General features: G+C 71.7%; 48 protein-coding genes (2 of these 48 running past the window's edge). 28 read left to right on the top strand and 20 right to left on the bottom strand.

The genetic code is table 11. From position 1 onward, the window contains the following. The 3 genes in view from J2X63_RS08310 to J2X63_RS08300 are tightly spaced (at most 40 nt apart) and all read right to left on the bottom strand, a layout consistent with a single transcriptional unit that may run on beyond the window. A protein-coding gene (locus tag J2X63_RS08310) for an EAL domain-containing protein (RefSeq protein WP_309976018.1) crosses the window boundary here: on the bottom strand, nucleotides 1–373 show its start. Its footprint begins 497 nt before the window's first position; 373 of the gene's 870 nt are visible here — the first part of the coding sequence; its start codon is at nucleotides 371–373; the stop codon falls past the left edge of the window. A gap of 40 nt (nucleotides 374–413) precedes the next feature. Next, the gene (locus J2X63_RS08305; RefSeq protein WP_309976015.1) at nucleotides 414–1352 is read right to left on the bottom strand and encodes a DUF817 domain-containing protein; all 939 of its coding nucleotides are present in this window, start codon (nucleotides 1350–1352) and stop codon (nucleotides 414–416) included. Between the two features lie 19 nt (nucleotides 1353–1371). Then, nucleotides 1372–2502 carry a class I SAM-dependent methyltransferase gene (locus J2X63_RS08300; protein WP_309976013.1) on the bottom strand — a complete coding sequence of 377 codons (1131 nt, stop codon included), beginning with the start codon at nucleotides 2500–2502 and terminating at the stop codon, nucleotides 1372–1374. An 87-nt stretch (nucleotides 2503–2589) separates the two neighbouring features. Between J2X63_RS08300 and J2X63_RS08295 the strand changes: the two genes are divergently transcribed. Next, the gene (locus tag J2X63_RS08295) at nucleotides 2590–3399 is read left to right on the top strand and encodes a hypothetical protein (RefSeq protein WP_309976011.1); all 810 of its coding nucleotides are present in this window, start codon (nucleotides 2590–2592) and stop codon (nucleotides 3397–3399) included. Nucleotides 3400–3429: 30 nt separating this feature from the next. Here the strand turns inward: J2X63_RS08295 and J2X63_RS08290 are convergent, their stop codons facing one another. From J2X63_RS08290 to J2X63_RS08270, 5 genes are all read right to left on the bottom strand, one after another. Then, on the bottom strand, nucleotides 3430–3846 hold the full coding sequence (locus J2X63_RS08290) for a heat shock protein transcriptional repressor HspR (protein ID WP_309977864.1): 417 nt from the start codon (nucleotides 3844–3846) through the stop codon (nucleotides 3430–3432). Nucleotides 3847–3861: 15 nt separating this feature from the next. Further along, nucleotides 3862–4860, bottom strand: a complete 999-nt coding sequence (locus tag J2X63_RS08285; protein WP_309976009.1) for a DnaJ C-terminal domain-containing protein — start codon at nucleotides 4858–4860, stop codon at nucleotides 3862–3864. 91 nt (nucleotides 4861–4951) lie between these two features. Continuing rightward, entirely contained in the window at nucleotides 4952–5599 is a 648-nt protein-coding gene (locus J2X63_RS08280) for a nucleotide exchange factor GrpE (protein ID WP_309976007.1), read from the bottom strand. A gap of 2 nt (nucleotides 5600–5601) precedes the next feature. Beyond that, entirely contained in the window at nucleotides 5602–7479 is a 1878-nt protein-coding gene (gene dnaK, locus J2X63_RS08275) for a molecular chaperone DnaK (protein WP_309976005.1), read from the bottom strand. Between the two features lie 249 nt (nucleotides 7480–7728). After that, the gene (locus J2X63_RS08270) at nucleotides 7729–8355 is read right to left on the bottom strand and encodes a TOPRIM nucleotidyl transferase/hydrolase domain-containing protein (RefSeq protein WP_309976003.1); all 627 of its coding nucleotides are present in this window, start codon (nucleotides 8353–8355) and stop codon (nucleotides 7729–7731) included. A 129-nt stretch (nucleotides 8356–8484) separates the two neighbouring features. Between J2X63_RS08270 and J2X63_RS08265 the strand changes: the two genes are divergently transcribed. After that, nucleotides 8485–9033, top strand: a complete 549-nt coding sequence (locus J2X63_RS08265) for a hypothetical protein (protein WP_309976000.1) — start codon at nucleotides 8485–8487, stop codon at nucleotides 9031–9033. On the opposite strand, the gene J2X63_RS08260 is transcribed toward J2X63_RS08265, so the two are convergent. Beyond that, nucleotides 9030–10613, bottom strand: a complete 1584-nt coding sequence (locus tag J2X63_RS08260) for an MFS transporter (RefSeq protein ID WP_309975998.1) — start codon at nucleotides 10611–10613, stop codon at nucleotides 9030–9032. The two genes, J2X63_RS08265 and J2X63_RS08260, sit on opposite strands and share 4 nt — an antisense overlap. A 188-nt stretch (nucleotides 10614–10801) precedes the next feature. Here J2X63_RS08260 and J2X63_RS08255 point away from each other — a divergent pair, with 188 nt between their 5' ends. The 5 genes from J2X63_RS08255 (at nucleotide 10802) to J2X63_RS08235 (ending at nucleotide 14840) form a co-directional block, all read left to right on the top strand. Next, a complete protein-coding gene (locus J2X63_RS08255; RefSeq protein WP_309975995.1) occupies nucleotides 10802–11437 on the top strand; it encodes a SipW-dependent-type signal peptide-containing protein in 636 nt (211 codons plus the stop codon). Between the two features lie 5 nt (nucleotides 11438–11442). After that, nucleotides 11443–12084 carry a SipW-dependent-type signal peptide-containing protein gene (locus tag J2X63_RS08250; RefSeq protein WP_309975992.1) on the top strand — a complete coding sequence of 214 codons (642 nt, stop codon included), beginning with the start codon at nucleotides 11443–11445 and terminating at the stop codon, nucleotides 12082–12084. Nucleotides 12085–12118: 34 nt separating this feature from the next. Beyond that, nucleotides 12119–13288, top strand: coding sequence for a S26 family signal peptidase (locus J2X63_RS08245; protein ID WP_309975990.1), 1170 nt, complete (start codon nucleotides 12119–12121; stop codon nucleotides 13286–13288). Next, a complete protein-coding gene (locus tag J2X63_RS08240) occupies nucleotides 13285–13734 on the top strand; it encodes a hypothetical protein (protein WP_309975988.1) in 450 nt (149 codons plus the stop codon). The genes J2X63_RS08245 and J2X63_RS08240 overlap by 4 nt, the downstream gene beginning before the upstream one ends. 215 nt (nucleotides 13735–13949) lie before the next feature. Then, entirely contained in the window at nucleotides 13950–14840 is an 891-nt protein-coding gene (locus tag J2X63_RS08235) for an RIO1 family regulatory kinase/ATPase (protein ID WP_309975986.1), read from the top strand. Here J2X63_RS08235 and J2X63_RS08230 read toward each other — a convergent pair. Beyond that, nucleotides 14837–17680, bottom strand: a complete 2844-nt coding sequence (locus tag J2X63_RS08230) for an AAA family ATPase (RefSeq protein WP_309975984.1) — start codon at nucleotides 17678–17680, stop codon at nucleotides 14837–14839. The genes J2X63_RS08235 and J2X63_RS08230 overlap by 4 nt on opposite strands. A 209-nt stretch (nucleotides 17681–17889) precedes the next feature. Here J2X63_RS08230 and J2X63_RS08225 point away from each other — a divergent pair, with 209 nt between their 5' ends. The 3 genes from J2X63_RS08225 (at nucleotide 17890) to J2X63_RS08215 (ending at nucleotide 24250) form a co-directional block, all read left to right on the top strand. Further along, complete coding sequence (locus J2X63_RS08225; RefSeq protein WP_309975982.1) at nucleotides 17890–21780, top strand: S8 family serine peptidase; 3891 nt, start codon at nucleotides 17890–17892, stop codon at nucleotides 21778–21780. A gap of 145 nt (nucleotides 21781–21925) precedes the next feature. Continuing rightward, nucleotides 21926–22708, top strand: a complete 783-nt coding sequence (locus J2X63_RS08220; RefSeq protein WP_309975980.1) for an endonuclease/exonuclease/phosphatase family protein — start codon at nucleotides 21926–21928, stop codon at nucleotides 22706–22708. A gap of 108 nt (nucleotides 22709–22816) precedes the next feature. After that, nucleotides 22817–24250: an MFS transporter gene (locus J2X63_RS08215; RefSeq protein ID WP_396133121.1), complete on the top strand. Its 1434-nt coding sequence runs from the start codon at nucleotides 22817–22819 to the stop codon at nucleotides 24248–24250. Here the strand turns inward: J2X63_RS08215 and J2X63_RS08210 are convergent. Together J2X63_RS08210 and J2X63_RS08205 are read right to left on the bottom strand one after the other, a co-directional pair. After that, nucleotides 24213–25352 carry a M20/M25/M40 family metallo-hydrolase gene (locus tag J2X63_RS08210; RefSeq protein WP_309975978.1) on the bottom strand — a complete coding sequence of 380 codons (1140 nt, stop codon included), beginning with the start codon at nucleotides 25350–25352 and terminating at the stop codon, nucleotides 24213–24215. The two genes, J2X63_RS08215 and J2X63_RS08210, sit on opposite strands and share 38 nt — an antisense overlap. 12 nt (nucleotides 25353–25364) lie before the next feature. Further along, entirely contained in the window at nucleotides 25365–26003 is a 639-nt protein-coding gene (locus tag J2X63_RS08205; protein ID WP_309975976.1) for a TetR/AcrR family transcriptional regulator, read from the bottom strand. 221 nt (nucleotides 26004–26224) lie between these two features. On the opposite strand from J2X63_RS08205, the gene J2X63_RS08200 reads away from it, so the two are divergent. The 6 genes from J2X63_RS08200 (at nucleotide 26225) to J2X63_RS08175 (ending at nucleotide 34790) form a co-directional block, all read left to right on the top strand. After that, entirely contained in the window at nucleotides 26225–28822 is a 2598-nt protein-coding gene (locus J2X63_RS08200; protein ID WP_309975973.1) for a glycoside hydrolase family 3 C-terminal domain-containing protein, read from the top strand. Between the two features lie 52 nt (nucleotides 28823–28874). Next, the gene (locus tag J2X63_RS08195) at nucleotides 28875–30533 is read left to right on the top strand and encodes an ABC transporter substrate-binding protein (RefSeq protein ID WP_309975971.1); all 1659 of its coding nucleotides are present in this window, start codon (nucleotides 28875–28877) and stop codon (nucleotides 30531–30533) included. A gap of 73 nt (nucleotides 30534–30606) precedes the next feature. Further along, the gene (locus J2X63_RS08190; RefSeq protein ID WP_309975969.1) at nucleotides 30607–31647 is read left to right on the top strand and encodes an ABC transporter ATP-binding protein; all 1041 of its coding nucleotides are present in this window, start codon (nucleotides 30607–30609) and stop codon (nucleotides 31645–31647) included. Then, nucleotides 31644–32624, top strand: coding sequence for an ABC transporter permease (locus tag J2X63_RS08185; protein WP_309975967.1), 981 nt, complete (start codon nucleotides 31644–31646; stop codon nucleotides 32622–32624). Before J2X63_RS08190 ends, J2X63_RS08185 begins: the two co-directional genes overlap by 4 nt. Nucleotide 32625: 1 nt before the next feature. Next, complete coding sequence (locus tag J2X63_RS08180; protein WP_309975964.1) at nucleotides 32626–33657, top strand: ABC transporter permease; 1032 nt, start codon at nucleotides 32626–32628, stop codon at nucleotides 33655–33657. Beyond that, nucleotides 33654–34790 (top strand): ABC transporter ATP-binding protein, encoded by a 1137-nt coding sequence (locus J2X63_RS08175; RefSeq protein ID WP_309975962.1) that lies wholly within the window; start codon nucleotides 33654–33656, stop codon nucleotides 34788–34790. Before J2X63_RS08180 ends, J2X63_RS08175 begins: the two co-directional genes overlap by 4 nt. Before the next feature lie 234 nt (nucleotides 34791–35024). Here the strand turns inward: J2X63_RS08175 and J2X63_RS08170 are convergent, their stop codons facing one another. After that, nucleotides 35025–35546 carry a MarR family winged helix-turn-helix transcriptional regulator gene (locus J2X63_RS08170; protein WP_309975961.1) on the bottom strand — a complete coding sequence of 174 codons (522 nt, stop codon included), beginning with the start codon at nucleotides 35544–35546 and terminating at the stop codon, nucleotides 35025–35027. 339 nt (nucleotides 35547–35885) lie between these two features. Between J2X63_RS08170 and J2X63_RS08165 the strand changes: the two genes are divergently transcribed. After that, complete coding sequence (locus tag J2X63_RS08165) at nucleotides 35886–36695, top strand: hypothetical protein (protein ID WP_309975959.1); 810 nt, start codon at nucleotides 35886–35888, stop codon at nucleotides 36693–36695. Nucleotides 36696–36804: 109 nt separating this feature from the next. On the opposite strand, the gene J2X63_RS08160 is transcribed toward J2X63_RS08165, so the two are convergent. Then, complete coding sequence (locus J2X63_RS08160; protein ID WP_309975957.1) at nucleotides 36805–37410, bottom strand: nucleoside deaminase; 606 nt, start codon at nucleotides 37408–37410, stop codon at nucleotides 36805–36807. A 106-nt stretch (nucleotides 37411–37516) separates the two neighbouring features. Here J2X63_RS08160 and J2X63_RS08155 point away from each other — a divergent pair, with 106 nt between their 5' ends. Both J2X63_RS08155 and J2X63_RS08150 read left to right on the top strand, forming a co-directional pair. Then, on the top strand, nucleotides 37517–38071 hold the full coding sequence (locus J2X63_RS08155; RefSeq protein WP_309975956.1) for a hypothetical protein: 555 nt from the start codon (nucleotides 37517–37519) through the stop codon (nucleotides 38069–38071). Nucleotides 38072–38247: 176 nt separating this feature from the next. After that, the gene (locus J2X63_RS08150) at nucleotides 38248–40158 is read left to right on the top strand and encodes a substrate-binding domain-containing protein (RefSeq protein ID WP_309975954.1); all 1911 of its coding nucleotides are present in this window, start codon (nucleotides 38248–38250) and stop codon (nucleotides 40156–40158) included. Between the two features lie 129 nt (nucleotides 40159–40287). Here J2X63_RS08150 and J2X63_RS08145 read toward each other — a convergent pair whose 3' ends face one another. The 5 genes from J2X63_RS08145 to J2X63_RS08125 form a co-directional block, all read right to left on the bottom strand. Continuing rightward, entirely contained in the window at nucleotides 40288–43497 is a 3210-nt protein-coding gene (locus tag J2X63_RS08145; RefSeq protein ID WP_309975952.1) for an ExeM/NucH family extracellular endonuclease, read from the bottom strand. A gap of 213 nt (nucleotides 43498–43710) precedes the next feature. Beyond that, entirely contained in the window at nucleotides 43711–44511 is an 801-nt protein-coding gene (locus J2X63_RS08140) for an ABC transporter permease (protein ID WP_309975950.1), read from the bottom strand. A 9-nt stretch (nucleotides 44512–44520) separates the two neighbouring features. Then, on the bottom strand, nucleotides 44521–45471 hold the full coding sequence (locus tag J2X63_RS08135) for an ABC transporter permease (RefSeq protein ID WP_309975948.1): 951 nt from the start codon (nucleotides 45469–45471) through the stop codon (nucleotides 44521–44523). 118 nt (nucleotides 45472–45589) lie between these two features. After that, nucleotides 45590–46771, bottom strand: a complete 1182-nt coding sequence (locus J2X63_RS08130) for an ABC transporter substrate-binding protein (protein ID WP_309975945.1) — start codon at nucleotides 46769–46771, stop codon at nucleotides 45590–45592. Nucleotides 46772–46886: 115 nt separating this feature from the next. Next, nucleotides 46887–47936: an ABC transporter ATP-binding protein gene (locus J2X63_RS08125; protein ID WP_309975943.1), complete on the bottom strand. Its 1050-nt coding sequence runs from the start codon at nucleotides 47934–47936 to the stop codon at nucleotides 46887–46889. Between the two features lie 131 nt (nucleotides 47937–48067). On the opposite strand from J2X63_RS08125, the gene J2X63_RS08120 reads away from it, so the two are divergent. Next, the gene (locus J2X63_RS08120; RefSeq protein WP_309975941.1) at nucleotides 48068–48886 is read left to right on the top strand and encodes a GntR family transcriptional regulator; all 819 of its coding nucleotides are present in this window, start codon (nucleotides 48068–48070) and stop codon (nucleotides 48884–48886) included. Further along, the gene (locus J2X63_RS08115; RefSeq protein ID WP_309975938.1) at nucleotides 48883–49692 is read left to right on the top strand and encodes a hypothetical protein; all 810 of its coding nucleotides are present in this window, start codon (nucleotides 48883–48885) and stop codon (nucleotides 49690–49692) included. The genes J2X63_RS08120 and J2X63_RS08115 overlap by 4 nt, the downstream gene beginning before the upstream one ends. Nucleotides 49693–49734: 42 nt before the next feature. Here the strand turns inward: J2X63_RS08115 and J2X63_RS08110 are convergent, their stop codons facing one another. Next, nucleotides 49735–50391 (bottom strand): TetR/AcrR family transcriptional regulator, encoded by a 657-nt coding sequence (locus J2X63_RS08110; protein ID WP_309975937.1) that lies wholly within the window; start codon nucleotides 50389–50391, stop codon nucleotides 49735–49737. 96 nt (nucleotides 50392–50487) lie between these two features. Here J2X63_RS08110 and J2X63_RS08105 point away from each other — a divergent pair, with 96 nt between their 5' ends. The 7 genes from J2X63_RS08105 to J2X63_RS08075 all read left to right on the top strand — a co-directional run. Continuing rightward, the gene (locus tag J2X63_RS08105; protein ID WP_309975935.1) at nucleotides 50488–51387 is read left to right on the top strand and encodes an alpha/beta hydrolase; all 900 of its coding nucleotides are present in this window, start codon (nucleotides 50488–50490) and stop codon (nucleotides 51385–51387) included. 303 nt (nucleotides 51388–51690) lie between these two features. Continuing rightward, on the top strand, nucleotides 51691–52443 hold the full coding sequence (locus J2X63_RS08100; RefSeq protein WP_309975933.1) for a CbiX/SirB N-terminal domain-containing protein: 753 nt from the start codon (nucleotides 51691–51693) through the stop codon (nucleotides 52441–52443). A 289-nt stretch (nucleotides 52444–52732) separates the two neighbouring features. Further along, entirely contained in the window at nucleotides 52733–54535 is a 1803-nt protein-coding gene (locus tag J2X63_RS08095) for a nitrite/sulfite reductase (RefSeq protein ID WP_309975931.1), read from the top strand. Continuing rightward, on the top strand, nucleotides 54532–55275 hold the full coding sequence (locus J2X63_RS08090; RefSeq protein WP_309975928.1) for a phosphoadenylyl-sulfate reductase: 744 nt from the start codon (nucleotides 54532–54534) through the stop codon (nucleotides 55273–55275). Before J2X63_RS08095 ends, J2X63_RS08090 begins: the two co-directional genes overlap by 4 nt. After that, complete coding sequence (gene cysD / locus J2X63_RS08085; protein WP_309975926.1) at nucleotides 55272–56195, top strand: sulfate adenylyltransferase subunit CysD; 924 nt, start codon at nucleotides 55272–55274, stop codon at nucleotides 56193–56195. Before J2X63_RS08090 ends, cysD begins: the two co-directional genes overlap by 4 nt. Continuing rightward, entirely contained in the window at nucleotides 56195–57616 is a 1422-nt protein-coding gene (locus tag J2X63_RS08080) for a GTP-binding protein (RefSeq protein WP_309975924.1), read from the top strand. Before cysD ends, J2X63_RS08080 begins: the two co-directional genes overlap by 1 nt. Further along, nucleotides 57613–57671, top strand: the 5' end (the start) of a protein-coding gene (locus J2X63_RS08075) for an ABC transporter substrate-binding protein (RefSeq protein WP_309975922.1). Its footprint extends 1066 nt past the window's final position; 59 of the gene's 1125 nt are visible here — the first part of the coding sequence; it begins with the start codon at nucleotides 57613–57615; its stop codon lies beyond the right edge, outside the window. Before J2X63_RS08080 ends, J2X63_RS08075 begins: the two co-directional genes overlap by 4 nt.

Here is a 57671-nt window from a genome sequence, read left to right as displayed (position 1 = left end):
GCGTCGGCGGCATGCCCGTCGCGGCCAGGTGGTGGGCGACCCGCTCGCCGAAGGTCGCCTCCGTGAGCTGTGCGGCCGCCACGTTCACCGCGACCTCGATGCGCCGACCGGCGCGCACGAGCGCTGCGCCGTACCGGCAGGCCGTCTCGAGCATGGCGTCGCCGATGGCGATCATCGCCCCGGTCGCCTCCGCGAGCGGGATGAACTCCGCGGGCGGGATGACCCCTCGACTGGGGTGACGCCAGCGACTCAGCGCCTCGATGGCGACGAGGACGCCGTCGTGGAGGTCGACCTGCGGCTGGTACTGCGCGATGATCTCGCCGCGCTGCGCGGCGAGGCGCAATTCGCGTGCGAGGCGCTCGTCGTCTGCCATGGTGTTCCCTCCTCGGGCGTCCAAGACGCCCGCGCCATTGTCACGCGCGATCGCGCATTCGACGAAACGGCAGACAACGAGCGCTCGGATGCGTATACTGCCGCTGCTCGGCCGGCGGCCGGGGCGGATACACGAGCGTCACGAGCACCACCGAGATGATCATGAGCAGGAACCAGGAGACCAGCTTCGACGGCGACACGAGCTGCCAGCCGTCGAGCTGATCGGGGTAGAACCGGGCCCCGGCCCAGGTCGCGATGTTCTCGGCCAGCCAGATGAACAGGGCGACGAGGCCGAACGCGATGAGCAGCGGCATCCGGGGCCGTCGACGCCACACCCGGAAGTGCATGACGGTCGGCCACCATACGACGACCACCGCGGCCAGCAGCGCCCACCGCAGGTCGATGACGTAGTGGTGCGTGAAGAAGTTCGCGTAGATCGCAGCGGCGACGACGACGGTGACCGACCGTCGCGGGTACCGCGTGAAGCCCAGGTCGAACAGGCGGTACACGCGCACCATGTAGGAGCCCACGGCGGCGTACATGAACCCCGAGAACAACGGGACGCCCGCGATGCGGAGCACCCCGTCGCCGTCGTACGTCCACGACCCGACGTCGGTCTTGAACAGCTCCATGCCGGTGCCGGTCAGGTGGAACAGCACGACCACCCAGAGCTCGCGCCCGCTCTCGAGCCGCGTCGCCACCATCACGACCTGGATGAGCACCGCGGCGATCGTCAGCGCATCGTTCCGCGCGAGGGCCGCGTCGTCGGGATACCAGAGCCGCGCGGCGACGATGACCCCGAGCAGGGACGCGCCGAAGATGCACGCCCACGCCTGCTTCGCGCCGAACACGAGCAGCTCGATGAGCCCGGCACGGACGCCGCGATCGGATGCGTCGGCGAGGAGGCGGTGCGCGGCTCGGTCGATCGCCCGTTCGACCGCCGTGCGGTCGGACTCGCGGGAGGCGCCGGCTGCGGTCATGTAGTGCGCCCCGACGGGGTCACGCCGTCCGCTCCGACGCCGTCACCGTGAACTTCGCGTTGCGGGCGACCTGGCGCGTGGGGCCGACGACGCGCTCGAGCAGCGGCCGGTAGCGCAGGTGGGAGTTCCAGACGCACCACAGCTCGCCGCCGGGCACGAGCACGCGGGCGGCGTCCGCGAACAGGTGCGCCGCGATCCCCGTGTGCAGCGCAGCATCGGAGTGGAACGGCGGGTTCAGCACCACGAGGCGCTCGCTCGCATCGCTGATGCCCTCGAGTCCGTCGGCCTGGCGGACGTCGACGCGGTCGGCGAGGCCGTTCACCTCCGCGGTCTGCCGAGCGGAGGCCGCGGCCGACGCCGAGCGGTCGGTCGCCGTCACCCGCAGTGCGGGGCGCGTACGCGCGAGCCAGGCGGCCACCACCCCCGACCCGCACGCGAGGTCGACGGCGGTCGCGGCATCCGGCGCCGCGTCGCCGAGGTGCTCGAGGAGGAACCGCGTTCCGATGTCGACGCCGGTGCCCGCGAAGACGCCGCCGTGTGCGACGAGCGTGACGCCCAGGTCGTCGTGGCGCTCGCCTCGGGGCCAGCCGAGCGCCGGTGGTCGACGGTGCGGGAGGGGCGCGCGGGCGATGAGCACCCTGGACTTCTGGCGCGCGTGCGACACGTCGACCCGCTCGAACCACGCCGCCAGCACCTCGTTCATCGAGAGCGACATGTGCTTCAGGCGGCCCCCGGCGACGACCACGACGTCGGATGCCGCGTGGCTCGCGATGAGGCCGGCGAGCTCGTCGAGCCGGTCGAGCGACCGTGGCAGGCGCAGGAGCACGAGCCTCGCGCCCGCCAGCAGCTCGGGCCCGAGCGGCATGGACCGCACCTCGCCGTCCAGGTCCGCCCGCGCGGCGTTGGCCGCGAGCGCGCGCTCGCCCGTCACGAGGTCCTGGTGCACCCGGATGCCGCGAGCACCGGCCGCGGCCGATCCGAGCGCCAGCGCGCCGTACGCATCGTCGAGCACGACGAGCTCGCCGTCGCCGAGGCCCGCGGAGAGGGCGGCCGCCTCGTCGAGGATCAGCCGGTCCGCGGCATCCGACGCCTCGAGCCCCCGGCCCTCGACGTCGGGATGGCGTCGCAGCGCGCCCAGCTCGAATGGCATGCGTCAAGGGTATGCCGCGGCCCGGGAAGGGCCACGATCCGGGCCCCGGATGCACCTCGCAGGTGCGTTTGCTACCCTCGACCCCGCATGCGGGAAACAGACCAGCGGCCTTCGGGGGAACGGCGCGCGGCTCGACACGGGGCCGCGGGCCGTCGTTCTGCTGCGCCCACGGCGTCCGGTCGCCCGGCTCGCTCGTCGCCTTCGACGGGTGCGGGCCCGACGTCCTCGGCGGGTCGGCGCTCGGCGCCCACGCCGGCCGCACCCGCCCGCCTCGCGCGCCGACTCGCGCCGCTCGCGGCATCCGTCGCGGTGCTCGGGCTCGCCCTGACCTTCGCCCTGGCGCCCCAGCCCGCCGCGATCACGGCCCCCTCCGCGGCATCCGACACCCTCGGCGGCGACACGCAGACGTTCGACGTCGCCGCGGACATCGCGGCGCCGACGGTCTCGCACGAGTCCTACGTCACGACGACGGGATCGCAGACGCTCATCGAGGGCGGCACCAACGTGGACTGGGCGAAGCTCGTGCTCATCGACGGGGACTGGCCGGTCACCGAGGAGAACATCACGTTCATGATGCGGTGGATGCGCCAGGAGAACGGCGCCGACAACTGGTGGAACCGCAACAACCCCCTCAACAACGGGCAGGGCTCGGGCGGCGGATCCGGGCTCGGCAGCTACCCGACCCTCATCGAGGCGGCGTTCTACGCGGCGCAGAACCTCCAGTCCGGCCGATACCCCGCCGTCGACGCGGCACTCGCACGCGGCGACTCGGCGGATGCGACGGCGCAGGCCATCTGGGCGTCGGCGTGGGCCTCGAGCCACTACGGCTACGGCACCCACTGGAGCTCGCGCCCCTACGAGGTCATCGAGGCACCGGCCTCGGCCTGGGGACGCTGAGTCGCGAGCCCGTAGGCGTCGTGCGGGCGACTAGCCGCGCTCGAGCGGCCGCCACACGACGACGGCGTTCTCGCGGCGCACCCGGGTGCCGGCGCGCAGCGACACGATGTCGCCCGCCGACCCGGCGGCGAACACGCGCCGCCCGGGTCGGTTGAGCAGCTCGTCGGCGAGCATCGCCTCGAGCTCGCGCACCCGGTCGCGCAGCACCGTCACCTCGTCCTCGAGGTCGAGCACGCGGCGGATGCCCTCGAGGCTCACGCCCTCGCTCGACAGCTGGGCGATCTCACGCAACTGCGCGACGTCGCGCATCGAGTAGCGGCGGGACTTGCCGGCGGTGCGGGTGGGCGACACGAGGCCCAGGCGGTCGTACTGCCGCAGCGTCTGCGGGTGCATGCCGGCCAGCTCCGCCGCGATCGAGATCACGAAGAGGGGGCTGGTCTCGTCCATGCTCACGGCCATGGCCTAGCGCTGCGCCCGTGCCTTGGCGAGCAGGTCGTCGCGCGGGTTCTCGTCGGGCAGGAGCGCCGCGAACTCCTCGAGCTTCTCCTCGGCCTCCTTCGAGAGGTGCGACGGCACGGCCACCTGCACGACGGCGAGGAGGTCGCCCGTGCCCTTCGAGGTCTGCACGCCGCGGCCCTTGACGCGCAGCACCCGTCCGCTGGGCGTGCCGGGCGCCACTCGGAGCTTCACGGGCTCGCCCCCGAGCGTCGGCACCTGGATGGTGGCGCCGAGCGTCGCCTCGGTGAATGTCACGGGCACGTTGACGCGCAGGTTGAGGCCGTCGCGCTCGAACACGGGGTGCTTGCGCACGTGCACGGTGAGGATCAGGTCGCCGGGCTCCCCGCCGTCGGGCGAGGGGTGCCCCTTGCCGCGCAGCTTGATCTTCTGGCCGTCGGCCACGCCGGCCGGGATGCGCACCGTGATGGGCTTGCCGTCGGAGGTCTCGAGGGTGATCTGCTCGCCCTTGGTGGCGGTGATGAAGTCGAGCGTCGTCGAGGCCGTGACGTCGCGCCCGCGCGACGGGCCGCCGAAGCCACGGTAGCCGCCGCTCGGCTGCCCGAACCGGCCGCCGCCGAAGAGGCCGCCGAGCAGGTCGTCGTAGTCGCCGCCCTGCTGGAACGTGTACTGCTGCCGGCCGCCGCCCTGGCCGCCGAACATCGTGCCGAACACGTCCTCGAAGCCGCCCGCGCCACCGCCACCGCCGGGCGCGGTGAACCGTGCGCCCGAGCCCATCGCCCGGATCGCGTCGTACTCCTTGCGCTGCTCGGGGTCGGAGAGCACCGAGTGCGCCTCGCTGATCTCCTTGAACCGCGCCTCGGAGGCGGCGTCGCCCGGGTTCGAGTCGGGGTGGTACTTGCGTGCGAGCTTGCGGTAGGCCTTCTTGAGCTCCGCCTCGCTCACGTCCTTGGAGACGCCGAGCACCTTGTAGAAGTCCTTGTCGAACCAATCCTGACTGGCCACCGGCACCTCCCTTCCCTGAAGTCTGTCTGAAATCCGTGACGGCCGGTCCGCGACATCCGATGAGCGGATGCCGCGGGCCGGCCGAACTGCCTTACAGCGGCGTCTTCACGACCACCTTCGCGGCGCGCAGCAGCGTGCCGCCCAGCGTGTAGCCGGTCTCGACGACGTCGGCGACCGTGTCGACCTCGACCTCGTCGGACGGCTGCTGGAAGATCGCCTCGTGGCGCTGCGGGTCGAACGGCTCGCCCACCTCGCCGAACGGGGTGAGCCCGAGCTTCTCGACGGCGCCGCGCAGCTTCGCCGCGATCGTCGCGAACGGGGCGTCGCCCTCGAGGTCGCCGTGCTTCTCGGCCCGGTCGAGGTCGTCGAGCACCGGCAGCAGCACCGCGACGGCCGCGCCGACCGCGCGCTCGCGCTCGATCTCGCGATTCGCCTCGGTGCGCTTGCGGTAGTTCGCGTACTCGGCGGTGACCCGCTTGAGGTCGGCGAGGTGCTCGTCGGTCGGCTCCTGCACCTCGGCCTGGGCGGCGTTCAGGATGTCGTCGACGGTCAGGACGTCCTCGTCGGCGTCGGCCGGCGCGGATGCCGCGGCAGCGTCTGCTGCGGCATCCGTCGCCCCTGCGGCATCCGTCGCCTCACCGGCGTCGGGGGCCGGCTGGCGAACCTGACCCGTCTCGGGGTCGATCCGCCGCTTGTCGCGGATGACCGGCTCGTCGTGGTTCTGGTTCTCGTCCGACATGATTACTTCTTCTCGTCCTCGTCGTCGATGACCTCGGCATCGACCACGTCCTCGTCGGAGGACTGGTCGCCGGCGGCGCCGGACGCGTTCGCGTCCTCGCCGGGGTTGCCCGCGGCATCCGCCGTCTGCTGCTGCGACTGCGCGTAGATCGCCTCGCCGAGCTTGCCCTGCGACTGCGACAGCTTCTCGAACGCCGACTTCACCGCGTCGTCGTCGTCGCCCGCGAGGGCCGACTTCAGGCCGTCGACGTCGCCCTGCACCTCGGACTTGACGTCGGCGGGCAGCTTGTCGTCGTTGTCCTTGATGAGCTTCTCGATCGAGTAGACGAGCTGCTCGGCCTGGTTGCGGGTCTCGGCCGACTCACGGCGCTTCTTGTCCTCTGCCGCGTGCTCCTCCGCGTCGCGCACCATGCGCTCCACGTCCTCCTTGGGGAGGGCCGAGCCGCCCGAGATGGTCATCGACTGCTCCTTGCCGGTGCCCTTGTCGCGGGCCGACACGTGCACGATGCCGTTGGCGTCGATGTCGAAGGTGACCTCGATCTGCGGGATGCCCCGGGGCGCCGGCGCGATGCCGGTGAGCTCGAAGGTGCCCAGCGGCTTGTTGTCGCGGGTGAACTCGCGCTCGCCCTGGAAGACTTGGATCGCGACCGACGGCTGGTTGTCGTCGGCGGTCGTGAAGGTCTCGCTGCGCTTGGTCGGGATGGCCGTGTTGCGCTCGATGAGCTTCGTCATGATGCCGCCCTTGGTCTCGATGCCGAGGCTCAGGGGGGTGACGTCGATGAGCAGCACGTCCTTGCGCTCGCCCTTGAGGACGCCCGCCTGCAGGGCGGCGCCCACGGCGACGACCTCGTCGGGGTTCACGCCCTTGTTGGGCTCCTTCCCGGTCTCCTGCTTCACGAGCTCGGAGACGGCGGGCATGCGGGTCGAGCCGCCGACGAGCACGACGTGTGCGATGTCGGCCAGCTTGATGCCGGCCTCGCGGATGACGTCCTCGAAGGGCTTCTTCGTGCGGTCGAGCAGGTCGCTCGTCATGTTCTCGAACTGCGCGCGGGTGAGCGTCTCGTCGAGGTTCGCCGGGCCGTTCTCGGTGAGCGAGAGGTAGGGCAGCTGGATGCTGGTGCTCATCGAGGAGCTCAGCTCCTTCTTCGCCTGCTCGGCGGCCTCCTTGAGGCGCTGGAGGGCGATCTTGTCCTTCGAGACGTCGACCCCCGTCGAGTCCTTGAAGCGCTTGATCAGCCACTCGACGATGCGCTGGTCCCAGTCGTCGCCGCCGAGGCGGTTGTCGCCGGCGGTCGCACGCACCTGGATGGTGGAGAAGTCGTCGTCCTTGCCCACCTCGAGGAGGGAGACGTCGAAGGTGCCGCCACCGAGGTCGAAGACGAGGATGAGCTCGTCCTCCTTGCCCTTGTCGAGGCCGTAGGCGAGGGCCGCGGCCGTGGGCTCGTTGATGATGCGCAGCACGTTGAGGCCCGCGATCTCGCCGGCCTCCTTCGTGGCCTGGCGCTCGGCGTCGTTGAAGTACGCCGGCACGGTGATGACCGCGTCGGTGACGGTGTCGCCGAGGTACTGCTCGGCGTCGCGCTTCAGCTTCTGGAGGATGCGCGCCGAGATCTCCTGCGGCGTGTACTTCTTGCCGTCGATCTCCTGGGTCCAGTCGGTGCCCATATGGCGCTTGACCGACGCGATGGTGCGGTCGACGTTGGTGACGGCCTGGCGCTTCGCGGTCTCGCCGACGAGCACCTCGCCATCCTTGGTGAAGGCGACCACCGACGGGGTGGTGCGGAAGCCCTCGGCGTTCGCGATGACGGTGGGCTCGCCACCCTCGAGGACGCTGACGACCGAGTTGGTGGTGCCGAGGTCGATGCCTACTGCTCGTGACATGTGTGTTTCTCCTTCTGCCGGGAGGAGGCGCGAGCGGATGCCGCGTGCGCTCCCTGGCGGGTCGGCCCGGCCGTCCTGGCCCGCGACCGAAGTCCGTATCGCCGGAACTTGAGTCCCGACGACTCAAGTGTTCCAGCGGCCATTCGACGTGTCAAGTCGACGCCGCAAAACTTGAGTACACAAGACTCAACTCCCAGTGGCTTGCCAGCATTCCCCGGCGGGTGGCCCTGCTGCTCCCGGCGCGGTCGGTCACACCCGCGAGAGGACGGCCCCGATCAACGCCGACAGCGGCGGCGGCATGCGGGAGTCGTCGATCGCACTCACGAGGATGGGTGCGAACTTCGCCTTCCGCCCGGCGTGCGTTCCCATGAACCGCCGCAACTGCGCCTCGACCGATCTCACGCGCTGCTCGGGCTGGTATTGGAAGGTGCGGAAGCGGCCGAGCTCCCCGTGCTCGGCGAGGAGCTCCCGCGCCCGTGCGGGACCGACCGCGCGGATGAGCTCGCCCTCGAGGTCAGGATCGCAGGCGAAGAACCCCGCCGCCGCGAGCTCCGGCGGCGGTCCGACCGTCGTGGGCTCGGCCGGCGGTCCTCCGCCGGCCAGGAGCCCGGCGTCCGCCACCGCATCCCTCACGTACGCGGCCTCGGGCAGGTCGTAGAGCCCGAGCAGCCGCGGCGAGCCCGTCGAGCGCGACGACGCCAGCTCCGCCAGGTGCCGTCGCAGGTTCGTCACCCCGTGCATCGACACGACGACGGCGCCGGCGCCGGTGAGGTCGACGCCGCGCCGTGCGGCGGCCGCCTCGACGGCCAGGCGGTCGCTTTCGCCCTCCACCAGGACGACCGTCGTGGCATCCGGCACCGGCGCGGCAACACGCATGGGAGGAGCCTAGCCGCGGATCATCCTGCAGCGGATGGTCTGCCGCGGGTGAATACCGACACGGCGGGTCGGCCCATCAGGGCCTGCACCGATGGACGAGATGCACGACCGGACCATAAGCTCCGCTTCATGACCCTTCGAGCCGCGTCCGGCGCCGGCATCGTGGCCGCCGTCCTCACCGTCACCGTCCTGAGCGGCTGCACCGCCGCGCCGCCCGCGCCCAGCAGTTCGCCCTCGCCGGCCACCACCGCATCGAGTGCACCGACTCCGGAGCCGGAGTCGGTTCCTGACGCCGCGACCTGCGAGACCGTCCTCACGGACGAGGGCTACCAGAAGCTCGCCGCGGACGGGCTGGAATCGCTCCCTTCGCCGCAGGTCTTCGATGCGCTCGCCGTTCGCATGGTCGAGGCGGGCGGCGTGGCATGCGCGTGGGGCAAGCCGAACACCGACCTCGTCCTCACGGTCGTGCAGGTGGGCGTCGCCCCGGGCGAGCAGGAGGCCTGGTCGCAGACACTGGCGGAGTCGGGATACGTACTCAGCGATGCACCGGTCGCCGGGGCCTACAGCGGACCGCCGGATGCCGCGAACGGCATCAGCCCCGTCGCCCTCCCCTCGTCGACCACGCTGACCTTCGTGAGCTCGCCGGCGTTCGCCGGCATGGTCGCCTCGACCGACTAGCCGAGCATGGTTCCCTCCGCAGCCGCGGAGGGCTTCGGGTCGGGCAGGCGCCGCATGCGGAACGCGTTGAGCACACCGAGCAGACCCGCGAGGATCGGCACGAGCAGCGCCACCTGCAGGGAGATGATGCGGGAATCCGCGTTGATCGCGAGGATCTCCTCCTGCACCTCGGGCGTCTGGCCGACGAGCAGTTCCGCGAGCCCGGTGTTGGTCATGATCTCGGCATCCTCCTCGAGCACCGATGAGACCTGCTGCTGCTCCTCCGTCGAGAGCACGGTGCTCGCGTCGGCGCTCGCAGTGAACGTGAAGGCCAGCGTCGCGAGCATGATCGCGCCGGCGAAGGCGAGTCCGAACGAGAGGCCGAACGAGCCGGCCGCCGAGTTGACGCCCGCCGCCTCGCTCACGCGCTCGTCGGAGATCGGCGAGAGCGTGTAGTTGTTCAGCTGCGAGACGAGCAGGCCGAGGCCGCTGCCCGAGATGATGAGCGGGATGGTGAGGTACCAGCCCGAGTCGGCGATGGGCACGAGCGGCACGAGGATCGCGAGGCCCGCCACGACGAGCACGAAGCCCCAGAGGATGATGTTCGAGGGACGCTGCGTGAGTCCGCGCCCGGCGAGCAGCGCGACCGCGAACATGCTGAGCGAGAGCGGCGCGATGGAGAGTCCCGCCTGGAGGGCGTTGTACTCGAACACCATCTGCAGGTAGATCGGGAGCACGATCATCGTGCCGCCGAGCGTGATCTGCTGCAGCAGCTGACCGCTGGCCCCGGCGCGGAACATCCTCGACTCGAAGAGCGCGGGATCGAGGAGCGTGGGCTTGCCGCGGCGCTTGCGGGTGCGCAGCCAGAAGACGAGCAGCCCGAGGGCGAGTACGCCGATGCCGATGATGAGCCCGACGTAGCCGCCGCCCTCCTGCCAGACGAGGATGCCGGTCACGACGCCGCCCATGCCGACGATGGAGAGCAAGGCGCCGACGAGGTCGATCGAGCGGTCGCCGTGGTACGGCACGTCCTTCACCAGCCCGATGCCGGCCAGGACGACGGCGATGATGACGGCCTCGAGCGCGAAGCCGACGCGCCACGAGAGGAAGGTCGTGATGAATCCGCCGAGCAGCGGTCCGACTGCGGCGGCGATGGCAGCTGATGCCCCGACGAGCGCGTACACCCGCTTCTGCTGGGCGCCCTCGAAGTTGCCGTGGATGAGCGATTGCATCGCGGGCAGAAGCAAGGATGCGCCGATGCCGCCGATGATCGCCCAGAAGATGATGATCGCCGTGAGGTCCTGGGCGAACACCATCGCGATGGCGCCGATCGCGTAGCCGAGCAGGCCGAGCACGTAGGCGAGCTTGCGGCCGATGAGATCGCCGGTCTTGCCGCCGATCAGGATGAATGCCGCCGAGACCAGCGCCTCGAGGGCGATCGCCCCCTGCACGCCGCTGACCGTGGTGTCGAGGTCGTGCACCACGGCCGAGATCGACACGTTCATCAGCGAGGTGTCGACGACCAGCACGAACATCGCCATCGCGAGGAGGATGGCAAGTCGTCCGTTGAACGGCGCCGTGGCGCCCTGCCCTGCGCTCATGGCTCACCCAACCACACTCGCGGTCGCCGCCGATAGAGGCGCTGGGGCATCCGCTCACGTGTCGGGCGCCGTAATCGATGACCCCCTCGCGCTTCGGGCCGGCCGAGGGCTAGGCTCGGCCCCATCGGGTTGGGGGACCCGCTTCGGGGGAACCGTATGCCCGGCGCGCGGGGGAGGCGCTCATGGGAATGCAGACTGCAACACGCAACGAATCGACGACGAGTCCGGCACGGCCGGGAGATCGTCGCCGCAAGATGCTCGCGATCCTCGCGGGCGGGCTGGTGCTCGGCGTGGGGGCCGCGGTCACGCTCGCCGTGTGGAACGACTCTGAGTTCGCGACGGGCACGTTCGGGTCGGGCCAGTTCGAGCTCGAGGGCAGCCTCGACGGCACGGCGTTCAGCAGCTCCGAGACGGCGCCGGGCAAACCGCTCGCCTTCGCGGTCGACGCCGACCTGCTGAGTCCGGGTGCCGTCGTCTACGCACCGTTCGCGGTGCAGCTCTCGTCGGACTCGACCTACGAGGCATCCGTCGACCTCGCGAGCACCACGTCGGGCACGATCGGCGCTGAGCTCACGTACTCGCTCTACGACGTGGGCGCCACGTTCGGTGCGACGTGCTCAGCGGCGACGCCGCCGTCGGGCACGGCGCTCGTCACCGACCAGCCGGTCGCGAGCCCGACGCCCGCCGCGGTGTTCGAGCTCACGGCGGTGACCGACCCCGTGAACCTGTGCTTCGTCGTCACCGCGAGCTCCACGCTCCCGGCCGCGCAGACCGGCACGGTGACGTGGGAGTTCCTCGGCGAGTCGACCGACCCGCTGCCGTAGCCGCAATGGGAATCCACGTCGAGGCGCCGGAGCGGGGACGGCGCAGCCGCATCTGGCGCGCCGTGCTCGCCGGCGGACTCGTGCTGGGCGTCGGCGCCACGGTGACGCTCGCCGCCTGGAACGACAGCGAGCAGGCCACCGGCAGCTTCGCCGCGAGCGTGTTCGGCACGGAGTCGCAGAGCGCCGGGTCGCCGACGTATGCGAGCAACACGACCGCGCCGGGCGCGACGCTGTCGTTCGCCGCGACCGCGATGTCGCCCGGCACCTCGACGTACGCCTGGCTCAACGTCCGCACGACGACCACCTCGACGGTCGGCGGCACGGTCGCGCTGGCGGCCGTCGCGAACAACGGCGGCGGCCTCGTCGGCGCCCTCCAGTACCGGGCGGTGCGCATGGCGTCGGCGAACCCGACGTCGACGTGCGCGGCCGCGGCGTTCACCGGCACGCCGGCGTTCATCGCCGGCGGCGCGTCGACCTACCTGCCCGTCACGCAGGTGCCGGCGTCCGCGGTCGCGAATCCGATCGGCGCCGCCGGCGCCCAGCTCGGGTTCTGCTTCGAGGTGCAGGTCGCGCCCAATGCGGCGAACACCTTCCAGGGCACGTCCGCGACGGTGACGTGGCAGTTCAACGCCGCCTCGACCGGGTGACCGACGGATGCCGCGTGCGCGCCGTTCCCGCTCCGTGACCTCGGTCGCGGGCGACGCGCTGCTCACGCTCGCGGCCATCGCCGGGGCGGCGTGCATCCTGCTCGTGGTCGCCGCGCTGCTGTTCGACGTGGGCATCGTGCTGTTCCGCACGGGGTCGATGAGCCCGACCATCCCGGCGGGCTCCGCGGCGCTCGTCCGCGAGGTGCCCGTCGGCGAGCTCCATGTCGGCGACGTGGTGACGGTCGACCGGCCCGGTCGCCTGCCGGTGACGCACCGGATCGTCGCGATCGACGACGGGGGAGCCGGCGGTGCGCGACGACTCACGCTCCGCGGGGACGCGAATCCCGTCGACGACCCGCAGCCCTACGAGGTGCCGACGGCTCGGATCGTGCTCGCGTCGGTGCCGGGTGTCGCGCCGGTGATCGGCTCGATGGGGCATCCGGCCGTCATCGGCGGCCTCACCGTGGGCGCGACCGCGCTCGTGGTGTGGGCGTTCTGGCCGCGACGTCGCCGCGAGCCACCGCCGCCGCCGCCCGTCGATCCGCGGGAGCCGGCAAGCACGACGGCGACTACGGCGTCGCTCGTGATCGCCCTCCTCGCGGTCGCGGCGGCCACCGTGGCGCAGGCACCGATGTCCGCCTCGGCGGCGGTCGAGGAGTCGGTCGTGCAGGGGCAGGTGCTGCGCCTGACCGCGATCGGCGATCCAGAGCTGATGCAGCGCATGACGCCCGGCGACACGGTCGCGTGGGAGGTCGGCATCTCCGCCGACGCGCCCGAGCCGGGCACCATCGACGTCGGCATGATCGGCAGCGGGGACGCCGGGCTGGGGCTCGTGGTCGAGGCGAGCTGGTGCGCGGTGCGCTGGACGGGCGGCGCCTGCGACGACCCGGTGCCGCTGCTCGCCCCGGAGCCGCTTCCCGTGGACGGCGTGGCCCAGGAGTTGCTCACCATGACCACCGCCGAGCAGCGCTGGATCCGGTTCCTCGTCACGATGCCCGTGTCGGGCTCCGACGCCGCCGGGCTCGCCGACCTCGAGGTCCACGCGGTCGGCTCCGGCGATGAGGTGCGGATCGGCACGGCGCCCGGCTCGGGTGCCGGCCTCGGCGCGACGGGCCTCGACGCGACCGTGCCGATCGCCGCCGCGGCGGCCTCGGCGTGCGTCGGCGCGTTGCTCCTGCGGCGAGCGCGGAGGCTCGGGCGATGACCCGCCGGCAACGCGTTGCAGCGGCCGGGGTGCTGCTCGTCGCGGCATCCGTCGCGCTCTGCACCACCACGGCGCAGACGGATGCCGCGTGGAGCGACACCGAGGTCGGGACCGGGTCGTTCGCGGCCGGCTCGGTGACCCCCGTGACCACGATGACCTGCACGGCGGGGCTGCTGCAGCCGGTCACCTACAACTGGACGGCACCAGCAGGCGGCCTCACGAGGACCGGCTACCGCTGGACGGTCACCGGTGCGCTCTCCGGGTCGGGCACCCTCGCACCCGCCGCGACCTCCGTGACCCTCAGCACCGGGCTGCTCGGCCTTGGCTCGGGCACGTTCTCGCTGTACGCGGTCGGGCCGGGCGGGTGGGAGTCCACGGCGAAGACCGGGACGCTGTCGTTCGCGACCGTCGTGCTCGATGTCCTGTCGAGCTGCTCGGTCCCTTGAGCGGCCGATCGCCGAACCGGCTCTGGACACCGGCGCCACGCGAGGCGTATGCTCGCGTCTTGGCCGCAGTCGCGGCATCCGCAGCACCGAGGCGAAAGGAGAGTCCGATGAACGTCATCGTCGTCGCGCGCATCGCAGACACCCTTTCCTGTGAGGCCTCCCGCCCGTAGCCGCAAGGCCGGCACGTCGGTGGCCTCCGCAACCTCGGAGACACCGTGACCTTCCTCTCGTCGCTCGACGACACCCCCTCGAGCACCCGTTCCGCCACGCCGTTCGGCGCGGCATCCGACTCCCTCGCATTCCAGGCCGCCGAGCCCGGCGAGGGACAGCGCTGGTCCACCTGGCCGGCGACCATCCCCACCGAGCGCGGCCCCGAACCCCGCCCCGACTGGCTCGTCACCTCCGCCGCCGCGATCGACACCGAGCTCGGCGTCGTCAAGACCGGCAAGGAGGCGAACCTCGAGCTGATCGAGCGCGCGATCCCGGATGCCCCGCCCGACGTGCCGGGCAACCGCGTGCTGCTCGCCGCGAAGCGGTATCGCACGAGCGAGCACTCCGACTTCCACCGTTCGGCGATCTACACCGAGGGCCGTGGCCTGCGTCGCACCCGCGACGTGCGCGCCGTGGCCAAGGGCACCTCGTTCGGTCGCGCGGTCGCCCGCGTGCAGTGGGCCTACGCGGAGTTCGACGCGCTGACCCGGCTGACCGAGCTCGGGGCATCCGTGCCGTACCCGGTGCAGGTGCACGACACCGAGGTGCTCATGGAGTTCATCGGCGACGGCCGGGTCGCGGCGCCACGGCTCGCGCAGGTGCGAGCGGATGCCGCGGAGCTGCGGGAGCTGTTCCACCAGGTCGTCGACTTCATGCGGCTCCTCGCCCGCGCCGGGCTCGCGCACGGCGACCTCTCGCCCTACAACCTGCTCGTGCACCACGGCCGCGTCGTCGCCATCGACCTGCCGCAGATCGTCGATCTCGTCTCGAACCCGCAGGGGTTCGACCTGCTGCACCGCGACTGCGTGAACGTGTGCGACTGGTTCACGCGGCAGCGGCTCGAGTGCGACGCCGAGGAGCTGTTCGGCGAGCTCGTCGGCGAGGTCGGCTTCTAGGCGCGGGCGGCAGCCGGCGACGTCCCGGTCGGCGCCAGGGGCTCCTGCAGCGCCTCGGCCAGGTCACGTCGCGAGCGGGCGCCGAGCTTCCGCAACGCCTTCGACATGTGGCTCTCGACGGTGCGCATCGAGAGGAAGAGCTCGGTCGCGATCTCCTTGTTGGTCAGGCCCGCGGCGGCCAGGTCGACGACCTCGCGTTCGCGTTCGGACAGTTCGACGCCGAGCGCCCGACGCCCGCCCCGCCACCGGGACGGGATGGCGATCCCGTGCTCGCGCATCCGCCGGGAGACGCGTGAGAAGTCCCGGCGGGCACCGAGCTCGCCGAAGACCGCGAGCGCCGACGCGAGCAAGGCCGACCCGCGGTCGTCGCCGCGCTCGAGCAGGAACGTGCCCAGGCGCTCGGCGATCCTGGCCTCGGCCACGCGCGCTCCGGCGTGCTGCACGATTGACAGCGCCTCTTCGAGCATCCGCTCGGCCTCGACGCCGTCGTCTTCGGCCATGATCGCCCGGCAGACGAGCAGGGCCGCGCGCGCCGACGGGGCGTCCGCCCCCGTGACCCCGGTCTCCAGCTCGTCCATCAGCGGCAGGGCGCTGGCCGGCCCGCCGAGCGCTGCCCGTGCCTCGACGATGCACTGCACCGGCTCGCCCGCCCACGCCCACAGCCCCTTCGCCCGGACCAGGTCGAGCGCCAGGGTCGCCTGCTCGTGGGCCGCCGCCGGATCGTCGACCACCAGTAGCAACCGCGCCAGGGTCGTCCGTGCAGCCACCAGCGGCCAGACCACGCCGACGTCCTCGGCGTCGTTGATGACGCCCCGCAGTGCCCGAGCCGCCTCGACGGCACTGCCGGTGGAGGCAAGCAGCGCAGCCTGCAGCAGTCGGGCGTCGACCACCGCGCCCCCGAACTCGGTCGGCTCGTCGACGAATGCGTCCACGCGCTCGGCGATCGTCGCCCACCGTCCGGCGAAGAAGTCGGTCGCGAGCGACACCAGGTCGATCACGCCAGCCACCCTCACGTAGTCGGCGCGAGCCGCGACCCGCTTCGCCTCGGCGATCAGCGCGTCGGCGCGGTGGACGTGTCCGACGTGCAGTGCACCCTGCGCCCAGTTGAGGCAGGCGCGGGTGTGCTCGCGCGGATTCGACGCGAGCGCCGCGCCGTTCCGGACCTCGTCGATCGCTCGCCAGGCCCCGGGATCGCCCTGCTCCAGCAGGAGGGACGTGCGGGCGATCCGCACGGCGAGGTGTACCGCGGCGTCCCCGCTCAGCCGCGCCGCCTCCTCGGCCTGCTCGCCCCAGGCGGCGTGCGCGTCGACGTGCGCGCCCACGGCGATCTCGGGCACCGCCAGCACCGCGAGCGCCCTGGCCGCCAAGGCCGGTCGATCCTGCAGGTCGGGCAGCGACATCCGGATCTGGTCGAAGCCGGCTCGGGCCAGCCCCTGCTGGCGCAGCATCCGACCCAACGCGAAGCGCAACTCGCCACGCACCGCCGGCGCAAGCGAGCCGACCTCCAACAGGCGAGTGAGGATGGGCACGGCCTCAGCGTGCGCGAGTCCGTCGACCGCCACGCGACCGAGCTTCCCGGCCAGCCTCACCCGGACGGCGAGCGGCACCCGACCGGACTCGACCACCTCGAGGAGGAACCGGGCGGCCGCCGAGTCGTCCCCGTTCGTGGCGGCGAGATCCGCCGCCTGCTCGGCGTAGTGGACGAACTCGGTCGTGTTCCCCGCCCGCTTGCTGTGATATGCCAGCCGCGCGCTGGGGACAGGGCCGGGGCGCGCCGAGATCGCCGCCGTCGCCCGCTGATGAAGCCAGCGCCGACTCGTGGCCGGGAGGCTCTCGTACACGACCTGCTGGGCGAGTGCGTGCCGGAACTGCGGTCGATCATCCTCGTCCTGCAGCAGGCCGACGGCCTGGGCGCTCGCGATGGCGCCTACCACCTCGCGGGTGGAGCGCTCGGCGACGGCGGCGAGCAGTTCGACATCAACGCGACGGGACAGCACCGACGCCACGCCCACGATCTCGCGGGCCAACGGGTCGAGCACCGACAGCCGCTGCAGCACCACCTCGCGCAGCGCGGTCGGCACGGTGAGGCCGTCCAGCAGTTCGAGGCTCTCGGGCAGGCGCTCGAGCAGCGTGCGGAGCACCTCTTCGAGCACGAACGGGATGCCGCCCGTCTTCTCCCGCAGCTCCTCGGCGACGCGTGCCGACAGGTCGACTCCCAGCACCTGCCGTGCGAGCTCCCGCACCTCGGCGGCGTCGAGCGGCGCCGGCCTGAGCATGGTCGCCGGGCCGGCGGGGGCCCGGGCGAAGGCTTCGCCGACCGGCAGGGGCCCCGACTCCGCTCGGGCGGTCAGGAGCACCGCGAGGTTCGGCGGCTGGTGGAAGGCCAGGAATCGGAGCAGGTCGAGGGTGCCGCCGTCGGCCCAGTGCGCGTCCTCGATGACGAGCGCCACCGGCCCCAGGTGCTCCAGCAGTTCGGCCACGGCACGGAACACCTGGTGCCGGGCGGCACCGGGCTCGGCGACGGGGGGCGGCGGGGGTGGCAGGAGGTGCGCGAGCTCGGGCATGAGGGGGGCGAGCGCTCCGGTGACCGCTCCCAATGCCTCGGGCCTGATCGCCGGCGCGGCCTGCCGGAGCGCGTCGAGCACCGGGCCGAGTGGGAACGGTTCATGCAACTGCTCGCACTGTCCGATGAGCACGAGCATCCAGGACAGCGCCGGGTCGGCGGCCACCTCGCGCACCAGTCGGCTCTTGCCGATGCCCGCCTCGCCTTCGACGATCGTGAGGGACGGGGTCGTGCTGAGCGCGGTGCGCAGGAGATCCAGGTCGCGGTCGCGGCCCACGAGCGCCGAGGCCGACGATGAAGGCCGGGGAGGGGGGCGATGGCGGGCGCTGATCTCGGGCAACTCCCATCCGTGACACGGTGCGGGCCCGTGGTGCGAACCCGGTGCGCTGAGCAAAAGCCAGTGTAAAACACGGATGTTCCGACGGTGTTTCCCCGCATAGCGTCCCCACAGCGGACCCGCGCGGGCGGGCGGACTCGGAGGGCACCATGCGACACGCACGTTGGACACGATCACGCGGGGGGTGGCGCTGGTTGGCGGCGCTCGCCGCCACGGCGATGCTGGCGACCGGGGCACAGGGGGCGGTCGCCGCGCCCGATCCGGCCGGAACCGGCCAGGCCGGGGCAGGCGACGAGGCGCAGGTGGAGGTGGCGGTACCCGGGGCGACGCCGGAGCCCGCGGAAGGGGCGGAGGCGAAGGCCGAGACGGAGCCCCGGACCTACATCGTGCAGCTGGCCCTCGACCCGGTCGCGACGTACGACGGCGGTGTGCCCGGCCTGAACCGCACCCGGCCCGAACGAGGGAAGAAGCTGGACCCGCAGGCGCCCGAGGTGGCGGCGTACTCGGAGCACCTGCACGGCGCCCAGCGCGCAGCCCTGGCCAAGGTGAGCAAGGGCACGCCGCGGCAGCAGTACGTCTACGCGTTCGACGGCTTCTCGGCCGAGCTGACGGCGGCCCAGGCTGCCGACTTGGCCGCGCAGCCTGAGGTCGTCGCGGTGACCCCCGACGAGCTCGTCGAGTCGACGACCTCGAACACGCCCTCGTTCCTCGGCCTCGATGCACCCGGCGGTATCTGGGAGCAGCTCGGTGGCCCCGAGGGCTCCACGAAGACGGCGGGTGCCGGCGAGGACATCGTCATCGGCGTGATCGACTCCGGCATCTGGCCAGACAGCCCGAGCTTCTCCGACCGGGTGGGCAATGCCGAGAAGGGCAAGCTGGCCTACAAGCCGCTGAAGTTCGCCGGGCGCTGCGACTCGGAGCAGACCGTCGGGGACGACTCATGGGATGCCGACCTCTGCAACAAGAAGCTGCTCGGGGCGCGGCACTTCAATGCCGCCTGGGGCGGCGACGCCGGCGTGGCCGCCGAACTCCCGTGGGAGTTCCTGTCTCCCCGTGACTACAACGGGCACGGCACGCACACCGCGTCGACCGCGGCCGGCAACCACGACGTCGAGGTGACGGGGCCGGCCGCTCCGCTCGGTGCGATCACGGGCATCGCCCCGCGTGCCCGGGTCGCCGCCTACAAGGCGCTGTGGTCGGCCGAGGACGGCTCGACGGCGAACGGCTACAACTCGGACATCGTCGCCGCCATCGACCAGGCCGTCGCGGACGGGGTGGACGTCATCAACTTCTCCGTCTCGGGAACCGCGAGCGACCTGCTCGACGCCGCCGAGATCGCCTTCCTCAACGCGGCCGCGAGCGGCATCTTCGTCGCCGCGTCGGCAGGCAACGACGGCCCCACGGCGGGCACCGTGGCGCACCCGTCGCCGTGGGTCACCACGGTGGCCGCGGGAACACACAACCGGAGCCTCGTCGGATCGGTCACCCTGGGTGACGGCTCCGAGCACGCCGGCGCCTCGGCGGCCCCGACCGCCGTCGGACCCGCCCCCTTCATCGACTCGGCCCGCGCCGGGATCCGCGGCGCTGCCGATTACAAGGTCGAGCAGTGCTGGGCCGCGTCCGACAACGGCGGCACGCCCGTGCTCGACCCTGCGCTCGTCGCCGGCAAGATCGTCCTCTGCGACCGCGGCGAGAACGCGCGCGTCAACAAGAGCCGGGCGGTCGCGGAGGCCGGCGGCATCGGAATGGTGCTCGTGAACACGGCGCCCGACAATGTCGTGGCCGACTTCCACGCGGTGCCGACGGTGCACGTGGCGGACACCGAGCGCGGCGCGCTGAAGGCCTACGCGGCCACGGCGGGCGCGACGGCGACGATCGCGAAGGGCGAGGTGAACCTCGACGCACCGGCACCCACCGTGGCGGCGTTCTCCTCACGAGGTCCGAGCAGCGCCGCCGGCGGCGACCTGCTGAAGCCCGACCTGATCGCGCCCGGGCAGGACATCCTCGCCGCGGTCGCCCCTCCCGGCCAGGCCGGCATGGACTTCAATCTGATGAGCGGCACGTCCATGTCGGCGCCGCACGTGGCGGGACTCGCGGCGCTGCTGGCCGACCGGCACCCCGACTGGTCGCCCATGATGATCAAGTCGGCCCTCATGACCACCGGCACCGACGTGCTCGACGGCGACCCGGGCGACCCGACCACGCTCTACGGACAGGGCGCGGGGCACGTCGTCCCGAACTCGGCCGTGGACCCGGGCCTGGTCTACGACAGCGGCGTGGACGACTGGATGGCCTTCCTCTGCGGGACGACCAACGGGGTCGAACCGCAGTCCTGCGACGACCTGGAGGCGGCGGGCCACTCGCTCGACGCGAGCGACCTGAACCTCGCGTCGATCGCGATCGGCCGGGTCAACGGCACGGAGCAGACGGTGACGCGGTCGGTCACCAACGTCGGCGACGCCCCGAGCACGTACACCGCGCAGGTGACGGGACTCGAGGGACTCACGGTGACGGTGGAGCCGAGCACGCTGACGCTCCAGCCCGGCCAGAGCGCGGCGTTCGCGCTGACGCTCACGGTCCCCGAGGGCACGCAGAGCGGTGCGCTCGCGGGACAGCTGACCTGGAGTGACGGCGATCACGACGTGCGCAGTCCCATCGTCGTGCGAGGCCTTCGCAACGGCGCCGAGACGTGGGAGGCGCGCTTCGACGGGCCCGCGGGGCCGGCCGGCCGGCCGGACGACGAGGCGTTCGGCTCGGCCGTCACCTCCGACGGTTCGCGCCTCATCGTCGCGGGGAACAGCTACCCCGCGGGCTTCGGCACCTTCCGGCCCGACTTCATCACGGCAGCCTACGACCCCGAATCGGGTGAGGAACTGTGGTCGACCACCTATGACGGCCCGGTCCAGGGCGGCGACGAACTGACCGGGTTCGGCCTGAGCCCCGACGGCTCGACGGTGTTCGTTGCCGGTAGCTCCGGCGGCGAGGGCACCGAGTCCGACTTCGTCACGATCGCCTACGACTCCACGACCGGGGAGCAGCGCTGGCTGCAGCGGTTCGACGAGCAGGGCTCGGGCGACTTCGCGGCCGGGCTGACGGTGAGTCCGACGGGTGACCTGGTCTTCATCACCGGCATGGCGACCCGGGAGCAGTCGACCGACTACGCGACCATCGCCTACGACGCCGCGACGGGCGAGCAGGTGTGGATCTCGTACTTCGACGGTCCGGGCCAGGAGACCGAGGATCCTCGCGACATCGCCGTGAGCCCCGACGGCAGCACCGTCGTGGTCACCGGCCAGAGCGCGGGCGCCGAGGGATCCGGACTCACCAACTTCGGCACGGTGGCCTACGCGGCCGCCACCGGAGCGGAGCTGTGGTCCGCTCAGCACGACGGCCCCGCGCACGGCATCGACCTCCCGACGGCCGTCGCCATCGCCGAGACCGGCACGGTGTTCGTCTCGGGGTCGAGCGGCGCCGAGAGCAACGACTGGGCGACGATCGCCTACGACGGCACGACCGGCGAGGAGATCTGGACCACCCGCTACGACGGCGACGGCGCAGCGACGGACACCCCGCGCACGTCGGTCGTCTCGCCCGACGGAGCGACCCTCGTGGTCACGGGCAACTCCGACGGAGTCGGCACCGACTCCGACTACGCCACCGTGGCGTACGACATCGCCACGGGTGCGCAGTTGTGGGTCGCCCGGCACGCCGGCACGGCGAACGCGCTCGATATCGCGCAGTCGGCCACGGTCACCCCGGATGGCCGCCACGTGATCATCACCGGCTTCGTGGACAACGTCGAGTCGCGCCGAGACTACGAGACCATCGCGTACTCCCTGGCCACCGGCGAGCAGGTGTGGTCGGCTGACTACGACGCGGGCTCCGGCACGGATGCGGCGACCGCGATCACGAGCGACGTGACCGACGAGGGTCGGCTCCGCGTCTTCGTGAGCGGTTCGAGCGCGGTGCTGGAGGGCTTCGACGAGAGCGACTCCGACATGACCACGCTGTCGTACGTCGATCCGCTGCCGGCCGGGTAGTCGGCGGGTCCTCCCACCAGCGGCGCCGCCCAGCCAGGGCGGCGCCGCTGCGGCATCCGCGCACCTTGGGCGGTCGTCATCGGGTCAACGGCGACACCGGGTCAAGGGGTTTCCGGATGCCGCGGCGCGCCCTAGTCTCGCGACCGTGCGACTCGTGACGTGGAACGTGCTGTGGCGCTTCGAGCCCGACTGGCGGGCGCGTGAGGCCGGGATCCTGACGACGCTCGAGCAGCTGGAGCCCGACGTGATCGGCCTGCAGGAGTGCTGGGGCACCGCCGAGACGTCGCAGGCGCACGTCGTCGCCGAGCACCTCGGATTCCACGCGGCCTTCGTGTCGCCGTCGCTTCCGCCGGTACCCGATCCGCCCGAGCACCCCGACCAGGCGGGGGTGCTCATGGGCGTGGGGCTCGTGAGCCGCTGGCCGATCCGCGACGTCGCGAGCCACGGGCTCCCCGTCAGCCACCGCCAGGTCGCGCCGACGGCGCTCGCGGCGCGGATCGATCACCCCGAGACCCCGTTCGACGTGATCGTGGCGGCGACCGAGTGGGAGCCCGACTTCGCCGACGACCACCTGGCGCAGACCCGGCGCCTCGCCGAGTTGCTCGCGGCGGCGTCGTCCGGCCCGCCGCGATTCCTCCTCGCCGACCTCAACTGCGACGCGAGCCAGCCCGAGTTCGATCCGCTCGCCGCCGTCGCGGACGACACGTGGGAGCTCGCCGGCGGCGACCCCGAGGCCGTGACGTTGAGCTCCGCGGTGCCCTTCGCGCCGCTCGAGGCGACGAAGGAGATCGACCGCCGCATCGACCACGTGCTGGCGCGGCGGGGCGCCGGTGTCGTCGCGGATGCCGCGTTCACCGTCGACACGCCGGTCGACGGGCTGTTCCCATCCGACCACTTCCCGGTCGTCGCCGATGTGCGGTTCCCCTGAGGGGTTCGCGGGCGTTACAGTGCAGCAGGATCAGCGCCGATCCACCGGGATGCCGGGCCGCCCGAGGCTCGTCATCTTCCGTTCACTCGACCGAACGAGGCTTCCGTCATGACCCTTCCCCCCGAGCCGCCCGCCGGCACGACTCCGGTCGATCCCGGCACGCCCGTCCCCCCGGCGACCGCCGATTCCGGCGCGATCCGGGTGATGGGCCTGCAACTGCAGGAGGGCCGGGTCATCCCGCGTCGTCAGGTGGTCTCGTGGGCGCTCTGGGACTGGGCGACGCAGCCGTTCAACTCGGTCATCCTCACGTTCGTGTTCACCGCGCTGTACCTGACCAGCGACACGTTCCTCGACCCGGCCGTCGCCGCGCTCGGCGAGGGCGACCCGGCGTACGAACGCGGGCTGGGCGAGCTCGCCAGCGCCCTCGGCTGGGCGATCACCATCTCGGGCGTGCTCATCGCGGTGCTCGCGCCGGTGCTCGGCCAGCGGGCGGATGTCGCGGGCCGTCGGAAGCTCTGGCTCGGCGGCGCCACCGCCGCCCTCGTCGCGTGCATGGTCGGGCTGTTCTTCGTGCAGGGCGCTCCGGCGTACTTCGTGCTCGGCATCTCGCTGATCGCCGCGGGAACGGTGTTCAGCGAGATCGCCGGGGTCAACTACAACGCGATGCTGGTGCAGGTGTCGACGCCGAAGACGGTCGGCAAGGTCTCGGGGCTCGGCTGGGGACTCGGCTACGTCGGCGGCATCGTGGCGCTCGTGCTCGTCGTGGTCGCGACGACGTTCGACTGGTGGGGGATGCCCACCGACAACGGACTCGCCTATCGCGTGATCGCCCTCGGCTGCGCCGTGTGGACGCTGCTCTTCGCCTGGCCGGTGCTCGTGTACGTACCAGAGGCACCACCGGCGCCGCACCGCGAGCGGGTGTCGTTCTTCCGCAGCTACGTGGTGCTGGTGCACGACATCGTGGCGCTCTGGCGCGGGTCGCGCCCCACGTTCTGGTTCCTGCTCGCGAGCGCGGTCTTCCGCGACGGGCTCGCCGGCGTCTTCGCGTTCGGTGCGGTCATCGCGGCGGTCGCGTTCCACTTCTCGTCGAACGAGGTCCTGATCTTCGGCATCGCGGCGAACCTGCTCGCGGGCGTCTCCACGATCGTGGCCGGGCGCTTCGACGACCGCTTCGGACCGCGGGCCGTCATCCTCACGGCGCTCGGCGGCCTGATCGCCGCCGGACTCCTCGTGTTCTTCCTCCACGACTCGGGCAAGCTCGTGTTCTGGGTCTTCGGGCTGGTGCTCACGCTGTTCGTCGGGCCGGCACAGGCGGCGTCGCGGTCGTTCCTCGCGCGCGTCACCCCGGCGGGTCGCGAGAGCGAGATCTTCGGCCTCTACGCGACGACCGGACGTGCCGCGAGCTTCCTGTCGCCGATGCTCTGGGCGACGTTCATCGCGGTGTTCGGCGCGACCTACTGGGGCATCCTCGGCATCGTCATCGTGATCGCGGCCGGGTTCGTGCTCATGCTCTACGTGAAGGTGCCGGCCGAGCGCGCCTGACGACGTCGACGACGAGGGCCGCGAGGAGCTCGGTGCGCGGTGCGATCCACCCGACGAGCGCGTGCTCGTCGCGCGCGTGGGGGCCGCCGCCGACCGCGCCGAGGCCGTCGAGGGTCGGCACGCCGAGCGCGCCGGTGAAGTTGCCGTCGGATGCCCCGCCGGCGTCGATGCCGGCCGGCGCGGTCTGGCCCAGCGCATCGGCGAGCAGGCCCGCCCGCTCGAACAGGCCGTTCGTGGCCGCGCGTTCGAGCGGAGGGCGGTGCGGCCCACCGGTGACCGTGATGCGGGCCCCGCGCACGGGCGTGGTGAGCGCGCGGATCGCACGGTCGACGCGCTGCTGCTCGCCGACGGTTCGCGCACGGACATCGACCTGGACGTGCGCCTGCGCGGGCACGGTGTTCGCCGTGGTCCCGCCCGCCAGGATGGTGGGGGTGACGGTCGTGCCCGCGTCGGCGTCGGCGATGGCGTCGAGGGCGAGCACGATGCCGGCCAGCGCGATGGCCGCGTTGACGCCGCGCTCGGGCTCGAGCCCGGCGTGCGCCGCCCGGCCCTCGACCTCGATCCGGTAGTTGGAGGTGCCCTTGCGCGCGATCTTCAGCTCGCCGCCGCCGCCGCCCGGCTCGAGCACCAGGGCGGCGTGGCACCTGGCGGCCTCCGCCTCGATGAGGGCGCGCGAGGTGGGGGATCCGACCTCCTCGTCGCCGGTGACGAGGAGGGTGACGGCGTCGAGACCGATCTCGGCGCGCACGAGGTCGAGGGCGTGGATCGCCTGCACCAGCCCGACCTTCATGTCGAGCGTGCCCGGCCCGGTGATGACCCCGTCGGCGACGCGGAACGGCAGCTCGGCGAGGGTGCCGATCGGCCACACGGTGTCGTGGTGGCCGAGCACGAGCACCCGGGGATCGCGCCCCCGCAGCATCACGTGGTGCACCCCGTCGACGGAGGCGACCTCGGGCGCCCGGCCCAGTCGTGCGGTCATGATGTCGGCCACGACCCCGGCGCTGTCGGCGACGGCGGCGAGATCGTCGGAGGGTGATTCGGCGCGCACGAGTCGTGCGAGGTCGTCGAGCATGGCCTCGACGCGATCGGGAGTCACGCGCATGGAGTGGACGGCCTACGCCGTGGTCCGCAGCCGGTCGACGAGCTCGTCCATCGTGCGGCTCAGGATGCGCGGCATGTCGATCGCGTCGGGCTCGAGGAGCCACTGCACCTGCAGGCCGTCCATCATGGCGATGAGCGCGGATGCCGCGTCGCTGAGCTCCTGCTCGTCGGTGTTGCCCGACACCTCCCCGAGCACGCCGGCGATCTTCGCGCGCAGGATGTGGAACCGCTCCTGGAAGTAGTCGTGGGCCGGGTGCCCGTCGGTGACCGACTCGCCCGACAGCACGGAGTACGCCTGCACGACGCCGCGGCGATGCGTGTTCTCCTCGACGGTGTCGACGAGGTGCTGCAGGAACGCGGGGCCCTCGGTCTGCGCTCGGGCAGGCACGCCGGCGACCTCCTCGCCGTCGCGGTACTTCAGCATCGCGACGAGCAGGCCCTCCTTGCTGCCGAAGTGGTGGAGCACACCCGCGTGGGTCATGCCGGCCTGCTCGGCCACCTCGACGAGGGCGCCCTTGTTGTAGCCGCGGGCGCCGAACACGTTCATGGCGGCCTTGAGCACGGCCTCGCGACGCTCGGTCGTGCGGGCCTGCGGCCGCTGCACGCGCTCGGCAGCGGGCCTGCCGCGCGGGTCGTCTCGGGCTGTGTCCACCACGGTGGTTCCTTCCTGTGCGGCTCGTCGTCGCGGCATCCGCAACGCTGCCGGATGCCTCGGCGAGCCCGCGAGTCGAGTGCAGCACTCACGGCGCGGGCCGGATACGGGCCCGCTCGCGACGTTACCGAACTGTGACGTTCTCAAACTTACTTACAAGTCAGTAAGTGTGCCAGCATGTCCCTCGTCACTCAACGACGAGACGTGAATGGAGTATAGGCGTGAGCTCAACGACGACCGCCGCCGGCGCCCTCGACTCCAACGAGTCCCTCGACTCCGACGAGTCCACCGCCGGCACCGAGACGATCGCCGACTCCCCGGCTCTCGACGCCATCGCCGTCGCCGCCACGCTCCCCCTCGACGAGAAGGTCGCGCTCCTCACCGGCGCCGCCACGTGGACCCTCCGGGCGATCCCCGAGATCGGGCTCCGCACGATGACCGTCTCCGACGGCCCCATCGGCGTGCGCGGCACCGGCGAAGACGGCCTGCCGTCGGCGCAGCTGCCCGCCCCGTCGGCCACCGCCGCGACCTGGGACGTCGACCTGCAGGCCCGCCTCGGCACGCTGATGGCCGCCGAGGCCCGGCGCAAGGCCGTCGACGTCGTGCTCGCCCCCGTCGTGAACCTGCAGCGCAGCCCCGTCGGCGGGCGCCACTTCGAATGCCTCGCCGAGGACCCGTTCCTCACCGCGCGCCTCGCGGTCGCGTTCGTCGACGCCATCCAGGCGCAGGGCATCGCGGCGTGCGTCAAGCACTTCGTCGGCAACGAGACCGAGACCGACCGCACCGAGTACCTCAGCCGCATCGACGAGCGCACCCTGCGCGAGGCGTACCTGGCACCGTTCGAGGCGGTCGTCGAGGCGGGCGTGTGGACGGTGATGGCCGCGTACAACGGCCTCGTCCTCGACGGGGTCGGCCAGACCTCCACGGCGCACGGGCCCCTGCTGAACGGCATCCTGAAGCAGGAATGGGGCTTCGACGGCGTCGTGGTGAGCGACTGGCTCGCCACGAAGACCACCGTCGAGCCGGCCCTCGGCGGCCTCGATCTCGTGATGCCGGGACCCGGCGGACCGTGGGCCGACGGCCTCCTCGCGGCCGTCCGCGACGGACGCGTCCCCGAGTCGGCGATCGACGACAAGGTCGCCCGCATCGTGCGCCTCGCCGAGCGCGTCGGCGCCCTCAGCGGGCTCGCCGGCGAGACGCTCCCGTTCGACGCCACCGGCGCCACCGGCGATCCGGGCGGCGACGAGGTGACCGCGTTCCTCACCGAGGCGGCCGCGCGCTCGACCGTCGTGCTCCGCAACGAGGGCGGCCTGCTGCCGGTCTCGCCCGGTCCCGACGGCCCCGCGCGCATCGCGCTCATCGGCCACAACGCCATCACGCCCTTCACGCAGGGCGGCGGCAGCGCCTTCGTCACCGCCCCGCACGTGAGCGACCCGCTCGACGCCCTTCGCGCCGCGTTCCCCGCCGCGAAGGTCGAGCTGCACCGCGGCGGCGCCACCACGATGGGCGCACCCCTCACGCCCGCGGAGCTGCTGACCACGCCCGACGGCGGCCGCGGCGTCCGCATCGAGCACCTCGACGCCGACGGCGCGGTCATCGGTTCCCAGCAGGTTCCGGATGCCGCGAGCCTCTGGTTCCCGATCGACGACGACGCCGTGGCATCCGTGCGCCTCATCACCGACGTCATGCTCGACCGCGCCGGACGCCACGTCATCGAGCTCGCGCCGGTCGGCGCGCACCTCATCGAGGTCGACGGCGTGCACCGGGCCGCGTCCGACACGCACGTCGGCGTCGAGGTCGTGCTGAACTCGAGCTACGCGAACCCGCCGGCCGTCGAGACGGTGATCGAGACCGACGCCCCGCGCACCGTGCGCATCGAGGCCGAGCTGCAGGTCATCGACGGCGAGTCCTACGGGCGGTTCGTACGCCTGCACTTCCGCTACCGCGCCCCCGGACAGACGGTGGACGAGGAGCTCGACCAGGCCGTGGCGGCGGCCGCGGCATCCGACCTCGCCGTCGTCGTCGTGGGCACGAACCCCGAGACCGAGTCAGAGGGCTGGGATCGCCCGAACCTCGCGCTGCCCGCCCGGCAGAACGAGCTCGTGCGCCGCGTGGTCGCCGCCAACCCCCGCACCGTCGTGGTCGTGAACGCCGGCGCGCCCGTGCTGCTGCCGTGGCTCGACGAGGTCGCCGCGGTGCTCTGGTGGTGGCTGCCCGGCCAGGAGGCCGGCCGGTCGCTCGCGGCCGTGCTGAGCGGCGCCACCGAGCCGAGCGGGCGACTGCCGTGGACGCTCCCCGCCGACGAGGCGGACGTGCCGGTGCCGAACGGCATCCCGGTCGACGGGTTCATCGACTACGCCGAAGGGGTCGACGTCGGCCACCGCGGCTGGGACCGCCTCGGCCGGACGCCCGCCCGCGAGTTCGGCTACGGACTCGGGTACGCCGAGTGGGAGTACCGCTCGCTCGAGCTCGTCGACGCGGCATCCGGAACCGGCGGAGACGGCAGCGCCGACCACCTCGCGATCGCCCGCGTGACCATCGCGAACGTCGCCGCCCGAGACGGCCGCGAGGTCGTGCAGCTCTACCTCTCGGCCGACGGCGACGAGTCACGCCCCGTGCGCTGGCTCGCCGGCTTCGCGGTCGTCGAGGTTGCCGCGGGCGACACCGCCACCGTCGACATCCCCCTCGCACGCCGGTCGTTCGAGACCTGGTCGACGGATGCCGCCGGCTGGACCCTGCCCGTCGGCGCCTACCGCCTGCGCGCCGGGCGCAGCTCACGAGACCTCCGCCTCGAGACCACGCACACGATCTCGGGCTGAGCACCACAGAACCACGCACCAACCCACACACGAAATGCAAGGAGGCATGGAAATGCGAAAGAGCATCCTCGCCACAGGCGCCCTACTGGTCGCCGCCGGCTTGGCTTTCACCGGGTGCAGCGCAGGCAGCGGCGGGGACGGTGACACCAGTGGCAAGGTGCTCACCGTCGGCATGCCGAACGGCCCGCAGCAGCCCAACCACAACCCGCTCGCCACGGGCTCCGCGTCGCTGTCGCTCGGCTACGCGTACGTCGTCTACGAGTCGCTCATGCAGGTCAACGACATCGACCCGACGCAGGACCCCATCCCGTGGCTCGCCGAGTCGGTGGAGTGGAACGACGACTCGACCCAGGCGGTCATCACCGCTCGCGACGGCGTGAAGTGGTCGGACGGCGAGGACTTCACCGCCGAGGACATCGCCTTCTCGATCCAGCTCCGCAAGGACAACCCCGAGCTGAACATCGACTTCCCCGACCAGTACGGCGACATCAGCGTCGACGGCAACCAGGTCACCGTCGACTTCACGACCGGCCAGTTCGTCAACCGGGCGAAGCTCTACAAGCTCCTCATCGTGCCCGAGCACCTCTGGGCCGACCAGGACGCCGTGAACTGGACCGACGACGAGATGATCGGCACCGGTCCGTACACGCTCAAGACGTTCACCCCGCAGGCCGTGACGCTCGTGCCGAACGAGGCCTACTGGGGCGGCAAGCCCACGGTGGGGCAGCTGCGCTACGACGCGTTCAACGACAACGCCGGGCTCACCACGGCCCTCACGACCGGTGACGCGCAGTGGGGGTGGACGTTCATCCCCGACTACGAGTCCACGTTCATCGCCAAGAACCCCGACCACTACGCGCAGGTCGCGGGCGGCGGCTTCGGCGTCGACGTGCTCTACCTCAACAACGAGACGAAGCCGTTCAACAACGTGGCCTTCCGGCAGGCACTGAACATGGTCGTCGACCGCGGTGACATCTCCGAGACCGCCGGGTACGGCGTGTGGCCCGAGATCACGAGCGTGACCGGACTGCCGCAGCCCTCGGGCGACGCGTTCATCTCCGACGAGTACCAGGGCCAGGAGCTCTCGGTCGACGTCGACGGCGCGAAGAAGGTGCTGACGGATGCCGGCTACACCTACGAGGGCGAGAAGCTCATCGACCCCGACGGCGAGCCCGTGACCTTCACGCTCACGAACCCGAGCGGCTGGACCGACTACCTCGACGCGCTCGGCATCATCGCCGAGGGTGCGGAGTCGATCGGCGCCGAGGCCACCGTCGAGCCGATCGTGCAGGACACGTGGTTCAACGACACCATCCCGTTCGGCAACTTCCAGGCGTCGCTGCACTGGACCGATGGCGGCACCACCCCGTGGAACATGTACTCGAACATCATGGACGGCGCCTCCTACGTGCCGCTCGGCGAGACGGCCAACTGGAACTTCGGCCGCTACCAGAACGACGAGGTCACCCAGGCGCTCGCGACCTACAAGTCGGCAACGAGCGATGAGGACCGCCAGGCGGCCCTCGACGTCATCGAGCAGCGATTCGTCGAGGACGTGCCCGGCATCATCATCTGGTCGCGTCCGGCCGTGGCGCAGTACTCCACGGTGAACTACACGGGCTTCCCGACGAGCGAGGACCCCTACGTGAACCCGCAGCCGACGGGTCCGCAGGCGGCGCTCATCCTGTCGAAGCTGAAGCCGACCGAGTAGTACGCTCCGAGCCGGTGCGGTGCAGGCCTTCGCGTCGCACCGCACCGGCTCCCCCACTCACGAGGATGTGACCATGACGCAACCCGAGCCCCCCGTGCTGCAGGCCGTCGACCTGCAGAAGCACTTCAAGCTCCGCGGGTCGGGGCGGCGCGGCGGCGTGGTGCACGCCGTCGACGACGTGAACCTCGAGCTGCACCGCGGCCGCGTGCTCGCCCTCGTCGGCGAGTCGGGCTCGGGCAAGTCGACCATCGCCCGGCTGCTCGCGCAGCTCATGCCCACCACGGGCGGTCGCATCCTGCTCCACGGCGCGGATGCCACGGCCCGCCGCCGCCCGGCGTTCCGCGCCTACGTCGGTCGCGTGCAGATGATCTTCCAGGACCCGTTCGGGTCGCTGAACCCCGTGCACACCGTGCGCTACACGCTCACGCGAAGCATCCGGATCCACCGTGGCCGACTGCGCGGCGCCGCCCTCGAGGACGCCCTCGAGGAGCTCCTCGACCGGGTGCAGCTCACGCCCTCGGAGCGCTACATCGACAAGTTCCCCCACGAGCTCTCCGGCGGTCAGCGCCAGCGCGTCGCCATAGCCAGAGCGCTCGCGGCCGACCCCGAGGTGCTGCTCGCCGACGAGCCGATCTCGATGCTCGACGTGTCGATCCGCCTCGGCATCCTGAACCTGCTGCAGGACCTGCGCGACCGCCTGCACCTCGCGATCCTGTACATCACCCACGACATCGCGTCGGCGCGCTACTTCGCCGATCGCACGATGGTCATGTACGCCGGGCGCATCGTCGAGAGCGGCGACTCCGAGTCCGTGACGCAGGACCCGAAGCATCCGTACACCCAGCTGCTCGTGCGCTCGGCGCCCGATCCCGACGACCTCGAGGCGCGCGCCCGCGGCGCGCGCGGTGAGGCCCCGAGCCTCGTGAATCCCCCGAGCGGATGCCGCTTCAACCCGCGCTGCCCGTTCGCCACCGACCTGTGCCGCACCGAGGTGCCGCCGCTGATGGCCGTCGGCGAGGGCCGCGAGGCCGCGTGCTGGGGCTATTCCGATCGACCCGATCGCCCCCGCGTCGGATCCGTCGTCGAGGCGCTCGCGAAGGAGGACCGCGCATGAGGTTCTTCCTGCGCCGCTTCATGTTCTACGTGATCACGTTCTGGGCCGCGGTGACGATCAACTTCATCATCCCGAGGCTCCTGCCCGGCGACCCGGTGAGCGCGCTCATCGCGAAGAACCAGGGCCGCATCTCGCCCGACGCGACCGAGGCGCTGCGCGCCCTCTTCGGCCTCGATGAGGATGTGTCGATCTGGCAGCAGTACCTCGACTACTGGAACCTCATCCTGCACGGCGAGCTCGGCATCTCGTTCACCTACTTCCCGACGCCGGTCACCGAGGTCATCCAGCAGGCGCTCCCGTGGACGATCGGGCTCGTGGGCATCGCCACGATCATCAGCTTCACGATCGGCACGCTCATCGGCACCGGCATCGGCTGGCGCCGCGGCACGTGGGCGGACTCGCTCCTGCCGATCTCCACGTTCTTCTCGTCGGTCCCCTACTTCTGGCTGGCCCTCATCGCCATCTCGCTGTTCTCCGTGACGCTGGGCTGGTTCCCCGCGAGCGGCAGCTACGACCGGTCGCTCGTGCCGACCTGGTCGTGGGAGTTCATCGGCTCGGTGATCTACTACGGCTTCCTGCCGGCGATGACGATCGTCATCTCGTCGATCGCCGGGTGGATCCTCGGCATGCGGAACATGATGGTGACCGTCTCCTCCGAGGACTACGTCACCGTCGCCCAGGCCAAGGGCCTGTCGGAGCGCGCCGTGATGTTCGGCTACGCCGCCCGCAACGCGGTGCTGCCGCAGGTGTCGAGCTTCGCGCTCTCGCTCGGGTTCATCGTGGGCGGCACCCTCGTGATGGAGATCGTCTTCTCCTACCAGGGCATCGGCTACTTCCTCTTCACCGCGGTCGCGGCGAAGGACTACCCGCTCATGCAGGGCATCTTCCTCGTCATCACGCTCGCGGTGCTGTTCGCGAACATCGTGGCGGACTTCGTCTACGGGGTGCTCGACCCGCGCACCCGACAGGAGGGCTGAGATGACGATCGACACCAGCATCGTCGAAGAGGGCGAAGAGCTCGCGCGCCCGTCGCAGGCGCCCGCCACGGGCGTGGTCTCGGCGGCGCCGCGACGCTCGTCGCGGGGACCCCGCAAGTTCCTCTTCCTGCGCAACTCGAAGGCGATCGCCGGCATGGTGATCCTCGCGTTCTTCTTCCTCATCGCCATCATCGGCCCGTGGATCGCGCCCTACGACCCGAGCGCCCGCAGCGACGACATTCTGCAGCCGCCGTCGTGGGAGCACTGGTTCGGCACCACCCACCTCGGGCAGGACGTGTTCTCGCAGATCCTCGTCGGCACCCGCGGGGTCATCGTCGTCGGCTTCGTCGCCGGCATCGTCGCCACGACCATCGGCGTGATCGTCGGCGTCACTGCCGGCTACGTGGGCGGGCTCGGCGACGAGACCCTGTCGGTGCTCGCCAACGTGTTCCTCGTCATCCCGCAGCTGCCGCTCATCATCCTCATCGCCGGCCAGCTGCCGACGGTCGGCGGGGTCACCGTCGCGCTCGTGATCGCGATCACCGGCTGGGCGTGGGGAGCCAGGGTCCTGCGCGCCCAGACGCTGTCGTTGCGGCGGCGCGACTTCGTCGAGGCGGCTCGCGCCAACGGCGAGCGCACGTGGCGCATCATCACCGCCGAGATCCTGCCGAACCTCACGGCGATCATCGCGGCGGGCTTCGTCGGCACGGTGGCGTTCGCGGTGCTCTCGCTCATCACGCTCTCGTTCATCGGCATCGGCAACACCGGCGAGTGGAACTGGGGCACGGTGCTCTACCAGGCGCAGTCGCAGCTCGCGCTCCAGCGCGGCGCCTGGTGGTGGTTCGTGCCGGCCGGCCTCTGCATCGCACTGCTCGGGATGTCGCTGACCCTCATCAACTTCGGCATCGACGAGTTCGTCAACCCGCGCCTGCGCTCCACCGGCCTGAACGCGAAGTCGCTGCGCACGCGCGGCATCCGACCCCGCATCGGCTTCACGCCGGTCGTCTACGAGGCGAAGGAGGACCGCGCATGACGCTCACGGATCCGCAGGGCCGGCCGCTCGGCGACCCGCTCGGCCGGCCACTCGGCCACCCGCAGCCCCTCACGCCGGTGAGTGACCCCGTGCTCGAGATCAAGAACCTCTCGGTCGACTACGGCTACGACGGCGACCCCGTGCACGTGCTGCGCCAGGTGTCGCTCACACTCGGTCGCGGCGAGGTGCTCGGCCTCGCCGGCGAGTCGGGCTGCGGCAAGTCCACGCTCGCCTACGCGGCGACGCGGCTGCTCCCGCCGCCGGGGCTCATCACCGGCGGCGAGGTGCTCTTCACCGACCGCGACGGCCGGCAGACCGACATCCTGCGACTGAACGACACGCAGCTCCGCGCGTCGCGGTGGCAGGACCTCGCGATCGTCTTCCAGGGCGCGATGAACTCGCTCAACCCGGTGTTCCGCATCGGGCGGCAGATCGCCGATGGCATCCGCGCCCACCGCCCCGAGGTCTCGCAGAAGGAGGCGCTCGAGCGATCGGCCGAGCTCCTCGAGCTCGTGGGCATCTCGCCCGACCGCCTGCGGTCGTACCCGCACCAGCTGTCGGGCGGCATGCGCCAGCGCGTGATGATCGCGATGGCGCTGGCCCTCGATCCGCAGGTGCTCATCATGGACGAGCCCACGACCGCGCTCGACGTCGTGATGCAGCGGCAGATCGTGGAGCAGATCTCCGACCTGCGCGAGCGACTCGGCTTCTCGGTGATCTTCATCACCCACGACGTGTCGCTGCTCATCGAGATCGCCGACCGCATCGCCATCATGTACGCGGGCGAGATCGTCGAGGACGCGGCCGCGCTCGACGTGTACCAGCGGCCGCGGCATCCGTACTCGTCGGCCCTGCTGCACTCGTTCCCGCCGCTGCGCGGGCCTCGGCGCGAGCTCACCGGCATCCCCGGCTCGCCGCCCGACCTTTCGAAGCTCGGCGGCGGATGCCCCTTCCGCGACCGTTGCGCGTTCGCGTTCGACGCCTGCTCCGAGGTGAACCCCGAGCTCGTGCACCCGAACGTGGAAGGCGACGACCCGCGGCGCTCGGTCGCGTGCCTGCGCCACGATCCGGCCGCGGTGCGCGCGGTCGGCGAGGAGCCGCTGCCGGTGCCCGCGGAGCTGTCACTGCGCTGAGCCCGTCGGCGTTCGGCGCGGTCGCCGCCGTGCCCGGCGCTTCTTCGCGGTGGCGCGCTACGTCACCTCCGCGGGCGGAGGAGCCTCGCACGAGCGCGGGCCGGATTCCCCGCATCGGTCCTCCGCTCGCGCGGAACTCCTCCCGCGGGGCAGCGGACGACCCATGAAGCCCGTTCCGCGCGGGGGAACTCCTCCCGCGGGCAGCGGACGGACACCCCGATACGGCCCTGGGGGTCAGCCGCGGCGCCAGGCCTCCGCGAAGCGGGTGAGCAGGCGGGCGAACTCCTCGCGCTCGGCCGGCGAGAAGTCGGCGAGCGCCTGCTCGACCGCGGTGCGCCGATGATCGAGCACGGTCGAGAGCGCCGTGCGTCCGGCGTCGGTGATGACCAGGATGCTGCGCCGTGCGTCGCTCGGGTCCACCTCGCGTCGCACGTGGCCCGCGTCGACGGCGGCCTGCACGAGTCGGCTGGCGCGGGGCTGGTCCACGCCGACCGCCGCGGCGAGATCGCTCACGGAGCTCGGCCCGTGATCGGCCAGCACCATCAGCACCCGGATCGCCGCATGACCGCCCCGGCCACCTGGGCCGCCCCATCCGCCCCGTCCCCCCCAGCCGCCGGGACCGCCCGGGCCGCCCCATCCGCCGTGCCCGCCCGGGCCCGCCGGACCACCCCAGCCGCCGCGGCGTCCAGCGCCGTCAGACGGGTCGTCGTGGTCGCGGGGGCCGTCGTGGTCGGCGGGCTCGCCGTGTTCGGCCACTGCGTGATCGTGCGCGCCGTCGGGTGCGCCGTGCCCGCCGCGAGGACCGCCCCACCCCCGGGGGCCCATGCCGCCGGCGCCGGGGCCGCCGCCGAACGGGCCCGGACCGAACGGCCCACCCGGGCCGCGCCCGCGGAACACCCCCATCGCGGCCTCGACCGCCGCGACGGGATCGGTCGGCTGCGGGACGGAGTCTGCCGAACCTGAGGATTCACCGTGTCCGTCTTGACGAGGCGGGGCCATACATGTCATTATACATATACATGTCCATTGACATGCAACACGAATCGCGCATCGCGCGCCGGGCGTCCGAACGGACGCACCGAGGAAAGGAACACCATGACCACCGATCACCTCAACCCCGATCAGCCCGACGGCCCCGCGGAGGACCAGCCGCGTGAGGCATCCGCCGACGAGGCAGTCGACCGCGAGGCATCCGCGCCCACCGGCCGGCCCTTCGGCTTCTGGCTGAAGGTCGTCGACCGCCGCATCTCCGAGGAGATGGAGGAACTGTTCGCCGCCGACGGCATCACCCGCCGTGACTGGCGCGTGCTCAACCTGCTCGCCGGCGAGGTCCGCGACGAGCGGCTCGCCGAGCGGCTCCGCGCCAAGCCGCATGCGCTCCACCGCCTGGCCGAACGCGGCTGGATCGACGGCGCCCCGCCCGAGGTCACCGACGCCGGCCGCGAGGCCCGCGACCGCCTCGAGGAGCAGGTGCGCACGCTTCGCGAGCGCATCGCCGGAGCGGTTCCCGCGGATGACTTCGCGGCGACGCTTCGCACGCTCGAGGCCGTCGCCCGAGAACTCGGCTGGGACGACTCGCAGCAGCTCCCCCGCGGAGGTCGCGGCGGGCGAGGCTGGCGGCGCCACGGCTTCGGCGGATGGCACGGACGCAGCCACGGCGGCCACGGCTACGGCCACCACGAGGGCCACGGCCACGACGGCGGATTCGGCCACGAAGGACACCGCCACGGTGCCGACGTCGGCCCGCGACCGGGCTTCGGCCCCGGCCCCGGATTCGGCCCGCGTCCGGGATTCGGCCCGCAGCCGAGTGTGCAGGACGTCCACGTCCACGTGCACGTGCACGAGGACCGTCGTCACAAGGGACACGGCCGACGTCATCACGACCGGCCGAACCCCGAGGCCTGAACCTCGTCGGCCTGCACACCGCCGCCCGGCTGATGAGCCGGACCAAGGCATGGGAGCCGGGAGCACGCACCAGTGCTCCCGGCTTCGTCGTGTCCAAGGCGGACGAACGCTACGAGCCGGTCGCCCCGCGCGCGTTGTAGACGACCGCGTCCGACGCGCCGAAGGCACGGAACACCTCGAGCGCGTCGTCGTGACCCACTCCGACGGACACGCGGATGCCCCGTCGCTCGAACTCCCCCGACCAGTCCCCGGGCATCGGCCCCTCATCGAACCCGGTGAGCTGTTCGACCTCGGCCCCCTCGCCCGCGACGACGAGCGACCGCACGCCGGCCCACATGGTGGCGCCGTAGCACATCACGCACGGTCGCCAGTTGACGACGAGCTCGAGTTCCTCGCCGTCGGCGCCGAGATCCCACCGGCCCAGTCGACGCTGCGCAAGGCTCAGCGCCATCATCTCGGCGTGCACCCCGCTCAGGTTCTCCTGGAGCACCACGTTCACGCCGACCGAGATGAGGGCACCGGATGCCGCGTCGACGACGAGCGCGGCGAACGGACCGCCGTTGCCGGCCCGCCAGTTGCGATCTGCGAGCCGATTGGCGAGCTGCACCCGCTGCTCGGGCGTGCTCATGGGCGGCGCCGCGGCGAGCCCGGGCAGCTCCTCGACGAGCCACGGGGGCAGCGATGCGGTGAAGGTGGAGGCGTGCGGTGCGTCCATGCGCCCCATTCTGCCGTGCCTGGGTCCCCGGCGCGTTCGGTAATCTGACGTCGGACGCACTACGCGAGCGCGTACGCAGGACGAGCGAGAGGCCGGCGCTGGATCCGTGACGACGACCCTCAAGGCCAAGCAGCGCCACCGGCGACGCCGGCGAGCGGTGGCCTACGTCGCGATCGCAGCGGGATGGGCGGCGTCGATCTGGGTCAGCCAGCTCATCGTGGCCCCGCCGTGGTTGCACGCGGTCGCGCTCTTCGTGCACCTCGCCTCCCTCATCGTCGGGTTCGGCGCAGTGCTGATGGTGGAGTGGTACGGCGTGCTGTGGATCACGGAGTGGCGATCGGTACGCGACCTGCGCCAAGTCGACCTCACATTGAAGCTGCCGATCTGGGCAGGACTGATCGGCCTCCTCGCGAGCGGTGCACTCCTCCATCCCGACCTCTCGTCGCCGGCGACGCTCGTCAAGCTGGCCGCCGTGCTCGTGCTCTCGCTGAACGGCGTCGCCCTGACCCGGTGGACGATGTACTTCGCCCGCTTCCCGCGGAAGATGCGCTTCGCGGCGCTTCCCAAGCGGGCTCGCGTGCGATTCATCGGGAGCGCGGTCGTCTCGCAGGTCGCCTGGTGGACCGCCGTGATCATCGGCATGGTCAACTCCACGTCCTGAGGGCTCGCTCAGGTGCCCGATATATGCTCAGTTTCGTCCCTTCCCCCCACCCGAGGACAAACCTTGCCCACCGCTGCCGTTCGTCGCGCAACCGGATCGCCGCTTGCAGTCGGATCCCCTCGTACGGTGATCGGTGATCCCGCGCACGATCGCCATCCCGAGATCGGATGGACCGCGTGAGTGCCGGGGCCCCCGAGCCGCGCCGCGCGCAGCGCCGAGAGCGCGAGCAACGCCGCCGCCGTTCACGCAGGCGGTGGATCGTCGTCGCAGGCGCGCTCGTCCTGGTGCTCGCCGCAGGCGGCACCGCAACGGCAGTGCTGCTCAACGGCCAAGGCCAGCCCGATGAGGCGGGCGCAGCCACCGAAACGCCCATCGGAGCCGAGCCGGTGGTGTTCGCAGATGACGAGCCGGCTGCGGCGCCCGGCGCCGCGCCGTGCACGACCGTGACGGTGCTCTCCTCGCTCGAGAACTCCGAGATGGTCGCGCGTCTCGTCGACGGTTACAACGGGCAGCCTCGCGACGTCGATGGCACGTGCGTGACCGTCGTCGCGACGAAGGACAAGTCCGGACTGGCCGCCGAGGACGCTGCAGCCAACTTCCAGAGCATTCCCGAGGACCAGCGTCCGACGGTGTGGATCCCCGACGCCAGCTCGTGGATCGGGCTCGCCCGCAACACCGGCGGAGGAGCCAGCGTCCCCGCCGAGAGCGCGAGCGTCGGGTCATCCGACATCGTCCTCGCGATGCCGCAGGGGCTCGCGACGGCGATCGGCTGGGATGCGGAGGCCCCCACCTGGGACGACGTCTTCGCGGCGTCCGAGGATGAGAACGCCTGGAGCGATCTCGGCCACCCCGAGTGGGGCACGTTCAAGCTCGGCAAGACCAGCCCGCTCATCGCCAGCTCCGGCGAGGCGGCGCTCCTCGCCTCCTACGGCTCGGCCGCGGGCTCGCTCGCGGACCTGACCGCCGACCAGATCGAGGACCCCGACATCACCGACGAGGTGCGCCGGCATGAGCTCTCGACGAGCCACTACATGGCGACCCCCGAGCACTTCCTCTGGCACGCCCGCCAGTCCGAGGATGCCGGATCGGTCGCCGACTTCCTCTCGGCGGTGATCGTCGACGAGAAGTCGGTCTGGGACTACAACCGCGGCATCACGAGCCGCGACGGCGTCACGCGCGTGCAGAGCGATCCGCCCGAGGAGCAACTCGTGCCGATCTACCCGAGCGACGGCTTCTACGAGGCCGACAATCCGGCCGTGGTGATGACCGGCACCTGGGTCGACGATGCCGAGACCGCGGCCGGCCGGGACTTCCTGCGGTACACCGCGACCAAGCAGGGCCAGCAGATCGTGCGCGAGTCGGGATACCGCGACCTCAACGGCGAGCTCGACCCCCTCGTCGCCGAGGTCGGCACGCTCGCGACCGACCAGACCGGGGCGCTGCCCTTCCCGAGCACGCGGATCATCCGCGCGTCCCACGAGGCCTTCCCCGACGTGCGCAAGCGCGCCGAGGTGCTGTTCCTCGTCGACGTCTCGGGATCCATGGAAGAGCCGATCACCGGCGGGAAGACGAAGCTGGCCGCCGCCAAGGACGCGATCACGCAGGCGCTCGGTCACTTCACGCCCGGCGACAACGTCGGCCTCGCCGCGTTCTCGGCCGGGGACGACGGCGCCATCACTCCCGGACTCGTCAGTCCCGTGGCCGACATCGGCACCGGGCGAGCAGGATTCCTGAAGGGCCTTGGAGCCCTGAAGCCCATCGAGTTCACGCCGCTCTACTCGGCCGTCGACACCTTCGTGCATGAGCGTTCGGAAGACTGGCACGCCGATCGCATCAACGCCATCGTGCTGCTGAGCGACGGGAAGAACGAGACCCTGTATCCGACGATCTCCGCCGACCAGATGCTCGGAGGCCTCAAGGGCCACCACGACCACAACCCGGTGCTCGTCTTCACGCTCGCCTATGGCGCCGACGCCGACGTCGCGACGCTGCAGTCGATCTCCAGCGCGACCGGCGCCCACTACTACGACGCCACCGACCCGACCAAGGTCGGGGACGTCCTGGGCGACCTCGTCACGAGCTTCTGAGAGCCGACCGCTTCAGCCGGCGCCGCCCATGGAGCGCCACGTGGTGCGGCGAAGTCCGTGAGAACGGCGAATGCCGCGCAGCCCGGGGCTGCGCGGCATCCGTCATCGTGGGCGAGTCGTCGGGGGACCTCAGGGACCGACTCGCACCGTGACCGACTGGGCGGCGGTGTTGCCGCTCGCGTCGGTGGCCTCATAGGTGAAGGTGTACTCCGCGCCGATGCGAGCGACGACCTGGAACTCGGTGTCGGAGACGACACGGACCTCGGCCTTGTGGCCGGCGGCCTGCGCGTCCACCAGCTCGACCGTGACCGGTCCGCCCGAGTCATCCGTCGCTTCGACATCGACCGTGACGGTGCGCCACTTGTTGTTGGGCGGGAAGATCCGGTCGGGCGTCGCCGTGAGCACGAGCTCGGGAGCGGTCGTGTCGGGCGGCGTCAGGTCGAGGCCGATGAGCACGGGGTCGTGGTCGCTGGACCGGAAGGGGTCGGGCGCGAACAGCGCGTCCTGGGCCGGCTTCTTGAACGTCATGTCGTAGTCGATGAGGCTCGGCTCGTCGGAGTTGATGTTCCAGTGCTCGGCCTTCGTGACCTCATCGGCGATGCCGCTGCCGGCGAGCGCGTAGTCGAGGTAGCCCAGCTGGCCGTCGAAGACGTATGAGTAGGCGAACTCGCCCTGGTCCCGCAGGGTGAGGTCGGTGTAGCCCGCACCGGTGATGACCTGGATCGGGTCCTCCTTGTCGTACGAGTTCAGGTCGCCGATGATCAGGTCGCGGCCCGGCTCGGCGCCGGTCGGTCCCGTGGCCAGCCAGTCGACGAGGGCTTCAGCCGCCGCCGTGCGGACGCCGTTGCAGTTGCCCTGCCCGATGGGGTCGGTGGGGTCGCCGACCGCATTGCAGTCGGAGCCCTTCGACTTCAGGTGATTGACGACGACGGTCACATCGCCGCCGGTCTCGAGGTCGCGGTACGTCTGCGCGAGCGCCGGGCGGTTGAAGTCGTCGAGGAAGCGGGGGTCCACGCTCGTGTCCAGGATCGCGAAGCGACCCACGGGCTCGACCTCGGCGGGCTTGTAGATGAAGGCCGTCGTGATCGCGTCGGTGCCCACCACGCCGGTGTCGATGGCGTCGTAGGTGCCGGCGCCCATCACCTCGTTGAGGGCGTCGACGAGCGTGTTCACGGCGGTGCCGCCGTTGTTCTCGATCTCGATGAGCCCCACGACATCGGCGTCGAGCTGCGAGATCGCGCTGACGATCTTCGCCTCCTGCCGCTCGAACTCCTCGGCGGTGTTGGCGCCGCGATCGTTGAGCGTCGTGAAGTAGTTGAGCACGTTGAAGCTGGCCACCGTGGTGGTGCCACCGACCTCGGGCACCGCGGGGCGCGGGTTCACCGACGTGAAGTCGGCGCCTTCGGTGGGCTGCACGCCCCACGTGTCGAAGCGGTAGTCGAGCACGCCGGTGGCATTGGCGACGAGGTCGCCACCGCGGAACGTGTTCGCGAGCGTGAAGACCTCACCGTTCGGGTGGATCGCGGGGTCGGGGTTCTCCTGGCTGCGGCCGTCGTCGAGCGTGATCGTGTCGCGGGCGTTGGCCTCGGCGAGCGCGATCGCCTCGGGCGAACCGGCGTCGTAGACGGCGGTCGGCTGCATGTGGCGCTCGGTGCCCAGCGTGACCGTGCCGAAGCGCCCGAACTCGAAGTACTCCTCGATCTTCAGCGACTGCGGGAGTGTGACCCGCATGCCCTCGAGGGCCTCGTAGCCGGCGGGGTCGGCGGGGAGCGTGATCTGCGCGGCCGGGGGCAGCTCGCCGCCGGTGGCGCAGATCGCGGCGCCGGTGGCCGTGACCTCGGTCATGCCGAAGAACTCGCTGACCTTGCCCACGACGTGCACCTGGTCGCCGAGGGCGACGTCGAGGCCCCCGGAGGCGAAGACGAAGATGCCGTCGGAGGTCGCGGCGTTGCCGTCTCCGGCGTCCTGCAGGTAGTACCCGTCGAATCCGCCGGTCTGGAAGTCGCCGACGACGGTGCCCTCGAGCTCGACAGTCGAGCCGACCACGGGAGAGACATCCGTGGCGCCCTGCACCGATCCGATCGCCACGGTCGGCGCCTCGCAGTTGGCACCGCCGGGGGGCTCGGGGTCGTTGCCGGTCGAGTTCGCCGCACCCGGCGTGTTGAGCGCCTCGCCCTCGATGAGGGTGCCGGTGTTGCCCGGGATGCCCGCCTTGTCGAAGTCGTTGCGCACCCAGTCGGCCGACGTGTCGGTGTCGGCGCCGTCGGGGATGCGGGAGGCGCCGCCGGGCGCGAAGGCGAGCCCGTCGTAGGCGACCCCGAGGGTGACGCCACCGTAGGTCCGGTCGCCGGCGCCGCCGTCGTTGACCGCGACGGCGTCGACGAGGGTGACCCCGTCGGGCAGTTCGAGCGTGCCGTCGTCGTTCGCGTCGAGGTCGTTGCCGAGCGCTCCGGCGAAGCCCTGCACGAGCAGGAGCGAGACGGTGCCGTTCTCGAGTGCGTTGGCCGGGAGCGTGGCCAGCGCCCGCCCGTCGGCGTCGGGTGCGCCGAACGAGATGACCTCGTCGACCGTGCCGGGTGCGGTGGGCGCGCCGGCCGCAAAGTCGCCCTCGATCTCGAGGACCCGAAGACCACTGAGGTCGGTGCCGGGCTCGGCGAGGAGCTCGACGTACTCGACGTCGTCGCCGGCGGTGCTCGCCGAGAACTCGTTGATGACCGGGGCCGCGGGCTCCACGTCGCCGCAGTCGGTCGTGTGCGATCCGAGTCCGTCGAAGGTGTCGACGGGGAATCCGGCCCACTGCGTGGCGGGGTCGAACGCGTCGGTCGTGTTCGTGTCGCCGACGCACACGGAGGCGAGGCGGCGCAACGTGTTGTCCTGGGTGGAGGCCTGGCCGGAGCCCCACTCGCTGCCCGGGTCGGACCCGACCTGGCCGAACGAGTCGACGACCGCGTCGCCGTGGCGGAGCACGAGGGCGTCGTCGCCGTTGAACCAGTTGCCGGAGACGGTCTGGTCGGAGAACGCGAGCAGCGGCGCGCCCGCCAGCGCATTGACGACGACGTGCACGTCGCCTGCTGCCACGGTGCCCGTGAGCGGCACCGAGAGCGTCGACGTGGCGCTGCCGTTGAAGTACATGGCCACCGAGTAGGTCGAGAGGTCGATCGCGGCATCCGTCGGGTTCGCGATCTCGAACGCCTTGTTGTTGGAGCTGCCCTCGACGACCTCGCTGATGAGCAGGTCGGTCGCGGGTTCCGCCGCGAGCGCTGGAGTCGCGGACACCCCGACCGCCAGCAACGATGCTGCGGCGACGGTGACGGCGACGCGTCGGACGGAGTGGATCATGGGAACTCCCTGCCTCACGGAAACGGAGCCCTCCCGGCCCCCGAACGGGGTCAGACTACGGGAGCGTTCCGACGCCGGGGAAGGCCCGAGCGCGTGAAGAGTCGGTGAACCGCCCACATGTGCAGGATGCCGCGACATCCGCGCTCACATGAGCAGCAGCGCGCGTGGCCCGCCGACGCCCGACACTGCCTCGCGGCATCCGCTCGGCTCGATCTACCGTCGCTGCTGCTCCGACCCCGACAGCCGCTGCGCGATGTAGATCGGGATGATCGACACGACCACGAGCACGACGGCGATCACCGACACGACCGGCGCCTGGTTCGGCCGGAACATGTTGTTCAGGATGAAGATGGGCAACGTCGTGACGCCCGATCCCGCGGTGAACGTCGTGACGATGATCTCGTCGAAGGAGAGCGCGAACGCGAGCAGGCCGCCCGCGAGCAGCGCCGACCGCAGCTGCGGGAACGTCACCAGCCGGAACGTGGTCCACACCCCGGCGCCGAGGTCGGCCGAGGCCTCCTCGAGGTTCGTGCCCTGTCGGCGCAGGCGCGCGATCACGTTGTTGAAGACGGTGACGATGCAGAACGTGGCGTGGGCGATCACGACCGTCCAGATCGAGAGCGGCACTCCCATGATCGTGCGGAAGAAGTTGTTCAGCGCGATACCGGTGATGATGCCGGGCAGCGCGATCGGCAGGATGATCAGCAGGCTGATCGCGTCGCGGCCGAAGAACGAGAACCGCTGCAGCGCGATCGAGATGAGCGTGCCGAGCACGAGCGAGATGATCGTCGCGACCACGGCGATCTGCACGCTGGTGGCCACCGCCTCCATGGCCCCGGCGCTCTGGAACGCGCGGCCCCACCACGCGAGCGTGAACCCGGGCGGCGGCCAGGTCAGCGAGGTCGACGTCGAGAACGAATTCACGAGCACCACGAGCAGCGGCACGTAGACGAGGAGCAGGATCAGCCCCGTCACGACGCCGAGCGTCGTGCGGGAGAGTCGGGAGAGTCGCATCCGTCGCCCCTAGAGGTTGTCGAGGGCGCCGGTGCGCCGCACGAGGAAGAGGTAGCCGAAGATGATCACGATCGGGATGAGCGCGATCGCCGACGCGAGCGGCAGGTTGTTCGCCGCGCCCACGTTCGTGTAGACGAGGTTGCCGAGCATCTGGTTCGCGCCGCCCACGATGTTCACGGTGATGTAGTCGCCGAGCGACAGCGAGAAGCTGAAGATGGTGCCCGCGATGATGGCGGGCAGCACCAGCGGGAAGACCACCAGGCGAATGGTCGGCCACGTGCGGCCTCCGAGATCCGCGGATGCCTCGAGCAGCGAGTCGGGCACGCGCTCCAGTCCCGCATAGATGGGGAGGATCACGTACGGCAGCCAGAGGTACGACAGCGTGATGATCGTCGCCGGCAGGCCGTAGCCCGGCGTGTGCCCGCCGAACGGCGCCACCAGCCACTCGAGGATGCCGTCCTGCGAGAGCACCGAGCGCCAGGCGTACGCCTTGACGAGGTACGACGCCCACAGCGGCGTGAGCACCGCGATGACGAGGATGCGCTGCATCCGGGGCGACGCGACCTTCGCCATGAAGAACGCGATGGGCAGCGCGAGGAGCACGTCGATCAGGGTCACCGCGAGGGCCACGCCGAGGGTGCGCAGGGTCACGGTCTGGTACAGCGACCCGGTGACCACGGTGATGATGTTGTCGAGCGTCCACGTCTGGCTGATCTCGCCGGTGAAGCTGTCGACCGACCAGAACGCGGTGACGAGCAGCAGCACGAGCGCCACGATGTAGACGATGCCGAGCCAGAACAGCGGTGCACCGAGCAGCAGGGCCAGCCGGGTGCGCGGGTGGGTGCTCAGGAACACGGATGCCGCGCGCGCCGGCGTGCGGCGGGGCTGCGGCACCGCGTCACGCGCGTGGCCGGGCGCGTTCGCCTGGGCGCCGGGCGGAGCGGGAGCGTGCGTCGTCATGCGTGGTCCTTCGTCTCGAACGGGGTCCTGCGGGCCGAGGCGCCGGAGGGAGTGGCGTCCTCGACCCGCAGGGGGTGGAGCGGCTCGTCGGGCCGAGCGCTCCGTCGTCAGGGCCGGGTCAGCCCTTGATCTCCTGCCACGCCTGCGTCCACGCGGCGTAGTCGGTGCACTTCACGTCGGTGCGTCCGTCGAGGCACTTCTCGATCGGGGTCGACCAGTACCAGATCTGCGATGCGTAGTCGGCGTCACCCGCGTGGTACGCCTCGCAGTCCTCGCGGTACTCGCAGGCCTCGTCGCTCGAGGGCGCCTCGCCGAAGTACGACGTGGCCGCCGCGTTCGCCTCGGGGCTCGCGATGTAGTCGAGCCACGCGTAGGCGCAGTTCGGGTTCTTCGCCTTCGACGAGATCATCCACGTGTCGGACCAACCGGTGGTGCCCTCGTCGGGGAGCACGACCTCGGTGGGAGCACCCGACGCGGCCAAGCCGTTCTGGGTGACCTGCCAGGTCGTGCCGACGACGGAATCGCCGGTCTCGAAGGCCTGGGTCTGCTTGAGGTAGTCCGACCAGTACTCGCCGATGCTGGCGCGCTGCTCCTTCAGGAGGTCGACGGCCGCGGCGAGCTGCTCCTCGTCGAGGGAGTAGGGGTTCTCGATGCCGAGCTCGGGGTTGTGGGCCATCAGGTACACCGCGGCATCCGCGATGTAGATCGGGGAGTCGTAGGCCGTGACCTTGCCCGCGTTCTCGCTCGCCTTGTCGAACACGACGTCCCACGAGGTGGGGGCGGTCGGGAAGACCTCCGTGTTGTACATGAGGAGGTTCGCGCCGTAGCCGTGCGGCACGCCGTAGGGCACGCCGTCGACCGAGTTCCACGACTGGTCCTTGAGGAAGTCGTAGACGTTCGCGTAGTTGGGGATGAGGTCGGTGTTCACCGGCGCGACGTCGCCCGCCGCGACGAGGCGGAGCGACGCGTCGCCCGACGCCGACACCACGTCGTAGTCACCCGTCTTCATGAGGCTCAGCGCCTCGTCGGAGGTGCCGAAGGTCTTCGCCGTGACCTTGCAGCCGGTGTCCTCCTCGAAGGGGGTGACCCAGTCGACGGCCGGGTCGTTCGAGCCGTCCTCGACGTAGCCGGGCCATGCGAGCAGCGAGACCTGGCCCTCCATGTCGCCGAGCTCGGTGGCGGCCTCGCCGCCTCCGGAGCCGCCGGCCTGGGTGGTGCCGCATGCCGAGAGCAACGCGATCGATGCGATCGCGAGCCCGACGGTGGCGCCGCGGCGTGCCGTGCGCGGAATGCGCTTCATGGTTCTCTCCTCTTCTTCGGGTGATGCCGTGTGGTGGTGGTCTTGTCCGTGGTGGTCTCGTCCGTGGTGGTCTTGTCGGTGGTGGTCGGGCGGATGCCGCGGCCGGGCGGATGCCTCAGCCGGAGATGCCCGGCAGCACCTCGGTGCCGAGGTGCACGACGTCGTCGGCATGCCACGACACCACGACGCGGTCGCCGCGCTCGTCGTCGTGGATGCGATCGCGGTCGTTCTGCTCGAGCACGGTCACGCGCGTGCCGTCGTCGAGGTCGACGACGAGGCGCACTCCGCTGCCGAGGTAGATGGCCTCGACGACGGTGCCCGGAACGTTGACGACGCCCTCGCCGACGAGGCCCTCGCGGGTGACGCTCATCTTCTCGGGGCGCACGGAGTGGTGGCCCTCACGTCCGAGCAGGTCGCGCGAGCGTTCGGCGTCGAACAGGTTCGAGGTGCCGACGAAGTCGGCGACGAACCGCGAGGTGGGCCGCTCGTAGAGCTCGGCGGGAGTGCCGAGCTGCTCGATGCGACCGTCGTTGAAGACCGCGATACGGTCGGAGAGGGTGAGCGCCTCCTCCTGGTCGTGCGTCACGAAGATGAACGTGATGCCGAGGTCGCGCTGGATCTCCTTGAGCTCGACCTGCATCTGCTCGCGGAGCTTCAGGTCGAGGGCGCCGAGCGGCTCGTCGAGCAGGAGCACCTTCGGCTGCACGACCGTGGCCCGGGCGAGGGCGATGCGCTGCCGCTGGCCGCCCGACAGCTGCGAGGGCTTGCGAGCCGCCATCTGCTCGAGCCGCACCGAGGCCAGTGCCCGCATGGCGCGGTCGTTGCGCTCCCTGCGGCCGAGTCCGCGCACGCGCAGTCCGTAGGCCACGTTGTCGAGCACGCTCATATGCGGGAACAGCGCGTAGTCCTGGAACACCGTGTTGACGTCGCGGTCGAACGGGGCGCGCTTGGTGACGTCCTGGCCGAAGAGCTCGATGATGCCGGCGGTGGGCTGCTCGAAGCCGGCGATGAGACGCAGCACCGTGGTCTTGCCCGACCCCGACGGGCCCAGCATGGAGAAGAACTCGCCGGCGCCGATCTCGAGGTCGACGTGGTCGACGGCGGTGACGGCGCCGAACTCCTTCGTGAGCCCGGTCAGCCGAATGGCCGGCTGCTGGTCGGTCATGACGTCTCCTTCGATGTGCGTGATTCAAATCATATGGATCCAGATGCTTTCCGCCAGACCCGCGTGTTACGGTCGTGTCACAGTTCCGACGACGAGCCGGAACGCCGTCGTGACGCATGCCGGGAGGTCGGATGCCGCAGGCCACGGGCCGCGCCGACGCCACGCGCGCGGTCGTCTTCTCACCGCTCGACGGAGCGGGCCGCGCGGAGCTCGTCGAGCAGCGCCTCACCGACGCGATCGTCGCGGGCGTGCTCCGCGACGGCGAGCGCCTGCCGAGCGAATCCGAGCTCGCGCGCAGCCTCGGCGTAGCCGTCGTCACCGCCCGCGAGGCGCTCGTCGCCCTGCGCGACAAGGGCCTCGTGCAGACCCGCCGAGGACGCGACGGCGGCAGCTTCATCACCCACGACCGCGATGCGGCGATGCGCATGATCGACGAGCGCGTGCGCTCGCTCAGCCGCATCGAGCTGCGCGACCTGTCCCTCCACTACGCCGCGATCGCGGGCATGGCGGCCGAGGTCGCGGCCGATCGCGCGAGCGAGGACGACCTCGCCAGCCTCGTCGAGATCGACGCCCGCGCCGACCTCACCACCCCGGGCGGCGCGCGGCGCGCGGTCGGCCGGTTCCAGCTCGAGATCGCCGCGGTGAGCCAGTCGCCGCGCCTCGTGCACGAGGAGCTGCGCCTGCAGGCCGAGGCCGGGCCCTTGCTCTGGCTGTGCCTGAAGGAGCAGGATTCTCGTGACCGCAGTCGCAGCGCTCGCCTCGAAGTCATCGAGGCGATCCGCGCCGTGCAACCCGAACGTGCACGACACGCGACCACCGAGCACATCGCCTCGGCCGTCGAGTGGCTCATCGATGAGAAGGTGCGCCTCGAGCAGGCGGGCCCGTCCCGCGCCGAGACGCCGGCGGGCGAGGCATCCGCGGTCGCAGCATCGGAAGGAGCGAGGCCATGACCGTCACCGTCGACGTCGCCGCCGAGCACATCGCACGGCGCATCGCCTCCACGATCGACCCCGTCTTCGCCATGATCGACGGGTGGCGCGACGTGCTCGAGCGCGAGCTGTCGGGCCCGCTGGCCGGCGCCCTCACCGGCTCCACCGAGCCCACCGCGGAGACCCTCGACCCGATCGTGGCCGCACTCGTGAGCACTGAGCTGGAGCGCGACGGCACGCTCATCACGGGCGCCGGGTTCGTCGCCGCGCCGGGCTTCCTCGCGGACGCGCCTTGGCATCTGGCGTGGTGGCTGAGCGGCTCGAACACCTTCGGCGCCGGCCCCGACCCGAAGCTCCGCCGGCTCGAGGCCGTGAGCGACCCCGACTCCGAGCAGTTCCGCGATTACACGACCCTCGAGTGGTGGCGCGTTCCCGCACGCACGGGCAGCCGGCACCTCACCGGTCCCTACGTCGACTACCTGTGCACCGACGACTACACCGTGACCATCACGACACCCGTGCGCATCGACGGCGAGATGGTCGGCCTCATCGGCACCGACCTGTACGTCGCACGCCTCGAGCAGGTGCTGCTCCCGGTCATCCGCGAGTCGGGGCATCCGTGCACCCTCGTGAACGCGTCGGGCCGCATCGTCGCCTCGACCGACGCCAGGCGCGCGACGGGCGCCCTGCTGCGACTGGAGGGACTCCCCGAGGCGCTCGCCCCGCTGCGTGACGCGGTCGCCGTGACGGATGCCGCGAGTCTGCCGGGCGGCGAAGCCGTGCTGCCGTGCGGCGACACGTCGCTGGCCCTCGTGCTCGAAGCCTGAGATCCCGGGTCCGGTCCCGCCGGGCAGGCCGGGCCGCGCCGGTCAGGCCAGGTCGTCGCCCTCGGTCAGCGCGCGGATCGCCTCGGGCTCGGCCCCCGCGGCGAGCAACCGATCGGTGAGCGCCCGCCGGGCACGGAGGTAGGGCTCCCGGGATCCCGAGAGCACTGACCGCGCGTTCGCACCGTCGAGCAGTGCGGTCGCCTCGAACGCCAGCTGCGCGGCATCCGCGTGGCCGTCGAGCTCGCCGGCATCGATCGCGTAGCCGATCGCGACCTCGAGGTAACCGCCCCAGCTGTCGAAGGCCTGCGCGACCGCATCGTGCACGGGCCCCGTCTTCGCGTCGAGGTCGGCGGCGGCGGCCGCGAAGAAGCATCCGCCGGGGAAGACGCGGTCGCGCGAGTAGGCGATCCACAGGTCGAGCAGCAGGGCGATGCGACGGATGCCGCGTGGCTCGACCCGTGCGGGTTCGAGCACGGCCTCGCGGAACCGCTGGGTGGCCGCCTCCACCGTCGCGAGCTGGAGGCGCTCCTTCGTGCCGAACAGCGTGGCCACGCCGCTCTTGCTCACGTCGGCGGCCGTGGCGAGGCGCCCGATCGAGAGGCCGTCGAGTCCGTCGATAGACGCGAGGTCGGCGGCGCGCTCGAGCACGATGCGTCGCGAGGCGTCGCCGCGCACCCGCCGGCCGTCGACATCGTTCATGGGCTTCAGTTTACGCACGATCGTTCGTATAGTGTAAGTACGATCGTTCGTACTCATTCATCGGACGCCACACCTCGCACCAATCTGGAGGCCGACATGCACCCCGCCACCACCGCACTCGTCGCCGCCGTGCGGGCGGCCGATCGCGTCTCTCCCGCCCTCGCCGGGCGACTCGCGCTGCCCCTGTTCCGACGGGTCGGGCCGCCGCTGCCCGTGCGGCCGACCGACCGGGCCGTGCACGAGCACGCCGAGCGGGGCACGATCACGGTGCGCGGCCGCTCGATCACCACGTACTCATGGGGGCACGGACCCGAGACCGTGCTCGTCGTGCACGGCTGGCGCGGCCGCGCGTCGCAGTTCGGCCCGATCGTGCGCGAGGTTCGGGCCGCCGGCTACCGGGTCGTCGGCTTCGACGCGCCCGCCAATGGCGACTCCCCCGGTCGCCGCACCGACATCCGCGACTACCTGGGTGCCATCGACGAGCTCCAGCACCGTCACGGCATGTTCCGCACGGTGATCGGGCACTCGTTCGGGGCCCTCGCGGCGCTCACCGCTGTGCACGAGGACACCGCTGCCGGGGGCGTCGTGGCGATCGCCGGCATGGCCGACGCGCGTTTCCTCGCCGACTCGTTCGCCGCACGCATTGGGGTCGGCCCCGCGACCGCCGACGTGCTGGCCGGGCGGTTCGCCCGTCGGGTGCTGCCCGACGTGCCCGACGTGTACGCCAGGTTCGACGCGGTGCGGCATCCGCTGCCCGCCGGGGTGCCGTTGCTGCTCGTGCACGACCGCGCCGACGGTGAGGTGCCGGTGGCCGAGTCGCGGCGCCTGCACGCGGCGCACGGCGACCGCTCGCGCCTCGTGCTCACCGAGGGCGCGGGACACTCCCGGGTGCTCGGCGCCGACGCGACGCTCGACGCCGTCACGGCGTTCACGCTGGGCGGCCTGCCCGCGTTCGACCGGCTGCGCGCCGAGAGCGTGACGACCGGCTCCGCCTGACGCGCCGGGCGTCTCGTCATCCACGCCGATACAGGCGATCGGCCGGGATTCAGGCCGGTGCCGCCCGCAACAGCCTGAGCAGCGGCCGATCGCCTGAGGGGCGCTCGATCACCGCACTCGAACCGACCCCCGCGGGAGGAGATCCGCCCCGCGGGAGGTCGCCACGTCGCTCGGGCACCTCCGCTCGGGCGGGTCTCCTCCCGTCCGAGCTGCGCGGCGCCGGTCAGGTGCAGCCGCGGGCGCGGGCGGTCACGCTCCGTCGCCGGGATGCGGCGGGCCGCCCCGATTTGCGACGATGGGGGCATGCCCGTTCGCACCCCGGCCCTCGTCGGCATCTCGCACGGCACCTCGTCCGAGGAGGGCCGCCGCGCGGTACGCGGGCTGCACGACGCGGTCGCCGCGGCGGTGGCGCAGCGGCATCCGGATGCCCCGCCGAGCGTGCGGCTCGGACACGTCGACGTCGAACAGCCCGACGTCGCCGCCACGCTCGCCTCGCTCGAGCCCGACGAGCCCGCCGTCGTGGTGCCGCTGCTGCTGTCGGCGGGGTACCACGTGTACGTCGACCTCACCGAGGCGGTCGACGACGAGAACGACGAGGGCGGACGTCGTGTCGTGCTCGCCGGCGCACTCGGACCCGACGACCGGCTCGCGACGGTACTGCTGCGGCGGCTCGAAGACGCCGGACTCCGTGACGACGACCGGATCGTGCTCGCCGTCGCCGGGTCGAGCGACCGGCGGGCGGTCGTCGACTGCCTGGACATGGCGAAGCGGCTCGCCGCGGCATCCGGACGCGCGGTCACGGCGGGGTTCCTCTCGGCCGCCCAGCCGCGCCTGCCCGAGGCGGTCGCGATCGCCCGAGCGGATGCCTCCGCCGCTGGCGCCCGCGTCGTGGTCGCGAACTACCTGCTCGCCCCCGGCTACTTCGACGACCTCGCCCGCGCGGCCGGCGGCGACGTGACCGCGCGGCCCCTGCTCGTCGAGGACGAGCCCGCGCCCGCCGAGCTCGTGGAGATCGTGCTCGACCGCCACGCCGCGGCATCCGCCCGCCTCGCCTGAACCCGAGCCGCGCTACGCGGCATCCGCTCGCCTCGCCCGACTCACGCACCCGTCATCCGCTCGCCTCGCATCGGCCGCGAAGCGGAGCCGATCGTCCCATTACCGCGGCGTGCGTCGCCGCAACCGCCTGTGTCGAAAGACGACGTCGTGTGACGCAATGCGACACGGCATGACCGGGCATGACACGCGCCCTGTCGGATGCCGCCGACCTCGCCTAGCTTCGACCGGACACCCCACCTGCCGCGCACTGCGCCAGGTGTGCTGCGCCGGACGAGGAGAGGAGACGCCGATGACCACACCGACGACGGATGCCGCGCCCGCCCGCTCGGACGTTGGCGAGCGCCCCGCCCCCGCCGAGCGGGGAGAGCGCTCCGCCCGCGCAGACCGCCCCGCCCGCGGCGACGGCCCCGCCCGCCCGCCGCGTCCCGCCTCGCGCCCGCACGGACAGTGGAAGGTCGACGGCACGGCCCCGCTCAACGCCAACGAGGTGTGGAAGCAGGAGGACGGCGGCCTGGCCGTGCGCGAGCGCATCGAGTCGACCTACGCCGCCGGCGGCTTCGCGAGCATCGACCCGACCGACCTGCACGGCCGATTCCGCTGGTGGGGCCTCTACACGCAGCGCAAGCCGGGCATCGACGGCGGCAAGACCGCCACGCTGGAGCCGCACGAGCTCGAGGACGAGTACTTCATGCTCCGCGTCCGCATCGACGGCGGGCAGCTCACGACCGAGCAGCTGCGCGTGATCGGCGGCATCTCGACCGAGTTCGGTCGTGACACCGCCGACCTCACCGACCGGCAGAACGTGCAGCTGCACTGGGTGCGCGTCGAGGACGTGCCCGAGATCTGGCGCCGCCTCGAAGCCGTCGGGCTCGGCACCACCGAGGCGTGCGGCGACGTGCCGCGCGTCGTGCTCGGCTCGCCGGTCGCGGGCATCGCCGCCGACGAGCTCATCGACCCCACGCCCTCGATCGACGAGATCACCGCGCGGTACATCGGCGACCCCGAGCTCGCGAACCTGCCGCGCAAGTTCAAGACGGCGATCACCGGGCACCCCAGCCAGGACGTCGTGCACGAGATCAACGACGTCGCGTTCGTCGCGGTCGACCACCCCGAGCTCGGCATCGGCTACGACCTGTGGGTCGGCGGCGGCCTTTCGACGGCGGCGCACCTCGCCGTGCGCCTCGGCGCCTGGGTGGCGCCCGAGCAGGTGCCCGACGTGTGGCTCGGCGTCACGTCGATCTTCCGCGACTACGGGTACCGGCGCCTGCGCAACAAGGCGCGCCTGAAGTACCTCGTGGCCGACTGGGGGGCCGAGAAGTTCCGCGAGGTGCTCGAGACCGAGTACCTCGGGGCGCCCCTCCCCGACGGCCCGCCCGCGCCGAAGCCGCTCACGCAGGGCGACCACGTGGGCGTGCACCGCCAGAAGGACGGCCGCTTCTACATCGGCGTCACCCCCTTCGTCGGGCGTGTCTCCGGCTCGATCCTCACGTCGATCGCCGACGTGCTCGAGCGGCACGGGTCCACCCGCCTGCGCACCACGCCGCACCAGAAGCTCGTGCTCCTCGACATCGAGGAGTCCGAGGTCGAGCAGGTCATCGCCGAACTCGATGCCATCGGGCTGCAAGCTCGGCCGAGCCTCATCCGCCGCGGCACGATCGCGTGCACGGGCATCGAGTTCTGCAAGCTCGCCATCGTCGAGACGAAGCAGACGGCGACGAACGCGGTCATCGCGCTCGAGGAGCGGCTCGCCGGCATCGACCTCCCGCACCCGATCAGCCTGCACGTGAACGGATGCCCCAACTCCTGCGCCCGCATCCAGACCGCCGACATCGGGCTGAAGGGCCAGCTCCTCCCCGACGGCGACGGCGGACAGACGCCCGGCTTCCAGGTGCACCTCGGCGGCGGCCTCGCCTCCGCCACCCGCGAGGAGGCCGGCACCGGTCGCACCGTGCGCGGCCTCAAGGTCACCGCCGACGGCCTCACCGACTACGTGGAGCGCGTCGTGCGCCGCTTCCTCGCCGAGCGCGAGGCCGCCTCCGACGAGACGTTCGCCGAATGGGCGCACCGAGCCGACGAGGAGGCCCTGCAGTGAGCGTGTCCCTCGCACCCCGCGCGGCGACCCTCCGGTCGCACGACGAGCTGCGCGCCCTCGCCGAGGCGGGCAACGCCGAGCTCGGCAGCCTCACCGACCACGAGGCATCCGCCGCCGAGGTCGTCGCGTGGGTCGCCCGCAACTTCGGGTCGGATGCCGCGGCCGTCGCCTGCTCGATGGCCGACGCCGTGCTGCCGCACGTGGTCGCCGCCGACCTGCCGGGCGTCGACGTGCTGTTCCTCGACACGGGGTACCACTTCACCGAGACCTACGTGACGCGCGACGAGGTCGCCCGCGCCCTCGACGTGCGCGTGGTCGACGTGCTGCCCGAGCAGACCGTGGCCCAGCAGGACGCCGAGTTCGGCGCCGAGCTGTTCTCCCGCGACCCCGGCCTGTGCTGCGCCCGCCGCAAGGTGGCGCCGCTGCAGCAGGCGCTGTCGGGCTACGAGGTGTGGTTCACGGGCGTGCGCCGCGAGGAGGCGCCGACCCGCACGAACACACCCCTCGTGCAGTGGGACGAGCGCAACGGCCTCGTGAAGGTGAACCCGCTCGCGGCGTGGACCTTCGACGAGCTCCTCGACCACGCGGGCGAACACCAGGTGCCCGTGAACCTCCTGATGTCGCACGGCTACCCCTCGATCGGCTGCGAGCCGTGCACCAAGCCCGTCGCCGCGGGCGAGGACCCGAGGTCGGGCCGCTGGGCCGGCCTCGCCAAGACGGAATGCGGGCTGCACCTATGAGCGTCACCGACACCCTGGCGCGGGGCACGCGCCTCGACGCGCTGGACACCCTCGAGGCCGAGTCGATCCACATCATCCGCGAGGTCGTCGCCGAGTTCGAGCGGCCCGTGCTGCTCTTCTCGGGCGGCAAGGACTCGGTGGTCGTGCTGCACCTCGCCGCCAAGGCGTTCTGGCCGGCCAAGGTGCCGTTCCCCGTGCTGCACGTCGACACCGGCCACAACTTCCCCGAGGTCATCGACTTCCGCGACCGCACGGTCGAGCGCCTCGCCCTGCGTCTCGAGGTCGCCGCCGTGCAGGACTACCTCGACGACGGCCGCTTGACGGAGCGCGCCGACGGCACCCGCAACCCGCTGCAGACCCAGCCGCTGCTCGACGCCATCGCCGCCGGCCGCCACGACGCCGTCTTCGGCGGCGCCCGCCGCGACGAGGACAAGGCCCGGGCGAAGGAGCGCATCCTGAGCCTGCGCGACGAGTTCGGCCAGTGGGACCCGCGCAACCAGCGCCCCGAGCTCTGGGACCTCTACAACGGCCGGCACACCGTCGGCCAGCACGTGCGCGCCTTCCCGATCTCGAACTGGACCGAGCTCGACGTGTGGCGCTACATCGAGCGCGAGGGCATCGAGCTGCCGCCGCTGTACTACGCGCACGAGCGCGAGGTGTACCGCCGCGACGGCATGTGGCGTGCGGTGTCGGATGTCTCGCCGGCGCGGGCCGACGAGGTCGTCGAGCGTCGCACGGTTCGATACCGCACGGTCGGCGACATGAGCTGCACCGGCGCGGTCGAGTCGGCTGCGGCATCCGTCGCCGACGTCGTCGCCGAGGTCGCCACGTCGACCCTCACGGAGCGCGGCGCGACCCGCGCCGACGACCGCATCTCGGAGGCCGCCATGGAGGACCGCAAGAAGGACGGGTACTTCTGATGAGCGACGCACTGACCGACGCCCTGGGCGACGCACGAAGCGATGCCCGCGTGAGCGACGCACTCTTCCGCTTCGCGACCGCGGGTTCGGTCGACGATGGCAAGTCGACCCTCGTCGGCCGCCTGCTGCACGACTCGAAGGCGATCCTCGCCGACCAGCTCGAGTCGGTGGCCCGCACGTCGGCCGAACGCGGCTTCGGCGGCGAGCCCGGCGCGATCGACTTCGCCCTCCTCACCGACGGCCTGCGCGCCGAGCGCGAGCAGGGCATCACGATCGACGTGGCCTACCGCTACTTCTCGACCGGACGCCGGTCGTTCATCCTCGCCGACTGCCCCGGCCACGTGCAGTACACCCGCAACATGGTCACCGGTGCGACCACGGCCGACGCGGTCGTCGTGCTCGTCGACGCCCGCAACGGCGTGCTCGAGCAGACCCGCCGCCACCTCGCCGTGGTGCAGCTGCTGCGGGTGCCGCACGTCATCGTCGCGGTGAACAAGATCGACCTGCTCGGCTACTCGGAGGCGGCGTTCGTATCGGTCGCCGACGAGGTGACGACCCTCACGCGCGAGCTCGGCCTGCCCGAGGCGCACGTCATCCCCGTGTCGGCCCTGGCCGGCGACAACGTCGTCGACCGCTCGGAGAACACGCCGTGGTACGACGGCCCGAGCCTGCTCGAGCTCCTCGAGACCCTGCCGTCGGTCGACGAGCTCGAGACCGAGCTCGAGGCACTGCGGATGCCGGTGCAGCTCGTCATCCGGCCGCAGGGCGCCCTGGCACCCGACGTGGCCGACCCCGAGCGCTTCCGCGACTACCGCGCCTTCGCCGGACGCATCGCCTCGGGCACCGTGCGTGTCGGCGACCGCGTGCAGGTGTTCCCGGGCGGCGCGAGCACGACCGTGACGGGCATCGACGCGGGGCGGCGCGAGCTCGACGCGGCATCCGCCCCGCAGTCGGTGTCGCTGCGGCTCGCCGACCAGCTCGACGCCGCCCGCGGAGCCGTCGTGGTCGCGGCCGGCGCACTGCCCGAGCCGCGTCGCGAGCTCGACGCCGCCCTGTTCTGGCTCGGCGCCCAGCCGCTCCGCCCCGGTGCCCGCGTGCTCGTGAAGTCGGGCACCACCACGGTGCAGGCCCTCGTGCCCGAGGTCGTGGGCCGTCGCGACCTCGACTCGCTCGCCCTCGAGCCGGCCGACGGCCTCACCGTCAACGACATCGGCCAGGTGCGCGTGCGCCTCGCGGCCGAACTGCCCGTCGAGGAGTACGCCGCGCACCGTCGCGCCGGCGCGTTCCTCGTCATCGACCCGCAGTCGGGCGCCACGCTCGCTGCCGGAATCGTCACCGCTCCGGTGACGCCCGCCACCGGCGACGCCGGCAGCACCAGCACCACCCGCACGACCACCGACACCGAAGGAGTAGCAGCATGACCGCAACCTCACGCGTCCGTTCCCGCCTCGGCCTGGTCGCGGGCATGATGCTCGC

Origin of the sequence: Agromyces sp. 3263 (genome assembly GCF_031456545.1) — a bacterium.
In the GTDB taxonomy this organism is placed as follows: domain Bacteria; phylum Actinomycetota; class Actinomycetes; order Actinomycetales; family Microbacteriaceae; genus Agromyces.
This window is presented reverse-complemented; position numbering and strand designations above follow the sequence as displayed.

What these genes read in the sequence shown, in the direction of transcription:
- J2X63_RS08305 (WP_309976015.1), bottom strand. Translation starts at nt 1,352, where the DNA reads ATGACCGCAGCCGGCGCCTCCCGCGAGTCCGACCGCACGGCGGTCGAA.
- J2X63_RS08300 (WP_309976013.1), bottom strand. Translation starts at nt 2,502, where the DNA reads ATGCCATTCGAGCTGGGCGCGCTGCGACGCCATCCCGACGTCGAGGGC.
- J2X63_RS08295 (WP_309976011.1), top strand. Translation starts at nt 2,590, where the DNA reads ATGCGGGAAACAGACCAGCGGCCTTCGGGGGAACGGCGCGCGGCTCGA.
- J2X63_RS08290 (WP_309977864.1), bottom strand. Translation starts at nt 3,846, where the DNA reads ATGGACGAGACCAGCCCCCTCTTCGTGATCTCGATCGCGGCGGAGCTG.
- J2X63_RS08280 (WP_309976007.1), bottom strand. Translation starts at nt 5,599, where the DNA reads ATGTCGGACGAGAACCAGAACCACGACGAGCCGGTCATCCGCGACAAG.
- dnaK (WP_309976005.1), bottom strand. Translation starts at nt 7,479, where the DNA reads ATGTCACGAGCAGTAGGCATCGACCTCGGCACCACCAACTCGGTCGTC.
- J2X63_RS08270 (WP_309976003.1), bottom strand. Translation starts at nt 8,355, where the DNA reads ATGCGTGTTGCCGCGCCGGTGCCGGATGCCACGACGGTCGTCCTGGTG.
- J2X63_RS08265 (WP_309976000.1), top strand. Translation starts at nt 8,485, where the DNA reads ATGACCCTTCGAGCCGCGTCCGGCGCCGGCATCGTGGCCGCCGTCCTC.
- J2X63_RS08260 (WP_309975998.1), bottom strand. Translation starts at nt 10,613, where the DNA reads ATGAGCGCAGGGCAGGGCGCCACGGCGCCGTTCAACGGACGACTTGCC.
- J2X63_RS08255 (WP_309975995.1), top strand. Translation starts at nt 10,802, where the DNA reads ATGCAGACTGCAACACGCAACGAATCGACGACGAGTCCGGCACGGCCG.
- J2X63_RS08250 (WP_309975992.1), top strand. Translation starts at nt 11,443, where the DNA reads ATGGGAATCCACGTCGAGGCGCCGGAGCGGGGACGGCGCAGCCGCATC.
- J2X63_RS08240 (WP_309975988.1), top strand. Translation starts at nt 13,285, where the DNA reads ATGACCCGCCGGCAACGCGTTGCAGCGGCCGGGGTGCTGCTCGTCGCG.
- J2X63_RS08225 (WP_309975982.1), top strand. Translation starts at nt 17,890, where the DNA reads ATGCGACACGCACGTTGGACACGATCACGCGGGGGGTGGCGCTGGTTG.
- J2X63_RS08215 (WP_396133121.1), top strand. Translation starts at nt 22,817, where the DNA reads ATGACCCTTCCCCCCGAGCCGCCCGCCGGCACGACTCCGGTCGATCCC.
- J2X63_RS08210 (WP_309975978.1), bottom strand. Translation starts at nt 25,352, where the DNA reads ATGCGCGTGACTCCCGATCGCGTCGAGGCCATGCTCGACGACCTCGCA.
- J2X63_RS08195 (WP_309975971.1), top strand. Translation starts at nt 28,875, where the DNA reads ATGCGAAAGAGCATCCTCGCCACAGGCGCCCTACTGGTCGCCGCCGGC.
- J2X63_RS08190 (WP_309975969.1), top strand. Translation starts at nt 30,607, where the DNA reads ATGACGCAACCCGAGCCCCCCGTGCTGCAGGCCGTCGACCTGCAGAAG.
- J2X63_RS08185 (WP_309975967.1), top strand. Translation starts at nt 31,644, where the DNA reads ATGAGGTTCTTCCTGCGCCGCTTCATGTTCTACGTGATCACGTTCTGG.
- J2X63_RS08180 (WP_309975964.1), top strand. Translation starts at nt 32,626, where the DNA reads ATGACGATCGACACCAGCATCGTCGAAGAGGGCGAAGAGCTCGCGCGC.
- J2X63_RS08175 (WP_309975962.1), top strand. Translation starts at nt 33,654, where the DNA reads ATGACGCTCACGGATCCGCAGGGCCGGCCGCTCGGCGACCCGCTCGGC.
- J2X63_RS08165 (WP_309975959.1), top strand. Translation starts at nt 35,886, where the DNA reads ATGACCACCGATCACCTCAACCCCGATCAGCCCGACGGCCCCGCGGAG.
- J2X63_RS08160 (WP_309975957.1), bottom strand. Translation starts at nt 37,410, where the DNA reads ATGGACGCACCGCACGCCTCCACCTTCACCGCATCGCTGCCCCCGTGG.
- J2X63_RS08145 (WP_309975952.1), bottom strand. Translation starts at nt 43,497, where the DNA reads ATGATCCACTCCGTCCGACGCGTCGCCGTCACCGTCGCCGCAGCATCG.
- J2X63_RS08140 (WP_309975950.1), bottom strand. Translation starts at nt 44,511, where the DNA reads ATGCGACTCTCCCGACTCTCCCGCACGACGCTCGGCGTCGTGACGGGG.
- J2X63_RS08135 (WP_309975948.1), bottom strand. Translation starts at nt 45,471, where the DNA reads ATGACGACGCACGCTCCCGCTCCGCCCGGCGCCCAGGCGAACGCGCCC.
- J2X63_RS08130 (WP_309975945.1), bottom strand. Translation starts at nt 46,771, where the DNA reads ATGAAGCGCATTCCGCGCACGGCACGCCGCGGCGCCACCGTCGGGCTC.
- J2X63_RS08125 (WP_309975943.1), bottom strand. Translation starts at nt 47,936, where the DNA reads ATGACCGACCAGCAGCCGGCCATTCGGCTGACCGGGCTCACGAAGGAG.
- J2X63_RS08120 (WP_309975941.1), top strand. Translation starts at nt 48,068, where the DNA reads ATGCCGCAGGCCACGGGCCGCGCCGACGCCACGCGCGCGGTCGTCTTC.
- J2X63_RS08115 (WP_309975938.1), top strand. Translation starts at nt 48,883, where the DNA reads ATGACCGTCACCGTCGACGTCGCCGCCGAGCACATCGCACGGCGCATC.
- J2X63_RS08110 (WP_309975937.1), bottom strand. Translation starts at nt 50,391, where the DNA reads ATGAACGATGTCGACGGCCGGCGGGTGCGCGGCGACGCCTCGCGACGC.
- J2X63_RS08105 (WP_309975935.1), top strand. Translation starts at nt 50,488, where the DNA reads ATGCACCCCGCCACCACCGCACTCGTCGCCGCCGTGCGGGCGGCCGAT.
- J2X63_RS08100 (WP_309975933.1), top strand. Translation starts at nt 51,691, where the DNA reads ATGCCCGTTCGCACCCCGGCCCTCGTCGGCATCTCGCACGGCACCTCG.
- J2X63_RS08095 (WP_309975931.1), top strand. Translation starts at nt 52,733, where the DNA reads ATGACCACACCGACGACGGATGCCGCGCCCGCCCGCTCGGACGTTGGC.
- cysD (WP_309975926.1), top strand. Translation starts at nt 55,272, where the DNA reads ATGAGCGTCACCGACACCCTGGCGCGGGGCACGCGCCTCGACGCGCTG.
- J2X63_RS08080 (WP_309975924.1), top strand. Translation starts at nt 56,195, where the DNA reads ATGAGCGACGCACTGACCGACGCCCTGGGCGACGCACGAAGCGATGCC.